Annotated in this window: 60 protein-coding genes, 2 pseudogenes and 1 riboswitch; of the genes and pseudogenes, 32 read left to right on the top strand and 30 right to left on the bottom strand. The window is 70.6% G+C overall.

Features of this window, described 5'->3' with window-relative positions:
• Positions 1–46: 46 nt before the first annotated feature.
• The gene (locus IEY82_RS00330) at positions 47–499 is read right to left on the bottom strand and encodes a VOC family protein (RefSeq protein ID WP_189121902.1); all 453 of its coding nucleotides are present in this window, start codon (positions 497–499) and stop codon (positions 47–49) included.
• A gap of 122 nt (positions 500–621) precedes the next feature.
• Here IEY82_RS00330 and IEY82_RS00325 point away from each other — a divergent pair, with 122 nt between their 5' ends.
• The 7 genes and pseudogenes from IEY82_RS00325 (at position 622) to IEY82_RS00295 (ending at position 5516) form a co-directional block, all read left to right on the top strand.
• Positions 622–1215 carry a CGNR zinc finger domain-containing protein gene (locus IEY82_RS00325; RefSeq protein WP_189121901.1) on the top strand — a complete coding sequence of 198 codons (594 nt, stop codon included), beginning with the start codon at positions 622–624 and terminating at the stop codon, positions 1213–1215.
• 77 nt (positions 1216–1292) lie between these two features.
• A pseudogene (locus IEY82_RS00320) lies at positions 1293–1484 on the top strand (sigma factor-like helix-turn-helix DNA-binding protein); the annotation flags it as partial.
• A 152-nt stretch (positions 1485–1636) separates the two neighbouring features.
• On the top strand, positions 1637–2437 hold the full coding sequence (locus tag IEY82_RS00315) for a PAS domain S-box protein (protein WP_189121900.1): 801 nt from the start codon (positions 1637–1639) through the stop codon (positions 2435–2437).
• Positions 2421–2888 (top strand): hypothetical protein, encoded by a 468-nt coding sequence (locus tag IEY82_RS00310; protein ID WP_189121899.1) that lies wholly within the window; start codon positions 2421–2423, stop codon positions 2886–2888. The genes IEY82_RS00315 and IEY82_RS00310 overlap by 17 nt, the downstream gene beginning before the upstream one ends.
• A 73-nt stretch (positions 2889–2961) precedes the next feature.
• Positions 2962–3882 carry a MerR family transcriptional regulator gene (locus IEY82_RS00305; protein ID WP_189121898.1) on the top strand — a complete coding sequence of 307 codons (921 nt, stop codon included), beginning with the start codon at positions 2962–2964 and terminating at the stop codon, positions 3880–3882.
• A 118-nt stretch (positions 3883–4000) separates the two neighbouring features.
• Complete coding sequence (locus tag IEY82_RS00300; protein WP_225261887.1) at positions 4001–5068, top strand: DUF6745 domain-containing protein; 1068 nt, start codon at positions 4001–4003, stop codon at positions 5066–5068.
• 16 nt (positions 5069–5084) lie between these two features.
• Complete coding sequence (locus IEY82_RS00295) at positions 5085–5516, top strand: DUF8820 family protein (protein ID WP_225262132.1); 432 nt, start codon at positions 5085–5087, stop codon at positions 5514–5516.
• A 64-nt stretch (positions 5517–5580) separates the two neighbouring features.
• Here the strand turns inward: IEY82_RS00295 and IEY82_RS00290 are convergent, their stop codons facing one another.
• A complete protein-coding gene (locus IEY82_RS00290; RefSeq protein WP_189121895.1) occupies positions 5581–6336 on the bottom strand; it encodes a hypothetical protein in 756 nt (251 codons plus the stop codon).
• 207 nt (positions 6337–6543) lie between these two features.
• Between IEY82_RS00290 and IEY82_RS00285 the strand changes: the two genes are divergently transcribed.
• Together IEY82_RS00285 and IEY82_RS00280 are read left to right on the top strand one after the other, a co-directional pair.
• Positions 6544–7521, top strand: a complete 978-nt coding sequence (locus IEY82_RS00285; RefSeq protein WP_225261885.1) for an acyltransferase domain-containing protein — start codon at positions 6544–6546, stop codon at positions 7519–7521.
• Positions 7522–7589: 68 nt separating this feature from the next.
• Positions 7590–8057 (top strand): anthrone oxygenase family protein, encoded by a 468-nt coding sequence (locus IEY82_RS00280; protein ID WP_189121893.1) that lies wholly within the window; start codon positions 7590–7592, stop codon positions 8055–8057.
• Positions 8058–8075: 18 nt separating this feature from the next.
• Here IEY82_RS00280 and lpdA read toward each other — a convergent pair whose 3' ends face one another.
• Both lpdA and IEY82_RS00270 read right to left on the bottom strand, forming a co-directional pair.
• Positions 8076–9455, bottom strand: a complete 1380-nt coding sequence (gene lpdA / locus IEY82_RS00275) for a dihydrolipoyl dehydrogenase (RefSeq protein ID WP_189121892.1) — start codon at positions 9453–9455, stop codon at positions 8076–8078.
• Positions 9456–9482: 27 nt separating this feature from the next.
• Complete coding sequence (locus tag IEY82_RS00270) at positions 9483–9896, bottom strand: DUF488 domain-containing protein (protein WP_189121891.1); 414 nt, start codon at positions 9894–9896, stop codon at positions 9483–9485.
• A 67-nt stretch (positions 9897–9963) separates the two neighbouring features.
• Here IEY82_RS00270 and IEY82_RS00265 point away from each other — a divergent pair, with 67 nt between their 5' ends.
• Together IEY82_RS00265 and IEY82_RS00260 are read left to right on the top strand one after the other, a co-directional pair.
• Complete coding sequence (locus tag IEY82_RS00265; protein ID WP_189121890.1) at positions 9964–11016, top strand: quinone-dependent dihydroorotate dehydrogenase; 1053 nt, start codon at positions 9964–9966, stop codon at positions 11014–11016.
• Between the two features lie 85 nt (positions 11017–11101).
• Positions 11102–11653 (top strand): GNAT family N-acetyltransferase, encoded by a 552-nt coding sequence (locus tag IEY82_RS00260; RefSeq protein WP_189121889.1) that lies wholly within the window; start codon positions 11102–11104, stop codon positions 11651–11653.
• Here IEY82_RS00260 and IEY82_RS00255 read toward each other — a convergent pair.
• From IEY82_RS00255 to IEY82_RS00235, 5 genes are all read right to left on the bottom strand, one after another.
• The gene (locus IEY82_RS00255) at positions 11650–12063 is read right to left on the bottom strand and encodes a sensor histidine kinase (RefSeq protein WP_189121888.1); all 414 of its coding nucleotides are present in this window, start codon (positions 12061–12063) and stop codon (positions 11650–11652) included. The genes IEY82_RS00260 and IEY82_RS00255 overlap by 4 nt on opposite strands.
• A 263-nt stretch (positions 12064–12326) precedes the next feature.
• Complete coding sequence (locus IEY82_RS00250) at positions 12327–13925, bottom strand: beta-N-acetylhexosaminidase (protein ID WP_189121887.1); 1599 nt, start codon at positions 13923–13925, stop codon at positions 12327–12329.
• Positions 13922–14737 (bottom strand): N-acetylmuramoyl-L-alanine amidase, encoded by an 816-nt coding sequence (locus IEY82_RS00245; RefSeq protein ID WP_189121886.1) that lies wholly within the window; start codon positions 14735–14737, stop codon positions 13922–13924. The genes IEY82_RS00250 and IEY82_RS00245 overlap by 4 nt, the downstream gene beginning before the upstream one ends.
• A 28-nt stretch (positions 14738–14765) precedes the next feature.
• Complete coding sequence (locus IEY82_RS00240; RefSeq protein ID WP_189121885.1) at positions 14766–15008, bottom strand: hypothetical protein; 243 nt, start codon at positions 15006–15008, stop codon at positions 14766–14768.
• A 120-nt stretch (positions 15009–15128) separates the two neighbouring features.
• A complete protein-coding gene (locus IEY82_RS00235; RefSeq protein ID WP_225261883.1) occupies positions 15129–16178 on the bottom strand; it encodes a LacI family DNA-binding transcriptional regulator in 1050 nt (349 codons plus the stop codon).
• A 146-nt stretch (positions 16179–16324) separates the two neighbouring features.
• On the opposite strand from IEY82_RS00235, the gene IEY82_RS00230 reads away from it, so the two are divergent.
• Positions 16325–16990, top strand: a complete 666-nt coding sequence (locus IEY82_RS00230; RefSeq protein WP_225261881.1) for a TetR/AcrR family transcriptional regulator — start codon at positions 16325–16327, stop codon at positions 16988–16990.
• A 148-nt stretch (positions 16991–17138) separates the two neighbouring features.
• Here IEY82_RS00230 and bldC read toward each other — a convergent pair whose 3' ends face one another.
• Positions 17139–17342: a developmental transcriptional regulator BldC gene (bldC, locus tag IEY82_RS00225; RefSeq protein ID WP_013133571.1), complete on the bottom strand. Its 204-nt coding sequence runs from the start codon at positions 17340–17342 to the stop codon at positions 17139–17141.
• A gap of 322 nt (positions 17343–17664) precedes the next feature.
• Complete coding sequence (locus tag IEY82_RS00220) at positions 17665–18531, bottom strand: DUF8083 family protein (protein ID WP_189121884.1); 867 nt, start codon at positions 18529–18531, stop codon at positions 17665–17667.
• A gap of 106 nt (positions 18532–18637) precedes the next feature.
• Between IEY82_RS00220 and IEY82_RS00215 the strand changes: the two genes are divergently transcribed.
• Together IEY82_RS00215 and IEY82_RS00210 are read left to right on the top strand one after the other, a co-directional pair.
• Positions 18638–19717 (top strand): Glu/Leu/Phe/Val family dehydrogenase, encoded by a 1080-nt coding sequence (locus tag IEY82_RS00215; RefSeq protein ID WP_189121883.1) that lies wholly within the window; start codon positions 18638–18640, stop codon positions 19715–19717.
• A gap of 151 nt (positions 19718–19868) precedes the next feature.
• Entirely contained in the window at positions 19869–20102 is a 234-nt protein-coding gene (locus IEY82_RS00210) for a DUF3073 domain-containing protein (protein WP_189121882.1), read from the top strand.
• A gap of 193 nt (positions 20103–20295) precedes the next feature.
• On the opposite strand, the gene purM is transcribed toward IEY82_RS00210, so the two are convergent.
• The 4 genes and pseudogenes from purM to IEY82_RS00190 form a co-directional block, all read right to left on the bottom strand.
• Complete coding sequence (gene purM / locus IEY82_RS00205) at positions 20296–21330, bottom strand: phosphoribosylformylglycinamidine cyclo-ligase (protein WP_189121881.1); 1035 nt, start codon at positions 21328–21330, stop codon at positions 20296–20298.
• Positions 21327–22763 (bottom strand): amidophosphoribosyltransferase, encoded by a 1437-nt coding sequence (gene purF / locus IEY82_RS00200; protein ID WP_189121880.1) that lies wholly within the window; start codon positions 22761–22763, stop codon positions 21327–21329. The genes purM and purF overlap by 4 nt, the downstream gene beginning before the upstream one ends.
• Positions 22764–22812: 49 nt before the next feature.
• Positions 22813–23370: pseudogene (locus IEY82_RS00195) on the bottom strand (SDR family NAD(P)-dependent oxidoreductase); the annotation flags it as partial.
• Between the two features lie 30 nt (positions 23371–23400).
• The gene (locus IEY82_RS00190) at positions 23401–23808 is read right to left on the bottom strand and encodes a MarR family winged helix-turn-helix transcriptional regulator (protein ID WP_189121879.1); all 408 of its coding nucleotides are present in this window, start codon (positions 23806–23808) and stop codon (positions 23401–23403) included.
• A gap of 142 nt (positions 23809–23950) precedes the next feature.
• Here IEY82_RS00190 and IEY82_RS00185 point away from each other — a divergent pair, with 142 nt between their 5' ends.
• A complete protein-coding gene (locus IEY82_RS00185; RefSeq protein WP_189121878.1) occupies positions 23951–24952 on the top strand; it encodes a DUF4190 domain-containing protein in 1002 nt (333 codons plus the stop codon).
• On the opposite strand, the gene IEY82_RS00180 is transcribed toward IEY82_RS00185, so the two are convergent.
• Positions 24949–25386 (bottom strand): sterol carrier family protein, encoded by a 438-nt coding sequence (locus tag IEY82_RS00180; RefSeq protein WP_189121877.1) that lies wholly within the window; start codon positions 25384–25386, stop codon positions 24949–24951. The two genes, IEY82_RS00185 and IEY82_RS00180, sit on opposite strands and share 4 nt — an antisense overlap.
• Positions 25387–25484: 98 nt before the next feature.
• On the opposite strand from IEY82_RS00180, the gene IEY82_RS00175 reads away from it, so the two are divergent.
• The 5 genes from IEY82_RS00175 (at position 25485) to IEY82_RS00155 (ending at position 30347) form a co-directional block, all read left to right on the top strand.
• Complete coding sequence (locus IEY82_RS00175; RefSeq protein ID WP_189121876.1) at positions 25485–25973, top strand: MarR family winged helix-turn-helix transcriptional regulator; 489 nt, start codon at positions 25485–25487, stop codon at positions 25971–25973.
• Positions 25974–26047: 74 nt separating this feature from the next.
• Positions 26048–27484: an MFS transporter gene (locus tag IEY82_RS00170; RefSeq protein WP_225261879.1), complete on the top strand. Its 1437-nt coding sequence runs from the start codon at positions 26048–26050 to the stop codon at positions 27482–27484.
• 131 nt (positions 27485–27615) lie between these two features.
• Positions 27616–28134, top strand: a complete 519-nt coding sequence (locus IEY82_RS00165) for a sigma-70 family RNA polymerase sigma factor (RefSeq protein WP_189121875.1) — start codon at positions 27616–27618, stop codon at positions 28132–28134.
• On the top strand, positions 28134–28331 hold the full coding sequence (locus tag IEY82_RS00160) for an anti-sigma factor family protein (RefSeq protein WP_189121874.1): 198 nt from the start codon (positions 28134–28136) through the stop codon (positions 28329–28331). Before IEY82_RS00165 ends, IEY82_RS00160 begins: the two co-directional genes overlap by 1 nt.
• A 138-nt stretch (positions 28332–28469) precedes the next feature.
• Entirely contained in the window at positions 28470–30347 is a 1878-nt protein-coding gene (locus tag IEY82_RS00155; protein ID WP_189121873.1) for an ABC transporter ATP-binding protein, read from the top strand.
• On the opposite strand, the gene IEY82_RS00150 is transcribed toward IEY82_RS00155, so the two are convergent.
• Positions 30311–31732 (bottom strand): MFS transporter, encoded by a 1422-nt coding sequence (locus IEY82_RS00150; RefSeq protein ID WP_189121872.1) that lies wholly within the window; start codon positions 31730–31732, stop codon positions 30311–30313. The genes IEY82_RS00155 and IEY82_RS00150 overlap by 37 nt on opposite strands.
• Positions 31733–31798: 66 nt before the next feature.
• On the opposite strand from IEY82_RS00150, the gene IEY82_RS00145 reads away from it, so the two are divergent.
• A complete protein-coding gene (locus IEY82_RS00145) occupies positions 31799–32452 on the top strand; it encodes a TetR/AcrR family transcriptional regulator (protein WP_225262130.1) in 654 nt (217 codons plus the stop codon).
• Here IEY82_RS00145 and IEY82_RS00140 read toward each other — a convergent pair.
• Positions 32449–33096 carry a TetR/AcrR family transcriptional regulator gene (locus IEY82_RS00140; RefSeq protein ID WP_189121870.1) on the bottom strand — a complete coding sequence of 216 codons (648 nt, stop codon included), beginning with the start codon at positions 33094–33096 and terminating at the stop codon, positions 32449–32451. The genes IEY82_RS00145 and IEY82_RS00140 overlap by 4 nt on opposite strands.
• Positions 33097–33157: 61 nt before the next feature.
• On the opposite strand from IEY82_RS00140, the gene IEY82_RS00135 reads away from it, so the two are divergent.
• Positions 33158–34720, top strand: coding sequence for an FAD-dependent monooxygenase (locus IEY82_RS00135; protein ID WP_189121869.1), 1563 nt, complete (start codon positions 33158–33160; stop codon positions 34718–34720).
• Here IEY82_RS00135 and IEY82_RS00130 read toward each other — a convergent pair.
• Genes IEY82_RS00130 through IEY82_RS00120 form a run of 3 tightly spaced genes read right to left on the bottom strand, consistent with a single transcriptional unit; the run spans position 34717 to position 38916 of the window.
• A complete protein-coding gene (locus IEY82_RS00130; RefSeq protein ID WP_189121868.1) occupies positions 34717–36159 on the bottom strand; it encodes an MFS transporter in 1443 nt (480 codons plus the stop codon). The genes IEY82_RS00135 and IEY82_RS00130 overlap by 4 nt on opposite strands.
• Positions 36160–36202: 43 nt before the next feature.
• A complete protein-coding gene (locus tag IEY82_RS00125) occupies positions 36203–36865 on the bottom strand; it encodes a Crp/Fnr family transcriptional regulator (RefSeq protein WP_189121867.1) in 663 nt (220 codons plus the stop codon).
• 32 nt (positions 36866–36897) lie between these two features.
• Positions 36898–38916, bottom strand: coding sequence for an adenylate/guanylate cyclase domain-containing protein (locus IEY82_RS00120; protein ID WP_225261877.1), 2019 nt, complete (start codon positions 38914–38916; stop codon positions 36898–36900).
• A gap of 241 nt (positions 38917–39157) precedes the next feature.
• On the opposite strand from IEY82_RS00120, the gene IEY82_RS38800 reads away from it, so the two are divergent.
• Positions 39158–39697, top strand: a complete 540-nt coding sequence (locus IEY82_RS38800) for a collagen-like domain-containing protein (protein WP_225261875.1) — start codon at positions 39158–39160, stop codon at positions 39695–39697.
• 139 nt (positions 39698–39836) lie between these two features.
• Positions 39837–40001: a hypothetical protein gene (locus tag IEY82_RS38795; protein ID WP_225261873.1), complete on the top strand. Its 165-nt coding sequence runs from the start codon at positions 39837–39839 to the stop codon at positions 39999–40001.
• A gap of 57 nt (positions 40002–40058) precedes the next feature.
• On the opposite strand, the gene purL is transcribed toward IEY82_RS38795, so the two are convergent.
• The 4 genes from purL to purS form a co-directional block, all read right to left on the bottom strand.
• A complete protein-coding gene (gene purL, locus IEY82_RS00110) occupies positions 40059–42335 on the bottom strand; it encodes a phosphoribosylformylglycinamidine synthase subunit PurL (RefSeq protein ID WP_189122511.1) in 2277 nt (758 codons plus the stop codon).
• Between the two features lie 62 nt (positions 42336–42397).
• A complete protein-coding gene (gene purQ / locus IEY82_RS00105; RefSeq protein WP_189121865.1) occupies positions 42398–43081 on the bottom strand; it encodes a phosphoribosylformylglycinamidine synthase subunit PurQ in 684 nt (227 codons plus the stop codon).
• Positions 43082–43248: 167 nt separating this feature from the next.
• Positions 43249–43686: an ATP-binding protein gene (locus tag IEY82_RS00100; RefSeq protein WP_225261871.1), complete on the bottom strand. Its 438-nt coding sequence runs from the start codon at positions 43684–43686 to the stop codon at positions 43249–43251.
• Positions 43687–43856: 170 nt separating this feature from the next.
• The gene (gene purS / locus IEY82_RS00095; RefSeq protein WP_189121864.1) at positions 43857–44102 is read right to left on the bottom strand and encodes a phosphoribosylformylglycinamidine synthase subunit PurS; all 246 of its coding nucleotides are present in this window, start codon (positions 44100–44102) and stop codon (positions 43857–43859) included.
• A 224-nt stretch (positions 44103–44326) separates the two neighbouring features.
• Between purS and pdhA the strand changes: the two genes are divergently transcribed.
• The 4 genes from pdhA to IEY82_RS00075 all read left to right on the top strand — a co-directional run bounded on the left by pdhA (position 44327) and on the right by IEY82_RS00075 (position 48428).
• On the top strand, positions 44327–45418 hold the full coding sequence (pdhA, locus tag IEY82_RS00090; RefSeq protein WP_189121863.1) for a pyruvate dehydrogenase (acetyl-transferring) E1 component subunit alpha: 1092 nt from the start codon (positions 44327–44329) through the stop codon (positions 45416–45418).
• A gap of 61 nt (positions 45419–45479) precedes the next feature.
• Entirely contained in the window at positions 45480–46460 is a 981-nt protein-coding gene (locus tag IEY82_RS00085; RefSeq protein ID WP_189121862.1) for an alpha-ketoacid dehydrogenase subunit beta, read from the top strand.
• A gap of 17 nt (positions 46461–46477) precedes the next feature.
• Positions 46478–47917 carry a dihydrolipoamide acetyltransferase family protein gene (locus IEY82_RS00080; protein WP_189121861.1) on the top strand — a complete coding sequence of 480 codons (1440 nt, stop codon included), beginning with the start codon at positions 46478–46480 and terminating at the stop codon, positions 47915–47917.
• Between the two features lie 217 nt (positions 47918–48134).
• The gene (locus IEY82_RS00075; protein WP_189121860.1) at positions 48135–48428 is read left to right on the top strand and encodes a Dabb family protein; all 294 of its coding nucleotides are present in this window, start codon (positions 48135–48137) and stop codon (positions 48426–48428) included.
• Between the two features lies 1 nt (position 48429).
• On the opposite strand, the gene IEY82_RS00070 is transcribed toward IEY82_RS00075, so the two are convergent.
• Positions 48430–48654, bottom strand: coding sequence for a DUF6458 family protein (locus tag IEY82_RS00070; RefSeq protein WP_189121859.1), 225 nt, complete (start codon positions 48652–48654; stop codon positions 48430–48432).
• A gap of 170 nt (positions 48655–48824) precedes the next feature.
• A complete protein-coding gene (locus IEY82_RS00065) occupies positions 48825–50630 on the bottom strand; it encodes an acyl-CoA dehydrogenase (RefSeq protein ID WP_189121858.1) in 1806 nt (601 codons plus the stop codon).
• Positions 50631–50733: 103 nt separating this feature from the next.
• Here IEY82_RS00065 and IEY82_RS00060 point away from each other — a divergent pair, with 103 nt between their 5' ends.
• The 3 genes from IEY82_RS00060 to IEY82_RS00050 all read left to right on the top strand — a co-directional run bounded on the left by IEY82_RS00060 (position 50734) and on the right by IEY82_RS00050 (position 52494).
• Positions 50734–51531: a class I SAM-dependent methyltransferase gene (locus IEY82_RS00060; RefSeq protein ID WP_225261869.1), complete on the top strand. Its 798-nt coding sequence runs from the start codon at positions 50734–50736 to the stop codon at positions 51529–51531.
• 25 nt (positions 51532–51556) lie between these two features.
• A riboswitch (guanidine-III (ykkC-III) riboswitch) is annotated at positions 51557–51613 on the top strand.
• Positions 51614–51645: 32 nt separating this feature from the next.
• Positions 51646–51966 carry a DMT family transporter gene (locus IEY82_RS00055; RefSeq protein WP_189121856.1) on the top strand — a complete coding sequence of 107 codons (321 nt, stop codon included), beginning with the start codon at positions 51646–51648 and terminating at the stop codon, positions 51964–51966.
• Between the two features lie 78 nt (positions 51967–52044).
• Positions 52045–52494, top strand: coding sequence for a hypothetical protein (locus IEY82_RS00050; protein WP_189121855.1), 450 nt, complete (start codon positions 52045–52047; stop codon positions 52492–52494).
• Between the two features lie 5 nt (positions 52495–52499).
• Here IEY82_RS00050 and IEY82_RS00045 read toward each other — a convergent pair whose 3' ends face one another.
• Both IEY82_RS00045 and IEY82_RS00040 read right to left on the bottom strand, forming a co-directional pair.
• The gene (locus tag IEY82_RS00045; protein WP_189121854.1) at positions 52500–52967 is read right to left on the bottom strand and encodes an SRPBCC family protein; all 468 of its coding nucleotides are present in this window, start codon (positions 52965–52967) and stop codon (positions 52500–52502) included.
• A gap of 24 nt (positions 52968–52991) precedes the next feature.
• A complete protein-coding gene (locus tag IEY82_RS00040; RefSeq protein ID WP_189121853.1) occupies positions 52992–53375 on the bottom strand; it encodes a VOC family protein in 384 nt (127 codons plus the stop codon).
• A 59-nt stretch (positions 53376–53434) separates the two neighbouring features.
• Here IEY82_RS00040 and IEY82_RS00035 point away from each other — a divergent pair, with 59 nt between their 5' ends.
• Positions 53435–53902: a GNAT family N-acetyltransferase gene (locus IEY82_RS00035; RefSeq protein ID WP_189121852.1), complete on the top strand. Its 468-nt coding sequence runs from the start codon at positions 53435–53437 to the stop codon at positions 53900–53902.
• Here IEY82_RS00035 and IEY82_RS00030 read toward each other — a convergent pair.
• Complete coding sequence (locus tag IEY82_RS00030) at positions 53881–54447, bottom strand: PadR family transcriptional regulator (RefSeq protein WP_189121851.1); 567 nt, start codon at positions 54445–54447, stop codon at positions 53881–53883. The genes IEY82_RS00035 and IEY82_RS00030 overlap by 22 nt on opposite strands.
• Between the last annotated feature and the right edge of the window lie 31 nt (positions 54448–54478).

Raw genomic sequence — 54478 nt, 5'->3', positions numbered from 1 at the left:
TCGCTCGCGGGGCCGGAGCAGGCGAGACCCGGCCCGGGTGGGTCGGTTAGAAGAAGCCACAGGTCGGCGCGCCCTGCGTGGGGGCCGGCGCGGTGCCGGCTCCGGCCGGGGCGAAGATCTCCAGGCGAATGCCGTCCGGGTCGGTGAAGAACACTCCGCCGGAGCTCGCGCCTTCGCCGTGCGGGACGACCCCGTCGTAGACCAGCTCGGCGCCGAGCTCGCGCAGGGTGGTCTCGGCGCGGCGGACCGCGTCGATGTCGGCCACCTGGAACGACAGGTGATGGAGTCCGGGGAGGCCGGTGGCGAACGTGCCGTCGCTCTGCTGCCACAGCGTGATCAGCAGAGTGCCTTCGCGGCCGAGGAAGGCGAACCTGCGGTCACCGTCGGTCTGCGCGCCGACGACCTCCAGGCCGAGGACCTGACAGTAGAAGGCGGTCGAGCGGGCCAGGTCGGTCACGTTCAACCCGACGTGGCCGGTCTGCAGAGTGGGCGTGCTCATGTGGCGACTCCAGGAGCTCATGGGAGGAAGGTCGGCCGATCCGTTCTAATGGCCGACATGAGGGCGTGACGTTAGAATGCAGCATGGCTCTAACGGAGTCAACCTGCGGATACCATGAGAAAATGGATGTGGCCAATCTCGCCGACGGTGGTGCCCCGGTCCTGGGCGAGCCGTTGCCGCTCGAGTTCGGCAACACCGTCTACGCGGTGCGAGGGCGTCCCCGTGACGGCCTGGAGACCGCCGAGCACCTCGCCGCCTGGCTCCGAGACGTGCGCGCCCGCCTGGCGGTCGCCCTCTCCGACGACGACCTGCGCGGCGTGACCGACGACGACCTGATCTCCGGGCGGGAGCTACGCGACGCCATCCGGCTCCTGGCGGACGCCGCCGTGGCCGGGCAGGACGCCGACCCCGACGCGGTCGCCACGCTCAACCGCCACGCGCGACAGACTCCGCGATGGCCCCAGTTGCGCATCACACCTGAGCCGCACGTGGCGGTGGGCACGGCGGGCCGGTCGGTCGCGGCCGTCCTCACCGCGCTCGCCGAGGACGCGATCCACCTCTTCGGCGGGCCACTGCGCCACGAGATCCACGCCTGTCACGGCCCCGGCTGCGTGCTGTACTTCGTCCGCGACTCGTCACGGCGCGAGTGGTGCTCGCCCGGCTGCGGCAACCGCGCGCGGGCGGCCCGCCACTACGCCAAGGTACGCAAGGTCTGAGCCCCGGCCGGCCGGTGGGTCAGCGGAGCCGTTCGGCCAGGAAGTCCTCCCAGGTGCGCTCGCCCACGGTGGCCCCTTCGAGGGTCGGATTGGCGCTGCTGGTGGTGCTGGAGACGTTGTCGCCGGCCGAGCGGCTGGCGTTCGTGCTGCACGACATGTTCGCCGTGCCGTTCGAGGAGATCGCCCCGATGGTCGAGCGGTCGCCGGACGCGGCCAGGCAACTGGCGAGCCGTGCCCGCCGCCGGGTGCGGGGGCAGACGCCCGTGCCCTGGCGCTTCCTCGCCGGATCGGCGTCATCTGGTAGCGGATCTGTCCGATAATCGTCGGACGTGCGTGAGTGGTCGTGGGGATCGCGTGGCGAGTGCCCCGAGAACCATGAGAAACCCATCTAAAGTTAACCGCATGCACTAGTTTGGCAACTGTGAGTAATGCAGACGTCGCCGGTGCGCCCGTGATTCGCCGGGCCGTCGTTCGGGTGCTGCGGCGCATCGGCCGGCGGGGGGCCTCGCTGGCGTTCGTCGGCCTGCTGGGCCTGGCCATCGCCGCGTCTCTGGAGTTCGTGCCGGTCGAGCAGCTCGGCACTCCCGCCTACGCCACCCTGTCCGCTGTCGCTCCGCTGAAGGTCTGGGCGCTGGTCTGGGGTCTCACCGGCGCGCTGTGCCTGGTGCAGATGTTCATGCGTTCCGACCGGGTGGCCTTCGCCGTCGCGACCGCCCTCCTCCTGCTGTACGGCCTGATCTATCTGATCTCGACGTTCACCGGCGACAATCCGCGAGGCTGGGTCGGCGGCGCCGTGTGGCTGGCCTTCGGCGGCTGGATCGCGCTGATCGCCACCTGGCCCGAGGCCGTCACGGTCGATCGGCTGCCGGGCGACGCGACGGACCCGGCGGTGGTCATCGTCGCCGACGCCGCCGGAGTCATCCGGTCGTGGAACCCTGAGGCGGCGGCCATGTTCGGCTGGACCACCGAGGAGGCGGTCGGGCGGCCGTTGACGATCCTGATGCCGTCCCGTTTCCGCGACCAGCACACCGCCGCGCTGTCCCGGGTGTGCTCCGCCGGCCGCTCCGACCTGGCCGGGCGCGTCATCCCGGTGGCGGGCCTGCACCGCGACGGCACGGAGTTCGCGATGACCCTCACCGTCAACGCCTGGCACAGTGCCGACGGCATCACCTACACAGGAGTCATCCGACCGGCAGGAGGTCGCAGTGTCCGGGCTGAGTGACATCATCGTCCAGCTCGCCATCGCCATCGTCCCGCTTGGCGTGGCCTATCTGGCGTTCCGCTCCGCGACCGACGCCAACAAGAAGACGCAGCAGACCGCGCTGCAGCAGGCCGAGCGCCAGGCCGAGTTAGAGCGTTCCAAGGTCGACGCCGAAGCGTTCACCCGCGCCAAGACGATCTACGAAGCCGCGCTCACCCAGATGGAGCAGCAGGTGGCCCGGGTGCAGAGCCAGGCCGAGCAGTTCAGCACCGACCTGATCGCCGAACAGACCACCGCCACCGCGATGGGCGGCCAGATCCGCCAGCTCCAGGCGCAGATCCGCGCCCTCGAGCGCACCGTGGCCGCGTTGCGGGCCCAGCTCATCTCGGCGGGGCTCTCCCCGGTGCCCGCCTCCGACCCCACCGGCCCCTTCTCGATCAGGCGCTCGCCGCGCACCCGGTTCTCGGAGTGACGCGCGGTGCACGCGCTCCGGCCCCGGCCAGGGGAGTTGCGGCTCCCGTAGGGGGAGGCGCGAAGGTGGGGGCATGCACGGCGACACGCTCCACTCGATCGGTGATCTGGCCCGGCGGACCGGGCTGACGGTCAAGGCCATCAGGTTCTACTCCGACAGCGGGATCGTGCCGCCGACCGACCGCGGCCCGGCCGGTCACCGCCTCTACGACAGCGACGCCGTCGCCCGCCTGGACCTCGTACGAACGCTGCGCGACCTGGGAGTGGGCCTGCCCGCGATCCGCAGGATCCTGGACCGGGAGATCTCACTCGCCGAGGTGGCCGCCGCGCACGCCGACGCCCTGGCGGTGCAGATCCGCACCCTGCGCCAGCGGCGCGCGGTGCTGACGGCGGTGGCCAGACGCGGCGCAGACCCTGAGGAGGCGCATCTCATGCACCAGCTGGCGAGGCTTTCGGAGGACGAACGCCGGCGGCTGATCGGCGAGTTCCTCGACGCCGTCTTCGGCGGTCTGGACGACGGCGCCGGATTCGCCGGGATCAGCCGCTCGATGACCCCCGAACTGCCCGACCACCCCGAGCCCGAGCAGATCGAGGCGTGGGTGGAGCTGGCCGAGCTCTCGCAGGACCCGGACTTCCGTGCCAGTGTCCGGCACCTCGCCGAGCACCATGCGGCCGAGCGAGCCCAGGGCGACACCCGGATCCCGCGCCGTGACTCCGTCGCGATGGTCCGTGACCACGTCGGCCCGGCCCTCGCGGCGGGCATCGACCCCGTCTCACGCCGGGCCGATCCGGTCGTCGCGGCGGTCACCGCCGACTACGCGCGTGTCTTCGGCTGCCCCGACGACGCCGCCCTGCTGGCTCACCTGGAGAGGGCGAACGACCCGCGCAGAGAGGTGTATCTGCGGCTGCTGGCGGTGGTCAACGGCTGGCCGGCTCCGGAAAGCCTGACGCCGGCGTTGGACTGGTTCATCCGGGCGTCGCGGGCCCGGGGGTAGGTGGGGGACCGCCGTCGAGGGGGCGTCGGACCGGTGGACAGACGCCCGGATGATCTGTCAGTATTTTTCGTATGATCATCGGAAAGGACGACGCCACCCTCATATGGTGAGCGTTCTCGTGCAGCGGGAAGCTGCCGAAATTCGCGAAGAATGGCTGGGCCGGGCGTTGTCGACGCTGCCCGCCGACCGTCCGGCCGCAGAGGCCGCCATCTCCGAGCTCTATCTCCTGATCGGGCTCGCTCCGCCACGTTTTCACTGGGTCTCGTCACCGGTCATGGCCCTGGCGACCATGCCTCCGGGTGTGCGCCCGCGGCCCTCCGAGAGCATCGAGCGGGTGTCCGAGTGGCCGGTGCCGGCCAAGCTCGCGTTCCTGATGAGGACGCTGTGCCACGAACTCGACGTCCAGGTCAAGTGGGTCCAGCAGCCGCTGGATCAGCTGATCCGGGCGCAGGTTCGCCGCTCGCTCTCACGATCCATTGACAGCTCGCTCACCATGCCGCTCCGGGCGGCGCACAACGCGCCGTACCGGATGGGCACCTGGTACGGAGTGCAGTGCGCCTCCTGGATAGCCCACTACGACGCCCTGCGCCGGGCGGCCGGCGTGGTCTTCACCCCCGAGCAGAGCCGGTGGCTCGATCTCTGGGCGGCGGTGACCGGGATATGCGGCTGGTGGTGGCCCCGTGAAGACGTGTGCGTCATCTCCGAGCGGCCCGTCGCCCTGCGCACGGAGGTGTGGGGCGACGACGGTGAGGTGCGCCCGCACTGCTCGGACGGTCCCGCGGTGCGTTACTCGGACGGGTGGGACGTCCACGTCTGGCACGGGACCCGGGTGCCGGCCTGGGTGATCACGGATCCCGGTGTCGAGCGGATCGCGCGGGAGGCCAACGTCGAGATCAGGCGGTGCGCGATCGAGCGCATCGGCTGGGCGGCCTACATCGACCGGGCCGGGCTCCGGCTGGTCGCCACCGCGCCCGACCCCGGCAACCCCGGCTCCGAACTACGGCTCTTCGACATGCGCGCGGAGACGAGGGTGCTCCTGACCGTCAACGGGTCCGTCGAACGCGACGGGCACCGCCGGAAGTACGGGCTGACCGTGCCGGGTTTCCTCGACGATCCCGTCGAGGCCGCCGGCTGGACCTACGGGCTGTCCGCCGCGCAGTACTCCCTTCTCCTACGCCGAACCTGAGGTGAATTCCTTGACAGTGACTCTCGCTTCGCTCTCCCAGCAGACCGGACTCGCCGTGCTCGACCACCTCGAACGGTCGGTGCGCATCCCCGTCGTCGACGGGCTCCAGGCCCAGGGCGACCTCATCGTCATCCCTTACGCCGTCGTCGCCTCGTCGGTGACGTTCTGGCCGGACCGCGGCTGGACGGACGTGCCCTCGGAAGGGGTCGAACTGCTCCGCGGAGCGGCCGGGGGCAACCCGCACACGCTCGTCGCCGACCCCGGCACCTGCCGGTGGACGACTCGCGTGCTGGACTCCGAATGGCTGGCGATCGGGGTCTTCGAGACCTCGGCCCCGGCCTATCTGCTGCATCCCGAGCACGGTGCCACGGGCTGCGCGCCGGGGACGTACGTCGTCCGGCGGCAGCGCGAGCGCGACGGGCAGCGGGCGCGCGTCGTCGCGGACTGATTCAGTGACCCGCTGGTTCGCCGACAGCGTGCCGCGATCACACCAGCGGGCTCGTCGCTGATTCCTAGTTGTACTTGTACAGCCTGGTGGCCACCTGGTGGTCGTCGTCGAACACCGAGGCACGGTACATGCTGATGGCGAGGTCACCGTGTTCGGCCTTCCCGCAGGTGTTGACCCCGGCCAGCTGGTGGATCTCGTAGCGGGCCGTCGGGTCGCCGCCGACGAAGTATTCGGCCCGCGCCTGGTGCTCGTCGGCGCCCGTGTCACACGCGAAGACGAACGTGTTCTTCTCGGCGAAGCAGGTGCTGGCGGCGCCTCTTGTCGACACGCAGATCGCGGACCTGGCCCGGGCGCCGGCCGGGGTGACGCGTGTATCTCTTTTCACCGGATATTTGGTGACGTCGCGGACTGTCTTCCATCGGCTGACCTTGACCCGTCTGTCGCCTTTGTACAGTGCCGCTCTGAACGTGATGGTTTTGCCGATTTCGCGGCTTCCGCGAATCTCGCCTTCGCGGGCGAGATTGTGAATGACGTACTTCGTGCCCAGGTAGCCGTTCAGGTAGTACTCGACCGCGGGATGGAGCCGGTCGTTCCTCGTGTCCTCGATCGAGACGCCCGGCCGGCTGCTCTCGTCGTCTCCCACGCAGGCCGCCGCGCCCCTGACCCGTACGCATTCGGGCTCGTCGGCGCGGGTCTCGCCGGTCTCGGCGGGCGTCGCGACCGTGGCGGGCGCCGCCGCGGGCGCCTCGCCCTCGGGACGGGCCGCACCGCTCGCCGCGGCTCCCTCGACGCCGAAGGCCATGGCGGCGAGTACGGCCACTACCAAGGATCTGCCTAAAGTCACTTTGGCCTCACCAGGATCAGGAGTCACGAAGTTTCGTGAGTGTGACGCACAGAGCCCTTTATATGGTTCCGAATGCGGACCAACGGACCTTTCCGGGCGCCTTTCCTCTGTGTCGGTGATGCGCGGTTTAAGCACCCGTCAACCTCCGGTAAACCTAGAAGGTCGAACGAAAAGGGGGCCCGAGTGGCGAAGGCGCTTGACCTGCTCCGCTCCGACCCGCGGACCGCGGGCTGGCTGGCCGGCGTGGAGGCCGGCGACTCCCCGGAGGTCGAGATCGTCCTGCCGGATCCCGGCACCCTGCTCGACCTGGCCGTGCCGCACGAGGACGTCAACGAGCTCGTCGCGCTGGCCGGCGAGCTGCGGGCCGACCCGGAGCTGTGGTGGCTGCTGCGACGCTGCGTCCACCGGCTGACGGCCGCCATCGGGACGATCGGCGACGCCTTCGACCTGCCCTGCCTGCCAGATGGGCTGGGCCCCATCGGCCGCTACTTCCCCGCCTACGTGTTCGCCGCCACGCTCCCCTACGTCCGGGCCTACCACCGCGAGAGGGGAGTGCCGGCCGACGTGTCGCGGCACACCCTGGCCGACCTCGGCCGCAACCTGGCCCTGCACCGCAGGCGGCACGGCACCGGCGGCGTGCTGCAGCCCTTCTGGATCAAGCTGCACTTCCGGGGCGAGCTCTACCAGCTGGGCCGCCTGCAGTTCCAGCGCGGGACGCTCGGCCGGCGCACCGGGCAGGCGGTCGCCGCGGCCCTGCCGCTAGGTCCCGGAGACCCCGCCCTGCACCTGCACATTCCCGACTTCTACGGCCCGCTGACCCAGGCGGCCTGCGACGACTCGCTGGCCCGCGCCCGCGAGTTCTTCCCGCGCCACTTCCCCGAGGAGAAATACACCGTCGCCACCTGCGACTCCTGGTTGCTCGATCCACAGCTGCGCGACCACCTGCCGGAGACCTCGAACATCGTCGGGTTCCAGCGCCGCTTCCGCCTCGGTCATCGGCCCGAGCACCCCCACGACAGCGGGCCGATCGAGTTCGTCTTCGGCGATCCCGACCTGAAGCCGGACGCGTTGGCCCCTCGCACCACACTGGAGCGCGCGATCGTCGATCACCTGCGGGACGGCGGCCACTGGTACGGCGGCAACGGGTGGTTCCCGCTCTGAACCGTCCCGCTCTGAACCGTCCCGCTTAACACGGTGTGCGAATCCGCTCGAAGCGGGATCATGTGGGCATGCTGTCCATCTTCGCCGCGGTCCTGGCCGCCCTCGCCCTCCTGCTGAACGGCGTCATGGCGGGCATCTTCTACGCGTTCTCCAACTCCGTCATGCCGGGCCTGAACGCCGTGGATCCCGCGCAGGCGCCCACCGTCATGCGCAGCATCAACCGGAAGATCCTCAACCCGGGATTCCTGCCGGTCTTCACGCTCTCGCCGCTCGCCTCCGCGGGCGCCGGCCTGCTCCTGCTGCTCGACGGCCAGACCGCCGCCGCGACCTGGTTCTTCGCGGCGGGCGTGGTCTACGCGCTGGGCGCGTTCCTGCCGACGGCCGCGCTCAACGTGCCGATGAACAACGCCCTGGACGCCGACCGGCTGGACTGGGCGGCGTACTCGCCGCGCTGGACCCGCTGGAACACGGTCCGCGCCGCCGCGAGCGTCGCCGCCCTGCTGCTGATCGGCGCGGGGCTGTACGTGTGGCGATGATCGGTACGGTCGAGCCGATCACATGTTGATCATGTGGCCGGACAGGCCGTGGATCGCCTCCTTGACCGCCTCGCCGAGGGTCGGGTGGGCGTGCACGTTGCGGGCGACCTCATGGACGGTGAGGTCCCACTGCTGGGCCAGCGTCAGCTCGGGCAGCAGCTCGGTCACCTCGGGGCCGATCAGGTGGGCGCCGAGCAGCTCGCCGTACTTGTCATCACTGATGATCTTGACGAAGCCGGTGGTGTCGCCCAGGCCGTGAGCCTTGCCGTTCGCCGTGAACGGGAACTTGGCCACCTTCACGTCGTAGCCCAGGTCGCGGGCCTGCGCCTCGGTGTAGCCGAAGCTGGCCACCTGCGGCTGGCAGTAGGTGGCCCGCGGGATCATCACGTAGTCGAGCTCCATCGTCTCGGCGTCGCCGATGGTCTCGGCCGCGATGATGCCCATCGCCTCGGCCGCGTGGGCCAGCATGAGCTTGGCGGTGACGTCGCCGATGGCGAAGATGTGCGGCACGTTGGTCCGGCAGCGGCCGTCGATCGCGATCGCGCCCCGGTCGGTCAGGGCCACGCCGGTCTTCTCCAGCCCGTAGCCGTCGACCCGCGGCGCGAAGCCGATCGCCTGCAGCACCTTGTCGGCCTCGAGCACCTGCTGCTGCCCGTCGCGGCTGACGGTCACCTTGACGGAGGAGCCGGTGTCGGTGATGTCCTCCACGCGGGTCGAGGTCAGCACCTCGATGCCGAGCCGCTTGTAGCGCTTGGCCAGCTCGGCCGACACCTCCTCGTCCTCCAGCGGCACCAGCCGGTCGAGGAACTCCACGATCGTCACCTTGACGCCGTAGTTGCGCAGCACGTACGCGAACTCCACGCCGATCGCGCCGGCGCCCGCGATGATGATGCTGCCCGGCAACTGCTCGGAGAGGATCTGCTCCTCGTACGTCACCACCCGCTCTGACAGGCTGGTGCCCGGGATCAACCTGGTGGTGGCGCCTGTAGCGATGATGCAGTGGTCGAAGGTGACGGTCTCGCCGTTGATCTGGATCGTGTTGGCGTCCAGGAAAGTGCCACGGCCGTCGTACTCGGTGATGGCGTTCTTCTTCATCAGGTAGTGGACGCCCTTGACCCGGCCGTCGGCCACCTTGCGGCTGCGCGTGTAGGCGGCGCCGTAGTCGAAGGTCACCTCGCCGCTGATGCCGAACGTCTTGGCCTCGTTGTGGAAGATGTGGGCCAGCTCGGCGTTGCGCAGCAGCGCCTTGGACGGGATGCATCCCACGTTCAGGCAGACGCCACCCCAGTATTTCTCCTCGATGACCGCTGCGCGCAGCCCGAGCTGGGCGGCGCGGACCGCGGCCGTGTATCCTCCTGGACCCGCGCCGAGAACGACGACGTCATAGTGAGAGCTCATGAGTCGGACCATACCGCCCGCCCGGCTCTACCCCTGACCGCCGCCCTCGCCCTGATGTCCTGCCCCCTGTCGTGCTCCGGCCGATGATCTGGCGAGCAGCTTCCGGACGTGGTCGCACAGCACGCGGGCCTCGTTGTGCTCGGTGTCCTTGGCCGCGTAGAGCAGCGTCACCGGGCCGCGCCTGGCGGCGTCCAGCAGCGGCCGCAGGGCGTCGGGATGCTGGTCGAGCTGGGCCCGGTAGCGCGAGGCGAACTCCTGGTAACGCTCGGGGCGGTGACCGAACCACTGGCGCAGCTCGGTCGCGGGCGCGAGATCCTTCAGCCAGCCGTCCAGGTGCAGGTCGGCCTTGCGGACGCCGCGCGGCCAGAGCCGGTCGACGAGGAACACCGTCCCCTCGGCGGGTTCGTGGTCGTAGACGCGTTGGATTCTGACAGGTCCCATACAGGTCGCGTACCCGGGCGGGCCGCGATCATCGCGCGCGACGCCGGGTTGGTAGCCTGACCTCTTGATGTATCGCCTCGTATTCACGCAGGTCTTGCGACGTTTCGACGCCGAGGCCGTGCACCACCTGACCGTCCGGGCCCTCGCGGTCCTCTCGACGCTGCCGCTGGCCAAGCGCCTGCTGCACCGGCGCCTCGCGCCGCGTGACCCGGCCCTCCGGATCAGCGCGTTCGGCGTGCACTTCCCCGGGCCGCTTGGGCTGGCCGCCGGCTTCGACAAGGACGCGGCCTGCGCCGAGGGCATCGCGGCACTCGGCTTCGGCCACGTCGAGGTCGGCACCATCACCGCCCACGGCCAGCCCGGCAACCCCCGGCCACGGCTGTTCCGGCTGGTGCGGGAGCGGGCCGTCATCAACCGGATGGGCTTCAACAACGAGGGGGCCGCCGCCGCCGCCCGCCGCCTGCGCCGCCCGCGCGGGCTGCCGGTCGTGGTGGGGGTCAACATCGGCAAGACCAAGGTCGTGCCGGAGGCGGGGGCCGTGGCCGACTACGTGGAGAGCGCCAAGGAGCTGGCGCCGCTGGCCGACTACCTCGTGGTCAACGTCAGCTCGCCCAACACGCCCGGGCTGCGCGACCTGCAGGCCGTGGAGCTGCTCCGGCCGCTGCTGAGCGCGGTCAAGGAGGTCGCCGACGGCACCGCCCGCCGCACCCCGCTGCTGGTGAAGATCGCCCCCGACCTGGCCGACGACGACGTGGACGCGGTGGCCGACCTGGCGCTGGAGCTGGGCCTCGACGGCATCATCGCGACCAACACCACGATCAGGCACGGCGGCGAGACCGGCGGCCTGTCGGGGCGGCCGCTCAAGGAGCGTTCCCTGGAGGTGCTGCGCCGGCTGCGGGCCCGCGTCGGCGACCGGCTCACCCTCGTCTCCGTGGGGGGTGTGGAGGACGTCGACGACGTGTGGGAGCGGCTGCTCGCCGGGGCCACGCTCGTGCAGGGCTACACCGGCTGGATCTACGGCGGTCCGCTGTGGGCCTCGCGCATCCACCGGCAGCTGTCACGCCGCGTACGCCGCCACCGCCTGACCTCCATCACCGAGATCATCGGCCGCACCGCCTGAGACCGCACCGCCTGAGACCTGAGACCGCGCTGCCTGAAACCGGTGGCGCGGTACGGCGGCGTGGCGCGGGTCCTAGGGTTGGACGGTGAACTTCCCACTCGCTGACGGCGTCGTCCTGCGTCCGGTCGCGGCCGACGACGCGGAGGCCCTCGCCGAGGCGTACACCCGTAACCGTGAGCACCTGCGCCACTGGGACCCTGACCGCCCCGACGAGTTCTTCACCCCCGAGGGGCAGGCCGCCCGGGTGAAGGACCAGCTGGAGCAGCGCAGCACCGGACGCCTGGTGCCGTACGTGCTCGCCGACGGCGACACCGTCGTCGGCTGCCTCAACCTGAACGACATCGTGCTCGGCCCCTTCCGCAACGCCCACCTGGGCTACTGGGTCGACGCCCGCTACAACGGCCGCGGCCTCGCTACCGCCGCCACGCTGGTGGCCTGCCGGGTGGCCGACGAGCGCCTGCGCCTGCACCGGATCCAGGCGGGCACCCTGCTGGACAACGCGGCCTCCCAGCGAGTGCTGGTCAAGGCGGGGTTCGAGCCCATCGGCGTCGCCCCGCGCTACCTGCACATCGACGGTGCGTGGCAGGACCACCGGCTCTTCCAGCGCATCCTCAACGAGCGCCCACCCGGGAGCTAGCCGACAGGGAGGCCGGCTCGGGCTCTGGGCAGCGTGACGGTCACGCTAAGGCCGCCCTCCGGGCGAGGCATGGCGACGGCCGTACCTCCATGTGCGCGGGCGATCGCCCGGACGATCGAGAGTCCCAGGCCGACGCCGGAAGCAGACCCGACGCGAGCGCGTTCGAGCCTGCTGAAGGGCTCGAAGAGCCGGGCGACCTGCGAGGCCGCCACCGCCGGCCCGGTGTTCTCGACGGTGAGAGCGACCTGATCGCCCAGCGTGGCGGTGCGGACCTCGATCAGCCCGCGCTCGTCGTTGTACTTGGTCGCGTTGTCCACCAGATTGGCGATCATCCGCTCCAGCAGGACCGGGTCGCCGACCGTGGGAGCGGACACCAGATCGGGACGGTCGGCCAGGTCGCGCAGATCCACCGGCTCCCGCGTGGTCAGCTCCCGCTCGCTCTGGGTCAGCAGGAGCAGCCCCTCGATCAGGCGCTCCTGCCTGCCGTTCGCGGCGAGCAGCTCGTCACGGACGGGGCGGAGCGGCCGGGGGAGGGCGTCGTCGCTGAGGGAGACCTGGAGGAGCGCCCTGCTGACAGTTTCCTGGCGGTCTCGGTGACGGTCAGCAGCGGAGTCATCGCCCGCCGGGCGATGGCGGAAACGGGATCATCCGCCGACGTGAATGGCACGTCCGGCTAAACGCTGGGGCGGGTCGACTCCGCGTCGTGGGTCATCTGGTCGAGGCGCTCCATGAGCTCGGCCATCGTGTACGAGCTGGGCCGGTGTGGCCTGCGCCGCTGCCACGGCCGGGGCCCGTCGAGGGGGCGATACCGCACGCCGAGGGCGTCGAGCCGGCCCAGGTGCGCCTTCAGCCGCTCCGTGAAGCCCTCGCCCGCCGAGCCGCGCCAGGCCACCTCGGCCAGCGCGCACGCCCGGGGCCAGGCGCGATAGTCGAGCGTGCCGGCGTCGGGGATGTACTCGCTCCACAACTGCGCCTGGACCCCGACGACGTGCGAGCGCTCGTCGTCCGTCCAGTGGTCCGGAGCGGGGGCGAAGGCGGCCACGTCGGCCACCGTGATCACGTCGCCGAGGGCTCTGGGCTCGTCCTCGGAGGTCGACTCCGCGTAGTCGAAGTAGAGCGGGAACACCGGCGTCGCCACCACGTCGTGGCCGGCCGAGGCGGCACGCCGGCCGACCTCCATGCCGCGCCACGGCATGACCAGGGTGTCCTGGCGCAGCCCGCCGCTGACGAACGCCTCGTCCCAGACGACCGCGCGCGAGCCCCGCTCGGCCAGCAGGTCGGCGAGCCGCCGCAGGAACCACGACTGCAGCGCGGGCATGGAGCCCAGCCCCAGCGAGTCGCGGTAGGCGGTGATCTCGGACGAGGCCGCCCACCGGTCGAGCACCACCTCGTCGCCGCCGATATGCACGTAGGGGGTCTCGCCGAGGGCGCCGACCAGTTCGTCGAAGATCGTGGCCAGGAACTCGACCGTGGGCGGCAGCGGCGAGAGGATCGCGGGGGAGATGCCCCAGTGGTCGAGCACCTCGTGGCGCTCGCCGGTGGCTCCCAGCGCGGGGTAGGCGGCCAGGATGGCCGAGGCGTGACCCGGCACGTCGATCTCGGGCACGATCACGACCCCGCGAGCCCGCGCGTACGCGGCCAGCTCGGTCAGGTCGTCGAGTGAGTAGAAGCCGCCGTGCGGCAGGTCGTCGTAGGTCCGCGGGTCGCCGCGCAGGCTGGTCACGGTGCGCGGCCGGTGCGAGGAGACCTCGGTCAGCAGCGGATAGGTCCTGCTCTCCACCCGCCACCCCTGGTCGTCGGCCAGATGCAGGTGCAGCCGGTTGAGCTTGTGCACGGCCATCAGGTCGATCAGCCGCAGGACCTCCCGCTTGGCGAAGAAGTGCCGGGCCACGTCGAGGTGCAGCCCCCGCCAGGCGAACCGGGGGGAGTCCTCGATGCGCACCCCGGGCACGGTCCAGGAGCCGTCCGCCGAGAACCGGTAGGACGCGTCGGGCAGCAGCTGGTGCAGCGACTGCCCGGCGTAGAACGCCCCGGCCCGCCCACCGGCGGTGATCTCCACCCCGCGCGACCCCAGGACCAGCTTGTACGCCTCGGCCCCGAGCGCCGGGTCGTGCCGCAGGTCGACCGCCCCCGAGTCGCCGGGCAGCAGGTCGAGCCCGGGAAGCGCCACGCGTACGGCGTCGGCCAGCTCGACCGGCCCCGACACGATGGCGCCTCGGGCGTGCTCGTAGGAGGCGGACAGGGGCCGGAGCAGGCGTGGCTCGGGGATCACGAGGTGAAGTATCGCTGCAGGCCGTTCGCCAACGCCAGAGCGATCTGCTCCCGGAACTTCGCATCGCCGAACTTCGCCGCCTCGGCGGGGTTCTTCATGTTGCCGGTCTCGATGAAGACCTTCGGCACGGTCGACAGGTTGAGCCCGCCGAGGTCGTTGCGGAAGTCGAGCGCCTTGCTGCCGATGTAGGTCGAGTAGGGCAGACCGGTGCCCTTGCGGTAGGCGTCGCGGATGTCGATGCCCAGCCTGCGGGAGTCGGCCACGACCGGGTCGACCGGCCCGTTGATCTTCTTGGGCATGATCACGTGGAACCCGCGGTTGCCCGGGGCGCTCCCGTCGGCGTGGATGGAGATGACGGCGTTGGCCTTGGCCTTGTTGCCGATCGCGGCCCGCTCGGTGATGCACGGCCCCACGCTGTCGTTGTCGGACCTGGTCAGCTTGACCTTGGCGCCCCGGTTCTTGAGGATCTTGGCCGTCCGGTTGGCGACGTCCCAGGTGAAGGCGGCCTCGGTGTAGCCGCCGGTGGTCTGGGTGCCGGTGGTGTCGCAGGCCTTCCACTGGGTCAACACGTTGACCTTGCGGTTGACGGCCGCGGGATCGCGGTAGTTGCCCCCGTTGTGACCGGGATCGAGGACGATCACCTTGCCGTCGAGCGGGTTGGCCACGGCGGCGGCCGCCGCCGGCGCGGGCGCTGCGGTGACCGGGGCCGGCGCGTCGGCCTGACCTGCCGCGGAGCCGCCGGTGGCGGCGGCGCCGCACGCGGAGGCGATCAGGCCGCAGGCGGCGAGGACGCTGGCTGGAAGTGGACGCATACGTCCCAACTTACGCCAGGGCCGGTTCTCACCAGACGTGTTCGCCGACCTCCTGCCGCTGGAGCAGCGCGGCCAGCTCCCGCGCGTCCTCGGCGTCGAGGCCGAGCACGACGCGGGGGCGGCCCCACGGGTGGTCGAGGGAGTGGGCGACGTAGCTGGCCACGGACTCGGCGTCGGCGCCGAGTCCCCTGCCCGCCCGCCAGTAACCCCAGGCCCGCTCGAGCTCGGCCGCCGCCCGTTGGGCGCAGGACACCAGTTCTGGATCACGCATGACCGTTCCCCCGGATCAGATCGTGACCGAACCATATTCGGCCACACTTTGCATGACCCTGGCGAGTAAACCGCCGTACGTGGAGGACGCCAGGCGGGTTGACCGAGCCTTTGGCTGTTCTTAGACGGGTCCCGTGCTGCGCCGTACGATCAGCTCGGGTGTCACCTGACGTAGCCGCGCGACCTTGGCGGGATCTCCGATCCGGTCGCTGAGCAGGGCCGCCGCCGACCGGCCCATGGTGCGGCGCGGCTGGTCGACGGACGTGAGCGAGATGTGGTGCGACGCCGACAGGTGGGTGTTGTCGTAGCCGACCACCGACAGGTCGTCGGGCACCCGCAGGCCGAGGTCACCGGCGGCCGACAGCACGCCGAGCGCCAGCATGTCGTTGGCGGCGAAGATCGCCGAGGGGCGTGGGTCCCGGGTCAGCAGGGCGTGCGCCGCCTCCCTGCCGCCCTCCTCGGACGAGGCCGCGGCCTCGACCATGATGTACGGGGCGAGGGCGTGCCGGCGCATCGCCACGAGGTAGCCCTCACAACGTGAGGGGCGCGGGCCCTCGATGTGCGCGATGCGCTTGTGGCCCAGCTCGACCAGGTGGTCGATGGCCAGGCGGGCGCCCAGTTGGTCGTCGTCGACGACGATGTCGACGCCTTCGAGCTCGATGTCACGTTCCCCTACGACGACCGTCGGCGTGTAGGAGGTCGCCTCGATCAGCGTCTCGCTGGTCGGGGCGATGCCTAACAGCACCAGCCCGTCGACCCTGAGCTCCAGGAAGGCCTCCACGGCCTCGTCCTCGAACGCGGGGTCCCACTGGCTGTTGCCGATCAGCATGCGCAGCCCGTCGCCGTGCAGACTCTCCTGCAGGCCGTCGAGGAACTCGGCGTAGAACGGGTTGTGCAGGTCGGCGACGAGCGCGCCGACGAGGTGGGTGCGGCCCTCGACGAGACTGCGCGCGACCGCGTTGGGCCGGTAGCCGAGCTCGCGGGCCGCCTGGAGCACGGCCTGCCGCCGATGCTCGCTCACATGCGGGGAGCCGCGTAACACGAGCGAGACCAGCGATTTCGAGACGCCGGCACGCTCGGCGACGTTGCGGATGGTGGGTCTTGGACGAGGCAGCGTGTCTACCTCTCGTAGCTCGGCGATAGTTGAAGACTTGACCGGTGGTCCTGACATGTGTCTCCCCCGCGATGCGAAGTTGGGCACCTGTCTCACCAAACGATCGAGTCAGCCGCAGGGTACGGCCTGAGGTAAGGGAAGGCTGATATTGACCGGTTCGCCACACGTCCGCTATTGGGGAAGGCGTCGGATAGTGTGCAAGGGTGACACCCGGTAAGTCGGCCGAGACCGCACGACCCGCGCGGCGCAGGCTGAGCGTCGACCGCCGCCGCGAGGAGCTCATGGCCGCGGCGCTGGAGCTCTTCAGCAAGCGCGACGCGGAGGACGTCTCGATCGACGACGTAGCCTCGGCCGCGGGCGCCTCACGGGCGCTGGTCTACCACTACTTCGGCGGCAAGCAGGAGCTCTACGTGGCGGCGCTGAGGAGCGCGGCCGAGCAGTTGGAGTCGCGGCTGCGCCCGCAGGGGGGCGGCCGCCCGCTCGACGAGCTGTCCGCGGGGCTCACCCGCTACTTCGACTTCGTCGAGGAGCACGCGGCCGGCTTCGCCGCACTGCTGCGCGGCGGGCCCGCCAACCGCGCGGGGGAGGTCGGCGAGATCGTCGACGGAGTCCGGCAGCGCCTCTTCCGGCTCATCCAGAGGCAGATGCGGGTCGAGCAGCCGAGCCCGGTGCTCCGCACCACGCTGCGCTCGTGGATCGCCTCGGTCGAGACCGCGGGTCTCGACTGGCTCGAACATCGCGACATCGAACGCCCGACGCTCGAGAAGATGCTCGTCGACCACATGGTGTCACTGCTCAGCGTGGCCGCCGGCTACGACCCCGACGTCAACCGGCTGCTGATCCTCCTGACGCGGGAGCAGCTGGCGTAGCGGCCAGGAGAACGTAGCGGCCAGGAGAAATGGCGCCGGGCGGGCGGCGCCAACTCCCGTTTGCGACGCTTCGTCGTCACAGAGGTGGACCAGGCCGTCCAGCCAGGCCCACCGTTCAACCCCCCTGAGGTTCGTGACGACCTCGGCATTACTCCGAGCGCTGCTGCGGAATCCCCGCCAGCAGTGCCCGAACCTCGGTCTCGCGGTAACGCCGGTGACCTCCGAGGGTACGAATCGACGTCAACTTGCCCGCCTTGGCCCACCGCGTAACGGTCTTGGGGTCGACCCTGAACATGGTCGCGACCTCGGCGGGCGTGAGCAGTGGCTCGGCCTCGGGTGTACGAGCTGACATTTGTGCGGCCTCTCCTCCGTGTGGACCGGCTTAGCGATCCTGTGACTGCTTGTGCGCGGGTCACGGATGTCCCCCTATGTGCCAGAGCGTGCGGCTTTTCTGGCTCATATGCGGCATCACCCGAAGTGACCATACAGCCACGCTGAGCGATTGGCGAGCCCTTCTTTGACCCAACTGCCCGCCCCCGTGGCGATGTCACGCTCGGTGATTCTAGCGACACGTTTCGTGGTATCGCAGTGAAAACGGCAAACTACTCAGTTCGCAGAAGTGAGTGGTCGGGAGTCATGACCGACTCATGCAGGTCAGAGGGTTGTTATGGGGCTCAGTTGGCAGATTCCAGAAGTTGCATTGACTTCCAACGCAGGATGACCCTCTGATACATGGCGAAGGCAAGTTCTTCTTGACCCGTGTCCAGACCTGTGAGGGCCGCCGAGAGCTCGGCCACCGACTGGTCGGCCTGGAGCGCGTCGTCGTCCATGAGGTGCACGAGGCCGCCGTAGTCGAGCTCGACCAGCGAGTGCGGGTGGAACTCCTCCAGCCAGCGGGCGACGTCCTCCACGTCGAAGTTGGCCGACACGTCGTCGCCGAGGTGCCTGCGCAGCACCTGCAGCGCCCGCGCCGACCGCCTGCGGGCCTGGGCCATGGAGGTGACGTAGATGAGGTTGCGTCCCGTCGCCGTCGTCACGTCCTGTCCCGGTGTCGAGGAGCCGAGCACCAGCCAGCGCTCGTTTCCATCAAACGGCACGAACCACGAGGGCGGCACGTGCCACGCCGTGGTGCGGATGTGGGTGCGGAGCGCCGACGAGCCGCCCGTGCGCTTGTAGCGGTCGAAGTCGTCGGCGGTCTGGTCGGCGATGGCCTTGGGGACGAGACGTTCCATCAGCTTCACGGAAGTGCTGCCGCGCAGCCGTGAGAACGCCAGCCACGAACGCAACCGGGTCTGCCAGGGGCAGACGTAGAGGCGGTCCTCCACGCGCCGCAGGTAGGCGTTGGGGCTCTCCTGCGCGGGCACCGGCTGCGGGGGCGTGCCGAGCAGGCGCAGGACGGCCTCGCCGTGCTCGGCGTTGAGCGCGTTGGCGCGGCGGGGGCGGTCACGCGACTCGGCGTAGTCGGCCCACACCTTCCGCTCAGTCTCGGCAAAGGCGCTCAACGGCTCGTAGACACGGAGGTACGCGGCATAGGGCAGCACGGAGGCATCGTGTCATGAAGACCACCGGTCCGCACCGTGGTGGCCATTACGCTGGGAGGCGATCTCCGCCGCGAAGAGGCGGCGGACCGGACCAGGAGTCACTACAGTGACCGACGTCTTCAGTCCGTCCCACAAGGACACGCACGAGCAGGTCGTCTTCTGCGCCGACGCGCACAGCGGCCTGCGAGCCATCATCGCCATCCACAACACCGCGCTCGGCCCCGCCCTCGGCGGCACCAGGTTCTACCCGTACGCGAGCGAGCAGGCGGCACTCACCGACGTGCTCAACCTCGCCAGAGGGATGGCCTACAAGAACGCGCTGGCCGGGCTCGACCTCGGCGGCGGCAAGGCCGTCATCATCGGCGACCCGGCCCGAGACAAGAGCGAGGCGCTGCTGCGCGCCTACGGCAGGTTCGTCGAGTCGCTCGGCGGGCGCTACATCACCGCCTGCGACGTGGGCACCTTCAGCGAGGACATGGACATCGTCGCCCGCGAGTCACGCTTCGTCACCGGCCGCACGACGGCCCATGGCGGCGCCGGCGACTCCTCCATCCTGACCGCCTACGGCGTCTTCCAGGGCATGCGGGCCTCGGCCGAGCAGGTCTACGGCACCCCGTCGCTGCTCGGCCGCCGGGTCGGCGTCGAGGGCGTCGGCAAGGTCGGCCACCGGCTGGTCGAGCTGCTCCGCGAGGACGGCGCCGACGTGGTGATCTGCGACGTCAGCGAGCAGGCCGTCGAGCGGGTGCGCCGGCTGCGTCCCGAGGTGGACGTGGTGGCCGACGCCGAGGCGCTCACCTCGGCCGACCTCGACATCTTCGCGCCCTGCGCGCTGGGCGGAGCGCTCGACGACGACACGGTCGGCCGGCTGCGCGCGAAGATCGTCTGCGGCGCGGCCAACAACCAGCTGGCCCACCCCGGCGTCGAGAAGCAGCTGGCCGAGCGCGGCATCCTCTACGCGCCCGACTACGTGGTCAACTCCGGCGGCGTGATCCAGGTCGCCGACGAGATCGAGGGCTTCAGCATGGAACGGGCCAGGGCCAAGGCGGAGCGGATCTACGACACCACGCTGAAGATCTTCGCTATCGCGGCCGAGGAGGACGTCCCTCCGGCGGTCGCAGCGGATAGGCTGGCTGAGCGCAGAATGTCGGAAGTCGGGCGCGTTAGGGGCATTTGGCTGGGCCGCTGACGCCCCGCGCCCATACGACGTACCGAGCTGGGCACAAAACAGGTACGGTAATAGGCGAACGATAGGCTGACGCCCATAGTCAGGCGGCGTCAGTGTGTGGTGCGTTAGCGACGAGGGGTCGGGGACGACCCCACACGAGGGGGTCGAGCCAATGGGGCGCGGCCGAGCAAAGGCCAAGCAGGTCAAGGTTGCTCGCCAGCTGAAGTACAACAGCGGTGGCACGGACCTTGACCGTCTTCGCGATGAACTCGGGGTCGGAGACCCCGACCGCAATGACGACACCGACGACCTCAACGACGAGCTGGCGGATCGCTATGCCGATTACGCCGACGACTACGGCACCGGAAACGACGATCGTCCTTCCGGCAACCGGTCTTCTAGTTGACGCATCCGCGCACCCGGCGTGAGATCACGCCGGGTGCGCGTGCGCGTGTCGCCGGTTCAACCAGTTGTTTCTCACGGCGCATCCTGGAGGCCCGAAGCCGCCCACGCGGCTTCGGGCCTCCAGGCTGACCGCCGACTGCTGCTGACCGACGAACCGACCCGCGCCGCCCGCGCGGCGGGCCGTCGAGGTGGCTTCAGCGGGCCTGGCGGTATCTGGCCTGCCCGGTGCCCAGAGTGATCTCGCCGAGCACCCACGCGTCCACGTAGCGCTCCTGGAGCACCCTGAGGGCCTCGTCCACCGCCTCGGCGGCGACGATGGCGGCCATCCCCACGCCGAGGTTGAACGTGCGGTCCATGTCGGCCTGGGCGATGCGGCCGTGCCCGGCCAGCACCGAGAAGATCGCCGGAGGGGTCCACGACGCCCGGTCCAGCACCGCGTCGAGGTGATCGGGCAGCGAGCGTGACAGGTTGCCCTCGATGCCGCCGCCGGTGATGTGCGCGTAGGCGTGCACGTCGACCTCGCGGGCCAGGGCCAGGCAGTCGAGGGAGTAGATGCGCGTGGGCTCCAGCAGCTCCTCGCCCAGCGGGCGGTCGAGCTCCGGCAGGTCGGCGTCGAGCGACAGCGACGCCTCGCGCAGCACGTGGCGCACCAGGGAGTAGCCGTTGGAGTGCACCCCCGACGAGGCCAGGGCCAGCACCACGTCGCCCTCGCGCACCCTGGACGGCCCGAGCATGGCCGAGGCCTCCACCACGCCCGTGCCGGCGCCGGCCAGGTCGTACTCGTCGGGCCCCATGGCGCCCGGGTGCTCGGCCGTCTCGCCGCCCACCAGAGCCGCGCCGGCCAGGCGGCAGCCCTCGGCGACGCCGCCGACGATCTCGGCGATGCGCTCGGGCACCACCTTGCCGCAGGCGATGTAGTCGGTCATGAACAGCGGCTCGGCTCCGCAGACCACCAGGTCGTCGAGGACCATGCCGACGAGGTCGATGCCGATCGTGTCGTGCCTGCCGTACTGCTGGGCGAGCATGACCTTGGTGCCCACGCCGTCGGTGGAGGTCGCCAGCAACGGCCGCTGGTAGCGCAGCAGCGCCGAGGCGTCGAACAGGCCGGCGAACCCGCTGGCGTCGTCGACCACCTCGGGGCGGCGGGAGCGCGCCACCTTGTCGCGCATCAGTGTGACGGCCCGCTCGCCGGCCTCGATGTCGACCCCGGCTGCCTCGTAGCTCGTCACGCCTTGCTCTCCAACACGAACTTGCCGACGTTGTCCTGGTCGATCGGGATCGGATACGAACCGTCGAAGCACGCCCGGCAGAGGCGTCCGGCGGGGATCGTGGTCGCCTTGGTCAGGCCCTCTAGGGAGATGTAGCCGAGGGAGTCGGCGCCGAGGGAGGCCCGGATCTCGTCGACGGTCAGCGAGCCCGCGATGAGCTCGGCCCTGGTCGCGAAGTCGATGCCGTAGAAGCACGGCCAAGCGACGGGCGGCGAGGAGATGCGTACGTGCACCTCGCGCGCCCCGGCCTCGCGCAGCATCCTGACGATCGCGCGCTGGGTGTTGCCGCGCACGATCGAGTCGTCGACCACGACCAGCCGCTTGCCCTCGACGACCTCGCGCAGCGGGTTGAGCTTGAGCCGGATGCCGAGCTGGCGGATGGTCTGCGACGGCTCGATGAACGTGCGGCCGACGTAGGAGTTCTTCACCAGGCCCTGGCCGTAGGGGATGCCGCTCTCCTCGGCGTAGCCGACGGCGGCGGGGGTGCCGGACTCGGGGGTGGGGATGACCAGGTCGGCCTCGACGGGGTGCTCGCGGGCCAGCACCCGGCCGACCTCGACCCGGGTGACCTGGACGCCGCGCCCGGCGATCGTGGTGTCGGGGCGGGCGAGGTAGACGTACTCGAACAGGCAGCCCTTGGGCTCGGCCAGGGCGAACCGGCGCGACCGGACGCCACGCTCGTCGATGGTGAGCAGCTCGCCCGGCTCGATCTCGCGGGTGAACGTGGCGCCCACGATGTCGAGGGCGGCCGTCTCGGAGGCGACCACCCACCCCCGCTCCAGCCGGCCGAGGACCAGCGGGCGGATGCCCTGCGGGTCGCGGGCGGCGTAGAGCGTCTTCTCGTCCATGAAGACCAGGGAGTAGGCGCCCTTGACCTGCGGCAGCAGCTCGGCCGCGGAGTCCTCGATGGACCGGCTGCGGTCCTGGGCCAGCAGGGTGGTGAGCACATCGGTGTCGGTGGTCGCCCGGGTCGCCCCCGGAGCCAGCCGCTGGGCCAGCTCGGGGGTGTTGATCAGGTTGCCGTTGTGGGCGAGCGCGAGGCCGCCCACATCGGTGGAGCTCAGCGTGGGCTGCGCGTTCTCCCACACGCTGGAGCCCGTGGTGGAGTAGCGGCAGTGACCGATCGCCAGGTGACCGCGGAGCGTGCCCAGCACCGACTCGTCGAAGACCTGGGCGACGAGGCCCATGTCCTTGTAGACGAGGATGCGGCTGCCCTCGCTGACCGCGATGCCCGCGGACTCCTGGCCGCGGTGCTGCAACGCGTACAGCCCGTAGTAGGTGAGTTTGGAAACTTCCTCGCCTGGAGCCCATACGCCGAAGACCCCGCAGGCGTCTTGGGGTGCGCGGTCTTGGGGGTCCAGGTCATGGCCGAGCCGGCCGTCGCCCTTCAGCACATGCTTCAGTCTAGGTCGGACTCTTCCCTGCTCGCACACCCGGGGCGGATCAGAGAGCGTGAGCCGATCTTCCGGCGTTCGATCCGTCGCGGACGATCTCTCCGGTGAGGTTGCGGTTGGCGGCCGAGCCGAGGAACAGGATGAGCGCCGCGACGTCGTCGGCCGTCGACAGGCGGCGGCTCGGCGTGCGGGCGGCGACCGCCTCCAGGACCTGGGGTGGGAGGGGGCGATCATTCTCGGTGATGGTGAGGCCGGCGGCGGCCACGTTCACCAGGATGCCGTCGCGGCCGGCCTCCCAGGCCAGCGCGCGGGCCATGCCGTGCAGCGCCATCTTCGCGGTGCCGTAGGGGCCGGGGCCGGGCACGCCCTCCTCGCCCACGCCCGAGGAGACGAACACGATCCGGCCGAATCCCGTGCGCCGCATCGCCGGGAGTACGGCCCGCACGAGCAGGGCGTTGGCCACCACGTTGGCGTGCAGGCCGGCCGACCACTCGGCGGCGGGCACGTCCTCGAACGCGACGCCGCCGGGCGGGATCGTGCCCCAGCGGACGGCGTTGAGGATCAGCGCGTCGACCGGTCCGGCCGAGGCGGCGGCGGGCGCGATGGTCGCGTCGCAAGCCCATTGCGCCGGAAGGGTTCAGCGGGGCATGGTTCGCACCAGGCGGGCCAGCAGCTCGCGCTCGTCGGGGGAGAAGCCGGCCTGCAGCTCCTCGTCGGTCCTGAGCCAGATCTCCTCCACCGGACCCCGCAGCGCGCTGCCGGTCTCGGTCAGGTGGACGCGGATCAGCCGGGACCGGTCGGAATCAGGGCTCCGGCGGACGAAACCGGCGCGCTCCAGGCGCTGGAGCGTCTTGGTGACGGTCGGCGGCTCGACGCCCAGGCGGGTGATGAGCTCGGCCTGGGTCAGGCCGTCCTCGCGCCACAGCTGGTTGAGCAGCAACTCCTGGCCGACGTGCAGGCCCAGCGGGAGCAGCGCCGCCGCCATCTGGTTGCGGTGCGACTTCACGACCTTGATCAGCGCGTAGGTCAGAGTCTCGTCCAGCATGCCCCCATCTTGCCTGCTGCCTGCCGCTTTGGCGCATGGTGACGGAAGGTTGGAGCGATCCTGACCGTGTCGGGCGGTTTCGACGGCGCTCTACGCGCAAGGGTGAAGTATCCGGTATGTAGACACCTCGGGAGACGCAGACGTGAAGACACCTGAGGATCCGAACCACCCTCGCCCGTCCGGGGACGAGCCCGGGCGAGGACCCGGCCCGGACGAGCCGCCGTCCACCTCCAGGTGGGACGAGGACCTGCCCGACGACTATCTGGGCTCCGGCGCGCCCGGGGCGCGCAGCGAGTCCGACGAGCCGGGCGAGCCCATCGAACCCCTGCCGCCGGTGGTGCCGCATCCCGACGAGCCGCCGGAGGGCGAACCGACGCCGAGACGGCTGCACCCGCCCGCCAGGGAGCCCGGTGAGGAGCCGCCCGTCCCCCCGAGCCCCGACCTGCCCACCTCGCCCGAGGTGCCGGAGCCGACCGAGGTGCCCGAGGGCGGTGGGGCCGACGCCGAGCGCACGGTCGCCTTCGGCACGCCTGGCCGGCCCCGCCCCGAGGCGCAGCCGTACCAGGGGCCCGGCGGCACGCCGACCTATCCGGGCTGGGAGGGCGCTCAGGGACACGAGGAGGGGCCGCCGCCCACGTCGGCGCCCTCCAGGTACGAGCCGTCGCCCGGTGTGCCCGGCAGGCCCGGTGAGACGGCCGGGTACGGCACAGGAGAGCCCGCGGTGCCGGGCACCACGCCCTCCAGCCCGTACGGTGGCCCGCCCGGTGGCGGGCCACCCGGTTACGCCCAGCCGGGCGGCGGCCACGCGCCGGGCCCCTACGGCTACCAGCCGAGCGGGCCGGGCAGCGGCCTGGCCACGGCGTCGCTGGTGCTCGGCGTGGCCAGCCCGTTTCTCGTCTTCGTCTGTTTCACCGGCCTGCTCACCGCCATCCTGTCGATCGTGTTCGGGACCGTGGCGCTCACGAAGGGGGTCGGAAAGGGCCGGGCGATCACCGGCATCGTGCTGAGCGTGCTGGCGCTGATCCTCTTCACCGTGGTGGCCGTCTGGTTCTACAGCGTGGTGCAGGAGTGCGCGCAACTGCCCGGCGAGCTCGCCGACCAGTGCTTCCGGAACAAGTTTCCGTGGATGACGCCGCCGAGCTAGAGCGGCAGGTGCTCGGACAGGTCGGCGCGGGCGCCGCTCGCCGAGACGGCTCCGTTGGCCATGGCGTCGGCCCAGCTGAGGCGGCCCATGGCGAGCTCGATCCAGGTGCGGCCGTCCATCTCGACCACGTTGGGGGGAGTGCCGCGCGTGTGGCGGGGACCCGCGATGGCCTGCACGGCGGCGTAGGGCGGCACCCGTACCTCGACGGTGCGGCCGGGAGCGGCCGCCACGAGCCGGTCGAGCAGGTGACGCACGGCCTGCCGGGCGGCGTCGCGTTCGGGCGTGCGGCCCCGGTCGTAGGCGGCGAGCACGGCCGCGACGAGCGCGCCGGGCAGCGCGGCGGCCGGCCCGTCGTAGGGCGGCTCGTCGAGCGCGACCAGCTGGGCGTCGAGGGCGGCCCGCAGTTTCTCGGGGTCGGGTCTGCGTGGTGGCACCCCGCCATTGTCCTCCCGGCCGGGCGTGCCACCCGCATCTCCGCGAATGCGTCGATGCCTAGATAATCCAGAACGGAACCAATCGGTAGACTGGCGGCATGATCGCCTTGGCACCCACTCGCGCGGAGCCCGACCTGTCGTTCCTGCTGGACCACGCCGGTCATGTCCTGCGCACCCGGATAGCGGCGGCGCTCGCCGAGATCGGCCTGACCGCGCGGATGCACTGCGTCCTGGTCCACGCCCTGGAGGAGGAGCGCACCCAGATCCAGCTCGCCGAGCTCGGCGACATGGACAAGACCACCATGGTGGTCACGGTCGACGCCCTGGAGAAGGCCGGGCTGGCCGAGCGCCGCCCGTCCAGCACCGACCGCAGGGCGAGGATCGTCGCGGTCACCGAGAAGGGCGGGCAGGTCGCGAGACGGAGCCAGGAGGTCGTCGACGGCGTCCACCGGGAGGCTCTGGCCGCGCTGCCGGCGGAGGAGGCCGAGGTGCTCGTACGAGCGATGAACCGCCTGGTCACGGGCCATCTGGCCACTCCGGTCGAGGCGCCACCGGGAGCCCGCCGGGCACGGCAGCGCGCAAAGTAGGTCCGCAATGGATCGTCTGTAACAAAACTATCTGTTACGGTCTCTTCTGTTCCCCTCGGATACAGGAGACGGCTTTGTCGCATACCGAAATTTCCTCCCGGCGCCCCCGCACCGCCTCGCGGTGGACCGCGCTCGGCGTGCTGTCCACCGCATCGCTGATGACGATCCTCGACGGGAGCATCGTGACCGTCGCGCTGCCCGCCATGCAGCGTGACCTGGGCTTCTCGCCGGCCGGCCTGAGCTGGACCGTCAACGCCTATCTGATCGCCTTCGGCGGGTTGCTGCTCCTCGCCGGGCGGCTGGGCGACCTCCTCGGCCGCAAGATCATGTTCCTGGCCGGCAACGCGGTCTTCACCGCCGCGTCGCTGCTCGCCGGCCTGTCCACCGGCCCCGGCCTGCTGATCGCCGCCCGGTTCGCGCAGGGTGTCGGCAGCGCCATGGCCGCCGCGGTCGTGCTCGGCATCCTGGTGACCCTGTTCGCCGAGCCCGGGGAGCGTGCCAAGGCGATCGGCGTCTTCAGCTTCACCGGGGCCGCCGGCGCCTCGATCGGTCAGGTCCTGGGCGGCGTCCTCACCGACGCGTTCAGCTGGCACTGGATCTTCTTCATCAACCTGCCGATCGGCCTGGCGACGATCGCCCTGGCGATCCGGGTGCTGCCGAACGAGCGCGGGGCCGGGCTCGCCGCCGGGGCGGACGTCGTCGGCGCCGTCCTGGTCACCAGCGGTCTGATGCTGGGCATCTACACCGTGGTCAAGATCGAGGAGTACGGCTGGCTCGCGGCGCACACCCTCGGCCTGGGCGCGGTGTCGCTCGTGCTGCTGGCCGGATTCGTCGTCCGCCAGATGACCGCCCGAACCCCGCTGATGCCGCTGCGGATCCTCCGCTCGCGCAACGTCTCAGGCGCCAACCTGGTCCAGATGCTGATGGTGTCGGCCATGTTCGCCTTCCAGATCATCGTCGCGATCTTCATGCAGAAGGTGCTCGGTTACGGCGCGCTCGGCGCCGGCCTGGCCATGCTGCCCGCGGCGGTCGCCATCGGCGGCGTGTCCCTGTTCGTCTCGGCCCGGCTCAACACCCGCTTCGGCGAGCGAGCCGTCCTGCTGGCCGGACTGTTGCTCCTGCTCGGTGCGATGAACTGGCTCAGCCGGGTCCCGGTGAACGCCGACTACGTCACCGACCTGCTGCCGGTGATGGTGCTCATCGCGGGCGGCGGTCTGGTGCTCCCGGCGCTGGCCGCGCTCGGCATGTCCGGCGCCAGGGCCGACGACGCGGGTCTGGCCTCCGGGCTGTTCAACACGACCCAGCAGATCGGGATGGCCGTGGGCGTCGCGGTGCTGTCCACGCTGGCCGCCTCGCGCACCTCGGACCTGCTGTCCGCCGGCACCGCCGAGGCCGCCGCGCTGACCGGCGGTTATCGTCTGGCGTTCGGTTGCGCCACGGCGCTGCTCGCGGCCGCCTTCGTCGTCGCCCTCGTGGTGCTGAGGCAGCCCCGGCCGGAACGCCAGGACTGATCGGGAATGCGCGTCGGCGGAGGGGACGTGACGTCGGCCGGATCGGTTCCCTCTTCGGCGGAAATAGTCAGAAATGACTGGAGTTATCCGAGTACCTATCGGACTGATAACGAAGATGTAAAGATACGCCCGTGCTGACACATGTCGACGACAGGTTCGAGAGTGCGGATGCCGAGGCCGAGCACCGCACCGCGTCCCTCCATCGGGAGTTCGGCGGCCCTCTCCGGCGGCATGTGCGCGGCCTGACCGGAAACGACCTCCGGTGGACCGAGGACGTCGTACGGGAGGCGATCGGCAAGGCCGGGCGCGACCCGGCGAGGCGGCACTGGGAGCCGGGCCTGTTGTGGGCCTGGCTCGTCACCGAAGCCCGCCGCCTGGTGAGAGACGGGTGCCGACGCGACGGGGTCCATGCTCAGGAGACGGCTGCGGATGGGGCAGACCGCGCGTTATCCGCCATCGTCGTTTCAGCCGCTCTTCGTGATCTTTCGGAAGAACACCGTGAAGTCATTGAGCAGACGTACCTACGGGGCCGTACGATAAGTGAGGCGGCGGAGATTCTGGGGATCCCGCCGGGCACGGTGAAGTCCAGGCTCTACTACGGGATCAAGGCTCTCCGTGCGCTGCTGGCGGACAAGGGGGTAGCCGGGTAATGCACGAAGGGGTGGCCGCCTACGTTCTCGGCGTCCTCGACGAAGACGAACACGAGGCGTTCGAGCGCCACCTCGACACATGCGCGTCGTGCCAGGCCGAGCTCAAGGAGCTGGCCGAGACTCCCGACCTGCTCGACGAGCTGAAGTTCCTCCCCGCCGCCTCGGAGGACGACCCCCCGATGCCCATGCCGCGCTGACGCGCGCGGCGCCCCGCCGGGAGAGCGTTCGACGGCGACGGCAACCTGTGGATCTCCACCGACGGGTCGTGTGGCACACCCAGGGCAAGCGGATCGGGAGTTGACCTCAAGTAAAGTTCAGGTCTTATTCTCCATGCCATGAGCATGGAGATGACCGCGTGGCACCAGTTGTATTCGATGAACGACCAGCGGGAGCGTCGTCCTGTCTCCAGGGCGACGCTCCGCCGCGTCTGGGGATTCGCCTACCCGCATCGCCGGAAGGTGGCCCTGTTCCTGCTGCTCAGCGTGGTGATGGCGGCCCTGGCGATCGCCCCTCCGGTCCTGGCGGGGCGGGTGATCGACGCGATCGGCCGCGGTGAGGCGGTCGGCGTGGTGGTCGGCCTCGCCGCCCTGATCGCGGGCCTGGCGATCCTGGAGGCGGGGCTCGGGCTGCTGACCCGCTGGCTGTCGGCCGGCCTCGGCGAAGGACTGATCGTCGACCTGCGCACCGCGGTCTTCGACCACGTACAGCGGATGCCGATCGCCTTCTTCACCAGGACCCGCACCGGAGCCCTGGTCAGCCGGCTGAACAACGACGTGATCGGCGCCCAGCGCGCCTTCACCGACACGCTGTCCAGCGTGGCCGGCAACGTCGTGACCCTCCTCCTCGCGGTCACCGTGATGATCGGCATCTCCTGGCAGATCACGCTGCTGGCGCTGGTGCTGCTGCCGGTGTTCGTGCTGCCCGCCCGCCGGATGGGCGTCCGGATCGCCCGGCTGCGCCGTGAGGCGGCCGACCACAACGCGGCCATGGGCACCCAGATGACCGAGCGGTTCTCCGCGCCCGGCGCGACGCTGGTCAAGCTGTTCGGCCGGCCTTCGTACGAGTCGTCCGAGTTCGCCCGCCGGGCCGGCCGGGTGCGCGACATCGGCGTCCGCACGGCCATGACGCAGTCGGTCTTCGTTACCGCCCTGACGCTGGTCTCCGCGCTCGCCCTGGCGCTCGTCTACGGGCTCGGCGGCTTCTACGCGCTGCGCCAGCAGCTCGAACCGGGCTCGGTGGTGGCGATGGCGCTGCTGCTGACCCGCCTCTACTCGCCGCTGACCGCGCTCGCCAGCGCCCGCGTGGACGTGATGAGCGCGTTGGTCAGCTTCGAGCGGGTCTTCGAGGTGCTCGACCTCAAGCCGCTCATCCAGGACCGGCCCGGCGCGGTCGAGGTGCCCGACGGGCCCGTCTCCGTCGAGTTCGACGACGTGCGCTTCGCCTACCCCTCGGCCGACAAGGTCTCGCTCGCCTCGCTGGAGGAGGTGGCCGTGCTCGACAGCCGCGGCGGTGCCGAGGTGCTGCACGGCGTGTCGTTCCGGGCCGAGCCGGGGCAGATGGTCGCCCTGGTGGGCTCCTCCGGCGCGGGCAAGTCCACGATCGCGCAGCTCCTGCCCCGCCTGTACGACGTCGACTCCGGCGCCGTACGGCTCGGCGGGGTGGACGTGCGTGACCTGACCGCCGACTCGATCCGGGCGACCCTGGGCATGGTCACCCAGGACGGTCACCTCTTCCACGAGTCGATCCGGGCCAACCTGCTGTTCGCCCGGCCCGAGGCGAGCGAGGACGACCTCTGGGACGCGTTGCGCAGGGCCAGGCTCGGCACGCTGATCGAGTCGCTGCCCGACGGGCTCGACACCGTGGTGGGCGAGCGAGGCTACCGGCTGTCCGGCGGCGAGCGCCAGCGGCTCACCATCGCCCGGCTGCTGCTGGCCCGGCCCCGGGTGGTCATCCTGGACGAGGCCACGGCCGCGCTCGACTCCACCTCCGAGGCGGCCGTGCAGGCGGCGCTGGCCGAGGCGCTGGAGGGGCGCACCGCCGTGGTGATCGCGCACCGGCTGTCCACCGTACGGGCCGCCGACGTCATCCTGGTGATCGAGGACGGCCGGGTGGCGGAGCGCGGCACGCACGCCGAGCTGCTCGCCCTCGGTGGCCGCTACGAGGAGCTCTACCGCACTCAGTTCGCCGATCCCACGGTGGTGGGCGCGGCCTGAGCGGGCGCCACGGGCCCGCGCCGGGCGCGCAGCGTGTAGAGGCTCACCGGGATGCCGGCCAGCACGACCACCGCGGCGATCACGAGGGTGAACTGGTAGGCGTCGAGGAAGGCGGCCAGCGGGGGCTGGTCGCTCGCGCCCTGCCGGGAGGTGAGCAGCGCGCCGAGCACGGTGATGCCGAGCAGTCCGAACACCTCACGCGAGACGTTCAGCACGCCGGAGGCCACTCCCGCCCGGCCCTCGGGCATCCCGGACAGCATCGCCGCGGTCAACGGCACCAGCAGGCCGCCGCCCAGGCCGTACATCAGGAACCAGGGCAGCACGTCGCCGTAGGCGCCGTCGGCTCCGATGCCGGAGATCATGAAGATGGCGACGGCCATCAGCGCCATCCCGAGCGCCACCGTCCTGGCGATGCCGAGCAGCGCGGTGATCCGCTGCGACAGGATCGCGACCACGGCCATGACCAGGGCCATCGGCACGAACGCGCCGCCGGCCTCGGTGGGGGAGAAGCCGAGCACGTTCTGCAGCCAGAGGGCGCTGAAGAAGTAGATGCCGAACACGCCGAACGACCAGATGCCGTTGGTGATCGTGCCACCGGTGAAGACGCGTGACCTGAAGAGGGTCAGGTCGATCATCGGCTCGGCGGCCCGTGTCTCGACGAGCACGAAGGCCAGGGCGGCGGCCAGGCTGATCGCGAAGGCGGCCAGGATCTCGGGCGAGGTCCAGCCGGCGACCCCGCCCTCGATGAGCGCGTACGTCAGGGCGAACAGGGCCACGGTCGAGGTGGCCAGGCCGGGCAGGTCGAGGCCGCGCCGGATCCGGGTGTGGACGGGTTGGATCGCCCACAGCGCCAGCCCGAGGGTCACGGCGCCGATCGGCACGTTGATCAGATAGATCCAGCCCCAGTGCAGGTTCTCGCTGATGAAGCCGCCGGTCGCGGGTCCCAGGGCCATGGACAGGGCGCCGGTCGCGCCCCAGAGGCCGACGGCCCTGCCGCGTTCGGCCGGGTCGGGGAAGAGCTGGGTGATCAGCGCGAGCGCCGTCGGGGTGAGCATGGCCGCGCCGACGCCCTGCACCGCGCGGGCGGCGATCAGCGCCGGGCCGCTGGTCGCCAGCCCGGCGGCCAGTGAGGCGGCGGTGAAGATCAGCAGGCCGGTGACGAACACCCGCCTGGTGCCGAGCACGTCGGCCAGCCTGCCGCCGGCCAGCATCAACCCGGCGAACACCAGGATGTAGGCGCTCACGATCCACTCCAGCCCGGAGATCGTCAGCCCGAGCTCCCGCTGGATCGTCGGCAGGGCGACGTTGCCCACGTTGTTGTCGAGATACGTCATGAAGGTTCCGAGTGCCACCGCGCCGAGCGCCCACCATCTCCGGTCCACCATTCCTCCTATACGCCGTACTTGTACACCGTATAGTTGAACGTGTACGCCGTATAGTTGTCAACCGTGATGGGAAAACTGACGGCCCAGGCGATCGTCGAGCGGGCTCTGCGGGTCGGCGACACCGAAGGGCTCGACGCGGTGACCATCAGGCGGCTGGCCGCCGATCTGGGGGTGACGCCGATGGCCCTCTACTGGCACTTCAAGAACAAGGAGCAGCTGCTCATCGGCATGGCCGACCACCTGATCGCCGGCTTCGTGCCGGAGCCCGCCGACGACCGGCCGTGGCAGCGCCGGCTCCGCGACCTGGCCGAGGGGCTGATCAGGACCCTCCGTGCCCATCCGTGCGCCAAGGGCGTGCTGGAGCAGGTCGGCCAGACCGAGGTGCCCAACTTCCTGGCGGTCTGGGACCACGCGCTCGGGCTGGCCCGTACGGCGGGGTTCAACAGGGAGGAGAGCTGCCTGATCTCCAAGTACCTGCTGCAGGGCGCCATCTCCATCGCCGACGCGCCCGTGCACTTCGACCGGTCGCGCACCCCGGAGGAGGTCGCCGAGATCCACCGGGTCAAGCGGCTGGCCCTGGAGTCCCTGCCCGCCGACAGATATCCGCACCTCGTGGAGATGGCCGGGCCCATGTCCGGCGGCGGTGACACCGGTCTCTACGACACCTTCGGCGTCGACCTGCTGCTCAGCGGCATCGAGGCGCTCGCCGCCCGCCGCTAGCGACTCCCGTCGGCCCGGTAGGCGCGCAGCCAGAAGTCCACGCCGTCGTCCACGATCCGGCCGATCTCGGCCTCGGTCAGGATGCGCAGGCCGTACCTGGACTGGTTGATCGCCTCGTTGAGGATCAGCGTGATGAGCTGGCGGGCCGCCAGGGCGGAGTCGGGCACGTCGAGGGCGCCGCAGGCGGTCTGACGCCGGATCTCCGCCGCGACGAAGCTCTCGAAGGCGGGCCTGGGCTGGGTCCATTCGCGCATCAGCTCGGGATGGCGGAGCTGCTCGATGGTGACCAGGCGGCGGAAGGCGGCCACGTCGCCACTCAGGTTCAGCTCCGTCATCAGTCTGAAGGCGGCGCGGAGGTCCTGCTCGACGTCGCCCGTCTCGGTGAACCGCGCCGCGAACAGCGTCTCGGAGTCGGTCATCACGCTCTGCTGGACCGCCCTGACGACGGCGGCGAAGAGCTGCTCCTTGCCCTCGAAGTGGTTGTAGATCGTCTGCTTCGACGCCTCCGCCTCGGCGGCGATCATCTCGATGCTCGTGTCGGTGTAGCCGTGGCGGAGGAAGACCCGCCGGGCGGCGTCGACGATCAGCTGCCGCTTGGCCGGGCGGCCGCGCCGGCGGGCGGCCGGTTGACTTTCTGGACTCACGAGTCCAACAATACAGAAGACTTAGTTGGAACGATGAGTCCAAAAAATCGGAGGAGTCTCCATGGATGTCGTGATCGTCGGCGGTGGCCCCAGCGGGCTGCTGATGGGATGCGAGCTGGCCCTGGCGGGAGTGCGGGCCGTGGTGCTGGAGCGGCTGCCGGAGCGCTCCTCGAGGCCCAAGGCCAATGGCCTGGTCGGCCGCGTGGTGCAGGCGCTGGACTACCGGGGCCTGTACGAGCGGTTCGGCGGCGTCGCCGGCCCACCGGTGCCCGCGCCGTCCTTCCAGTTCGGGGCGCTGCCGCTGGACCTGACCGGCTGGGCGGAGAACGCCCTCTACACGCTGCCCGTCCCGCAGTGGCGGATGGAGGAGTCGCTGGAGGAGCGCGCCCGCGAGCTGGGCGTGGAGATCCGGCGCGGACACGAGGTGACGGCGATCGAGCAGGACGACGAGGCCGTGACGATCGAGGCGCTCGGGCCGGACGGCGGCTACCGGCTGAGCGCCGCCTTCCTGGTCGGCGCCGACGGCGGGCACAGCACGGTGCGCAAGCAGAGCGGCATCGGCTTTCCAGGATTCACCGACGACGGCTTCGTGGCGCGCTCGGGGCAGGTCGTCATCCATCCGCCCGTGGCGGTTCCGGGCACCGGCGATCTGGAGGTGCCGGGAAAGGTCGGGCGGCTCCGGTCGGCGAGCTTCACGCGGACCGAGACCGGGGTCTTCGCCTTCGGGATGTTCCAGCCGGGGATCTACCGGGTCGGCGTCCAGGAATGGGGCCGGCCCCGGGAGAGCGCTCGAACGGACAGCTCGATCGAGGACCTGCGCGCCGCCGTCCGCCGGGTGCTCGGCGCGGACGTGCCGATGAGCGAGCCGCCGGCCGATCGGGCGCCGTCGCCGGCGACCGTCACGCGGGGCGTCAACTCCCGGCTGGCCGATCGTTACCGGCAGGGGCGGGTGTTCCTGGTCGGTGACGCCGCGCACGTCCAGTCGGGCGTAGGAGGGCCGGGGCTGAACCTGGGTTTGCAGGACGTGCTCAACCTGGGCTGGAAGCTCGCAGCGGCGGTCAAGGGCTGGGCGCCCGACGGGTTGCTCGACAGCTACCAGAACGAGCGGCGTCCGGCGGGGGAGCGGGTGATCATGCACAGCAGGGCGCAGACCGCCCTGCTGTCGCCGGGGCCGAACATCACCGCGCTGCGCGAGGTGCTCGGTGAGCTGCTGGACGACAGGGCCAACGCGCGGCGGCTGTCCGACCTGCTGTCGGGGGCGGATCTCCGCTACGACATGGGGGTGGCAGGTCCCGGGCACCCCCTCGTCGGCGGCTGGATGCCGGATCTGGTGCTGGGCACCGAGGCCGGGCGGGTCAGGGTGGCCGAGCTCCTGCGGACGGGCAGGCCGGTCCTGCTGGATCTGGCGGGCCGGACCGACCTGGTGGCGGCGGCGGAGGACTGGGCCGGCCGAGTGGACGTGATCGCCGCGACCGGCGCGGCCCTTCCCGCGCAGGCGGTGCTGATCAGGCCCGACGGGTACGTCGCCTGGGCGGCACAGGCCGGCGGCGGTGCGGACGAGTTGCGCGAGGCGCTGCGCACCTGGTTCGGCGCCCCTGTCCCGGCCGGGGTCGTGGGGCGCTAACCGCGGCGGGCGCGGGCCAGGGCGGCCATGAGCGCGCCGGTGAGGGCGACGCCGAACAACACCCCGTACGTCCGCCGGAAGCCGTCCATCAGCAGGTCCACGGCCACCGGGGACAGCTCCGACAGGGTGGCCGCGTAGACCTGCGCTCCCAGCTCGGGCCCCACCGATCCGGCCAGCACGCTGAGTGAGAGCCCGACGCTGAGCACGATGCCCACGTTCATGATCATCAGCCGGAACCCGTTCACCACGCCCAGGCTGCCGGCCGGCAGCGCCGCCATGACCTGGGTGGTGTTGCCGGTGAGGAACGTGCCGCTGCCGCAGCCCGCCACGAAGAGCCCGATGCCGATGATCCAGTACGGCGTCGCGGGATCGGTCGTCAGCATCAGCGTGCCGAGCCCTGCGGCGCTCATCAGCGAGCCCCCGATCGCCAGCGCGTACGGCGAGACCCGGCGGCCGACCGAGCCCGCGACGGGCGAGGCCAGGGCCATGCCGACCGGCACCGGCAACACGCTCAGCCCGGCCGCGAAGGCGTCCACGCCACGCGCCGCCTGGAAGTACAGGGCCACCACCAGGATCAGCGAGGCCCGGGCGATGGCGTTGCAGAACGACGCCAGGTTCGCGCAGGCCAGCATCCGCCCGCCGAACAACCGCGGGTCGAGCACCGGATGCGAGGCCCGGCGCTCGACCAGCACGATGAGCGGCGCCAGCACCACGAACACCGCGACGCCGACCGGCACGATCGGGCTGGACAGGCCGCGCGAGCCCGCCTCCGACAGCGCCAGCAGCACCGCCGACAGCGCGGCGAAGACCAGCGCGTTGCCCAGCGCGTCGACCGGTTGCTTCGGGCCCCTGGGCATCCTGCGCAGGGTGATCGCGCCCCAGGTGAGCGCGATCAGCCCGGCGGGCACGTTCACCCAGAAGATCCACTGCCAGCCCGCGGTCTCCGCGATCAGGCCGCCGAGCGTGGGGCCGGTGAGCTGCGCGACCGACATGGTGCCGATGTAGACCCCCATGCCCTGGCTGAGCCGCTCGGGCGGGAACGCGTCGGTGATGATCACTGTGCCGTTGGCCAGGATCATCGCCGCCCCTACCGCCTGGAGCATCCGCATCGCGACCAGGAACCACACGTTCGGCGACAGCCCGGCGAGCAGCGAGGCCACGGTGAACAGCGCGAAGCCCAGCAGGTAGACCTCCCGCCGGCCCAGCAGATCGGCGATCCGGCCGAAGAACACCAGGCTCGCGGTGTTGACCAGCAGGAACGACAGCAGGATCCAGTTCGACTGGAACGGGTCGGCCGAGAAGTGCCGCACGACCGTGGGCAGGGCGACGTTCAGCGTGCTGCCCGCGACCCCGATGAGGATGAGCCCGAGGCTGGTGACCGAGCAGACCTTCCAGGCGTAGCTCATCCGGGCGGCGTGATCGGGGGGGACCTCGAGCATGCCCCCCACTATGACGTACAACGTACGCCCGTTTTGGTCGGGGTCAGCGGGCCCGCTTGCGCAGCCCTTCGAGATCGTGGATCACCACGCGCCGCCTGCCGGTCTCGATCAGCCCGCGGTCGCGGAGCGTGCGCAGCGCCTTGCTCACCGCCTCGCGCGAGGCGCCGGTCCATCCGGCCAGCTCGTCCTGGGAGAGCGGCAGCGCCACGCGCACGCCGCTGGCGGTCTGCTCGCCGTAGCGCTCGGCCAGCTCCAGCAGCCGCGTCGCCACCCTGCCGGTCGTGTCGAACGCGCCGTACTCGATCCGCTTGCGGTCCGCGTCGCGCAGCCGTCCCGTCACGAGCCGGATGAGGAGTACGGCGATGTGCCCGTGAGTCTGCAGGAAGGCCGTGAAGTCGCGCACCACGAAGCCCGCGATCGGCTCCAGCGCGGTGACCGTGGCCGAACGCGGTGAACCGTCGATTGCCGACATTTCGCCCAGCAGCCCGCCGGGCCCGCGCACGGCGAGCACCACCTCGGTGCCGCTGCTGGTGTGGGAGGACACCTTGACCCGGCCCTCGGTCAGCACGAGCACCCAGTCGGAGGTGTCGCCCTCGGTCATCACGGTCGCCCCGCGCTCCCAGCGCCGGGGCCGCCCGACGGCGCGGAACGCCTCGATCTCCTCGGGGGTCAGCAGGGAGAGGAACTCGCCGGGCTCTGGATTCATGCGCTGATTATGGCCGCGGAATCCCTGACCTTCTATGACAACGTCGCCAGAACATACGCGGCCACCCGTTCTTCCTTGCCCTTGAGGCTCAGCCTGCCCAGCGGGCTCACCGTGGCACCGCGGCCCAGCTGCTTGAGCGTGGTCTCGCCGATCACCACCGTGCCCGGCTCGGCCAGCCCCTGCAGCCTGGCGGCCACGTTCACGCAGTCGCCCATGGCGTTGAAACCGCGCAGCTCGGGGCTGCCGATGTTGCCCACGAGGGCCGGCCCGGTGTTGACCCCGACCCGGAACGTCGGCCACTCGACGTCGTCCACGCGGCTCCAGGCGACCTCCTCCGCCACCTCGGCGGCCGCCTGCTGCATGGCCAGCGCCGCCCGGCAGGCCGCCCTGGCGTGGTCCTCCTGCGCGGCCGGCGCGTTGAACAGGGCCAGCAGCGCGTCACCGACGAACTGCACGATCGTGCCGCCGTTGTCGAGGATGCACGGCACCGCGGCCGTGTGGTAGCGGTTGAGCATCTCCACGATCTCGCCCGGCGTGACCTGCTCGGAGAACGTGGTGAACCCCTTGAGGTCGGCGAAGAGCGCGGTCAGCTCCTGCAGCCGGCCGCCCAGCGCCGCCTGGGCCGGGTCGGCCAGCAGGGCGTTGGCCACGTCGGGCGACATGTACTGCCGGAAGAGCGTGTCGAGCTCCTGGTAGAGGCGGGCGTTCTCGAGCGAGAGCGACAGCTGCCCGGCCAGGGTCGCGGCCAGCGCCTCGTCCTGAGCCGTGCGCCCGACCGGCACCTCCAGCGCGCCCGCCAGCCGCCCCTTGACGGTCAGCGGGAACGCCAGCAGGTTGTCGCGCCTGATCGGCTGGTCGCCGGTGAAGTCGTACTCGCGGGAGCCGATGTGGGTCCTGCCCTCGGCGATCAGGCCGATCCGCACGTCTCCGTACGCCTGCCGCACGTGTTCCAGGACGTCCGCGAGCAACTGGGTCTCGGGCAGGCCGACGCGGGTCCGGGCGCTCACCGCGACGAGGGCCGACAGCCGCTCCGACAGCTCGCGCTCGTTGGCCAGCGCCTCACCGGCCCGGTCGAGGACCGCGACCTGGCCCTCGTTGAGCCGGAACTTCCCCGCCAGCCGGGTGGCGGCCAGCGGCTCGCCCCGGCGGACGTGCTCGACCAGCTCCTCCAGCGCCTTGTCGTACTGCTGCTGGATGCGCGCCAGCGTGGCCGCCAACGTCACCGAGTCGAACAGCCCCGCGCTGGAGCCCTCGCGCCTGAACTGCAGGTAGGCGCTGTAGGCCACGAACACGAAGGCGAACGTCAGCAGGATGTGCCACTCCCACCAGGACAGATGCCAGTTGAGCTGCGACATCCCGGCGACCATCGACTCGGCGAGCAGGGCGTAGGCGGTGATCAGGCTGATCAGCATGGCCGACGGCCGGCGCCGGTGCAGCCTGAACATCATCACGCTGGCGGCGGCGTACAGGACGAGGCCGGGGATCGCGCCCCAGGACAGCCAGAGGACCGGCGCGGTCAGCGGCGGCCGGCTGAGCGGGGTCAGCCCGTCGATCAGTGAGGCCAGCCCCCACAGGATCATGAAGCCGAACAGCACGCCGCGCACGAGATGCTGGTGGGCGAGCACGGTCCGCGCCTGGCGCTCACCCAGCGGCAGGGCCGAGGCGAACGCGAACCCGGCCGCGATGGTGAGCCCGACCTGCTGGCCGAGGTCGAACCCCAGCGAGCCGGTGGGCAGGATGACCCGCGGCGTGGCCAGGCCGTGCAGGAAGAAGAAGCCCGCGCTGGCCAGGAACACCATCGACACCAGGAACAACCGGGCGTCCTGCCGCCTGCGGGACGCCTCGCTGATCAGCGTGCCGAGCACCACGTTGACGCCGGCCACCGTGATGATCATCCAGAAGTGGCTGGGGTTGTGCTGCCAGCGGATGTTCAGCTGCGGCTGGGCGAGCAGCAGCCAGAGCCCCGCTAACGGCAGGATCAGGTGGATGGCCCAGACAACCCCTCGCACCGGCTGCGTCGCGGGTGCGAGGTAGGGACTGTCGGTCGCCAAGGTCGTCCTCCATCGGATGGTGCCCCCCGGACAGTCCCGATTATCCATGCCGTACGGGGCCTGCCAATGCGTCCTTTTACGGGTAGTCGATCATTTTGACCAGTCAAGAAGCGTCAGGAGCAGAAGTAACGCTTTGCGATGTAATAAACACGTTATGTAGTTTCTGTACTCCCCTGGAACGTTTGAAACGTGAACCTCATGCTCAACCTGAGCAACACCTGTGTCCGGAAGGAAACTGATCATGAAGGTTCGCGGGGGGCGCACGCTCACTCTCGCCGCCGTTGGCGCACTGGCGGCATCACTCCTCACCGTCGGTGGCGCCGCCACCGCCTCGGCGACGAGTCAGGCGTCCGCGGCGGGCGAGGTGCACGCCTGCGTGCACAAGAAGACCCGGTACGCCCGCATCGTCAACCCGACCACCAAGTGCCGGACGACCGAGATCCGGGTGCTGATCGGCGGGGGATCGTCCACCACCACGGTCGTCGAGGGCAGCAAGGGCGACACCGGCCCGCAGGGCCCCAAGGGCGACACGGGGGCTCAGGGCCCGCAGGGCCGCCAGGGCATCCCGGGCAAGCAGGGCGTCCAGGGCCCCAAGGGTGAGACCGGCCCCACCGGTCCCCAGGGCCCCAAGGGCGAGACCGGCCCGCAGGGCCCCAAGGGCGCCGACGGTCAGGACGGCAAGCCCGGCCTGCCCGGCAAGGACGGCAAGGACGGCAAGGACGGCAAGGACGGGCCCGCAGGGTCCCAAGGGCGACACCGGTCCTCAGGGGCCCAAGGGTGACTCCGGCTCGGCCAAGCTGACCAGCTACACCAAGACCGCGAGCCTCACCTCGCTCGGCTCGGCCACCGCCAGGTGCAACCCCGGAGACATCGCCAGCGGTGGTGGCTTCTCGTTCAGCACGCTCAAGAACGCCAAGGTCATGGGCAGTGCGCCCGGCAGCGGCTCGTGGACCGTCACCGTGGCCAAGGACGACAACGGCGGCGGCAACGACCGGCCCTCGGGCGAAGCCTCGATCCAGAGCGGTGGCGGCCACAACGGCACCAGCGTGAACGGCACCGCTTACGTGGTCTGCCTCAAGAGCTGACACCGACACGAAGGGCCGGCACGGAGTTCCGTGCCGGCCCTTCCTGTTGAGTGAACCTCAGCCGAACAGCGCGGGCAGCGCGGCGGAGTGCCGGTCGCGCAGCTCCGAGACGGGCACCTCCAGCACACCCTCCACGACCAGCGAGGTGCCGCCGGTGACGCCGAGCCCGTGACAGGGCACCTCGTGGTCGCCGCACAGCGCGGCGAACTCCTCGAACCGCTCCGGCGCGACCGCGACCAGCGCCCGCCCGGCCGACTCGCTGAACAGCTCGACGAACGGGTCCTCGCCCAGCGTCACGGTGGCGCCGACGCCCCGCGCCAGGCACGACTCGGCCAGCGCGATCGCCAGACCGCCGTCGGACAGGTCATGAGAGCCTTCGAGCAGCCCCCGCCGGGCCGCCTCGACGAGCACGGTGGCCAGAGCCTGCTCGGCCTCCAGGTCGGCCACGGGCGGCAGGCCACCAAGGTGCCCGTGGGCGACGTGCGCCCACTCCGAGCCGCCGAACTCCTCAAGCGTCTCGCCGAGCAGCGCGACGCGCAGCCCCTCGGCGACGAAGCCGGTGCGGACCCGCTTGGCCACGTCGTCGATCACGCCGAGCACGCCCACGACCGGGGTCGGGTGGATGGCGGTCGTGCCGGTCTGGTTGTAGAAGGAGACGTTGCCGCCGGTGACCGGCACGCCCAGGATCTTGCAGGCGTCGGCCAGGCCGCGCACCGCCTCGGCGAACTGCCACATCACCTCGGGGTCCTCGGGCGAGCCGAAGTTGAGGCAGTTGGTGACGGCCAGCGGCTTGGCGCCGGTCACGGCGACGTTGCGGTAGGCCTCGGCCAGCGCCAGCTGCGCACCCGCGTAGGGGTCGAGCCTGGCGTAGCGGCCGTTGCCGTCGGTGGCCAGCGCGATGCCCCTGGTCGTCGGCTCCGCCCCGTCGATGGCCTCGTGTTCATGGTCGCGACCGCTTCGGGGCTCGTTGGCTCGTGCCTCGCTCTCTCCCCCCGAGCTCCATCGCTCCGAGATGCGCAGCATCCCGGCATCGGCCGGCTGCGCCAGCACGGTGTTGGAACGGACGTAGCGGTCGTACTGGGAGGTCACCCACTCCTTGGACGCCAGGTTGGGCGAGCCGAGCAGCTGGAGCAGCGTGGCCCGCAGGTCGGTGGGCCGGTCGAGCCGGTCGGGGGAGTCGATGTTGAGGGCGGCCTGCCCGGCGGGCTCGTGGAAGGGCCGCTCGTAGACCGGTCCCTCGTCGGCCGCGGTGCCCGGCGGGATGTCGACGATCGTCTCGCCGTCCCAGGTCATCACCAGCCGGCCGGTGTCGGTGACCTCGCCGATGACGGTGGCCGGGACGTCCCACTTCTCGCAGATCGCCATGAACGCGGGAACGTCGGCGGGCCGGACGACGGCCATCATCCGCTCCTGCGACTCGCTCATCAGGATCTCCTCGGGCCTGAGCGAGGGATCGCGGAGCGGGACCAGGTTGAGGTCGACGCGCATGCCGCCGGTGCCCTTGGCGGCCAGCTCGGTGGTGGCGCACGAGACGCCCGCCGCGCCGAGGTCCTGGATGCCGACGACCACGTCGGCCGCGTAGAGCTCCAGGCAGCACTCGATCAGCAGCTTCTCCATGAACGGGTCGCCGACCTGCACGGCGGGCCGCTTGGCGTGCGACTCGTCCTCGAAGGTCGCGCTCGCCAGGACGCTCGCGCCGCCGATGCCGTCGGGGCCGGTCGAGGCGCCGAACAGCACGACCTGGTTGCCCGGGCCGGGCGCGGTGGCCAGCTTGATCTGGTCCTTGCGCAGCAGGCCCACGCAGAGCGCGTTGACCAGCGGGTTGCCGATGTAGCAGGGGTCGAAGACGACCTCGCCGCCGATGTTGGGCAGGCCCAGGCAGTTGCCGTAGTGGCTGATGCCCTCGACCACGCCGGGCAGCACCCGCCGGGTGTCGACGGCGTCGGCGCCGCCGAACCGCAGGGAGTCCATGACCGCGATCGGGCGGGCGCCCATCGACATGATGTCGCGCACGATGCCGCCGACGCCGGTGGCCGCGCCCTGGTGCGGCTCCACGTAGGACGGGTGGTTGTGCGACTCGATCTTGAAGGTGGCGGCCCAGCCGTCGCCGATGTCGACGACTCCGGCGTTCTCGCCCATGCCGACGAGCAGCGCCTCAGACTTGGGCGCCTTGGTGGCGAACTGCTTGAGATGCACCTTCGACGACTTGTACGAGCAGTGCTCGGACCACATGACGCTGTAGATGGCCAGCTCGGAGCCGGTGGGACGGCGGCCCAGGATCTCCTTGACCCGGTCGTACTCGTCCTGCTTCATGCCCAGCTCGGCGAACGGCATCTGCTCGTCGGGCGTCTCGGCGGCCCGCTGGACGCTGTCGGCCGCGATGCTGTGTCGCTCGCTCACGTGTTCACCAGCTTCTTGAGGATGGAGGTGAAGAAGCCGACGCCGTCGGTGCTCGGGGCGCCGACCAGCTCCTCGACCGCGTGCTCCGGGTGCGGCATGAGGCCGACCACGTTGCCCGCCTCGTTGCTGATGCCGGCGATGTCGTTGAGCGAGCCGTTGGGGTTGTCGCCGAGGTAGCGCACGACGACCTGGCCGCCGGACTCGAGCGCGGCGAGCGTGTCGGCGGAGGCCACGTAGCGGCCCTCGCCGTGCTTGATCGGCAGCGTGATCTCCTGGCCGGGCGCGAACGCGCCGGTCCACGGGGTGTCGGCCTGCTCGATGCGGAGCCGCTGGTCACGGCATACGTAGTGGAGCGAGGCGTTGCGGGTCAGCGCGCCAGGCAGCAGGTGTGCCTCGCACAGGATCTGGAACCCGTTGCAGGTGCCGAGCACGGGCAGCCCCGCGCGGGCGGCCGGGATGAGCTCGTCCATCAGCGGCGCGAACCGGGAGATGGCACCGCAGCGAAGGTAGTCGCCGTAGGAGAAGCCGCCCGGCAGGAACACCGCGTCGACCCCCTTCAGGTCGTGGTCGGCGTGCCACAGCGGAACCGCCTCCGCGCCGACGAGATGCACGGCTCTGGCGGCGTCCTGGTCGTCGAGAGTTCCTGGAAACGTGACTATGCCCACACGGGCAGCGCTCATGACAGTCGTCCCCTTCGAGGATTGCGCACGCACGCGCCGCCGTCGCTTCGGGGTGGACGGGGCGGTGCTCCCAGGTTATCGGGTACGGAGGGTTGTTCCTCGCCAGGTGGGCCAGGTCACCCGGGCCGGCGGGCCGCCTGCGGCGGAAGGCGACCGGCGGAGGTCTTTCAGACGGCGGCGAGCTGACGGGGGCGGGCGGTGGCCTCGTCGTCCCAGGAGAGCAGCTTGCGCAGGTGGACCGTGGTGCCGTTGCCGGGCGTGACGCCGAAGGAGATCTCGTCCACGACGGACCGCATGATCAGCAGGCCGCGGCCGTTCTCGGTGTCGGGAGGCGGGAAGTGCGGCGGCATCGACGGCAGGCCGCGCCCGCTGTCGGCCACGCGCACGTCGCAGCGGCCGTAGCCGATCGACGCCGTCACCTCGTAGCGATTGGCGGGACCTCCGTGCCGCACCGCGTTGGAGCACGCCTCGGAGACCGCGAGCAGCATGTCGGCGATGCAGGTCTCGCTCACGTTGAGCGAACGCAGCGCATCGCCCAGCACTCGCCTGACCATCGGGATGCCTATCGCATCCCGCGGCAGTGCCAACGAGAACTCAATGTCCACCGGACTCCTCCGGGCTCCGGAATGTCACCTGGAGTAGGTTTCCCCGTGAAATCGGGGCTAACCGCAAAATCACGTTGTTGTTATTTAGTGTTGGCACGCCCGTGGCATTGTGGCACGCCAAAATCTGGCTTTAAGCCGTCAGGGGGAAATCCGGTGTCAAATGTGCTGTTCTACCCCTCAACCCGGACGCTGTAGTCCTCGATCACCGTGTTGGCCAGGAGAGTCTCGGCCATCTTTCGGACGTCCGCAATGGCCGCCTCGTCGGCGGGGCCGTCGAGCTCGATCTCGAACCGCTTGCCCTGGCGCACCTCCGCGACGCCGGAGAAGCCCAGCCGGGGCAGCGCTCGGGCGATCGCCTGACCCTGCGGATCGAGAATCTCGGGCTTCAGCATGACGTCTACGATGACGCGCGCCACTGCGTTCCTCCTGGCTATGGCAGTGATGGGAAAGCCCAGCCTACCGGCGCGTGTGGCCACCGGCACAACGGGAACGGGGAGGGCATGGGGCTTGCGCGAAGGGCTGTGACGTCTGCCACCATGTCCCCAAAGCGTACGAACCACCACCAGTTGGTCAGACGCTCAGCAGGCCGGCCCAGGTGGCGACCCCACCGAGACAGGCCCCGAACGCACAGGAGTGGCACGTGACAGCCGACGCCTCTCGTGGTGCTCAAGCACCCCCAGAGCTCGTCCAACTGCTCACCCCGGAGGGAGAGCGGGTCGAGCATCCCGACTACGACATCGACCTGACGCCGGAAGAGGTCAGGTCCCTCTACCGCGACCTGGCACTCGTCAGGCGCGTCGACCTGGAGGCCGTGGCCCTGCAGCGGCAGGGTGAGCTTGGCATCTGGGCCTCGCTGCTCGGTCAGGAGGCCGCCCAGATCGGCTCCGGCCGCGCCCTGACCGACGCCGACATGGCCTTCCCCACGTACCGTGAGCACGGTGTGGCCTGGTGCCGCGACGTCGACCCGCTCAAGCTCCTCGGCCTGTTCCGCGGCGTCAACCACGGCGGCTGGGACCCCAAGGAGCACAACTTCCACCTCTACACGATCGTCATCGGCAGCCAGACCCTGCACGCGGTCGGCTACGCCATGGGCATCCAGCGTGACGACGCGACCGCGGCCACCATCGCCTACTTCGGCGACGGCGCCACCTCCCAGGGTGACGTCAACGAGGCGTTCATCTGGGCCAGCGTGTTCAACGCGCCGATCGTGTTCTTCTGCCAGAACAACCAGTGGGCCATCTCCGAGCCCCTGGAGCGGCAGACCCGCATCCCCCTCTACCGCAGGGCCTCCGGCTTCGGCTTCCCCGGCGTCCGGGTCGACGGCAACGACGTGTTCGCCTGCCTCGCCGTCACCCGGCAGGCGCTCAAGAACGCCCGAGAGGGCCAGGGCCCCACGCTCGTCGAGGCCTACACCTACCGGATGGGCGCCCACACCACCACCGACGACCCGACGCGCTACCGGGTGGCCAGCGAGCTGGAGGCATGGAAGCTCAAGGACCCGATCGAGCGGGTCAAGGCCTACCTGTTCAAGAACGAGCACGCCGACCAGGCGTTCTTCGACTCCATCGACGCCGAGGCCGACCAGCTCGGCGCCGACCTGCGCAGGCGCTGCCTCGCCATGCCCGATCCCCGGCCGCTCGACATCTTCGACCACGTCTACTCCGAGCCGCACCCGCTGATCGACGAGGAGCGTGCCCAGTTCGCCGCCTACCTGGAGGGCTTCGAGTCATGAGCGACCGGAGTGAGTTCAGTGAGCACAGCACTTTGGTCGTGACGTCGGCGAAGGAGGGCTCATGACCGTGATGAGCCTGTCCAAGGCGCTCAACGAGGGCATGCGCAAGGCCATGGAGGACGACCCCAAGGTCCTCATCATGGGCGAGGACGTCGGCAAGCTGGGCGGCGTCTTCCGGGTCACCGACGGCCTGCAGAAGGACTTCGGCGAAGACCGCGTCATCGACACCCCGCTGGCCGAGTCGGGCATCATCGGCACCGCGATCGGGCTGGCACTGCGCGGCTACCGGCCGGTGTGCGAGATCCAGTTCGACGGCTTCGTCTTCCCCGCGGCCGACCAGATCATCACCCAGCTGGCCAAGATGCCGATGCGCTCGCTGGGCGCGATCAAGCTGCCGGTGGTCGTACGCATCCCGTGCGGCGGCGGCATCGGCGCGGTCGAGCACCACAGCGAGTCGCCCGAGGCCTACTTCACCCACACCGCCGGGCTGCGCGTCGTGGCCTGCTCCAACCCGGCCGACGCCTACTCGATGATCCAGCAGGCCATCCGCAGCGACGACCCGGTCGTCTTCTTCGAGCCCAAGCGCCGCTACTGGGAGAAGGCCGACATCGACACGTCGACCGGCGACTGGTGGACCCCGTTCGACAAGGGCCGGGTGGTCCGGCCCGGCACCGACGCCACGCTGATCGCCTACGGGCCCATGGTCAAGACCTGCCTGGAGGCCGCGACGGCCGCCGAGGACGACGGGCGCTCGCTGGAGGTCATCGACCTGCGCTCGCTCAACCCGCTCGACCAGCCGCTGGTGATGGAGTCCGCGAGCCGTACGGGCCGGGTCGTGGTCGTCCACGAGGCGCCGGTCAACAACGGGTTCGGGGCCGAGCTGGCGGCGCGGATCACCGAGCGGTGCTTCTACCGCCTGGAGGCTCCGGTGTTGCGGGTCGGCGGCTTCTCCACGCCGTACCCCCCGTCGAAGCTCGAGGAGCACTACCTGCCCGACCTGGACAGAGTGCTCGACGCCGTCGACCGTGCCTTCGGCTACTGAGAGGGGGACCTGGTCTCATGCGACGTGACTTCAAGCTCCCCGACGTGGGCGAAGGCCTGACCGAGGCGGAGATCGTCCGCTGGCATGTCAAGCAGGGCGAAGCGGTCAAGGTCAACCAGATCGTGGTCGAGATCGAGACGGCCAAGTCCATCGTCGAGCTGCCCATCCCGTGGGACGGGCTGGTGGCCGAGTTGCTGGCCGACGAGGGCCAGACGGTCGACGTGGGGGTGGCCATCATCTCCGTCGAGACGGAGGAGGCGCCCGGCGGCACCGGCGAGGGCGGCCGGGCCGAGACGGGCCGGACCGAGGGGCCAGGCCAGACCGAGGGACAGGCCGGCCGGATCGAGGCCCTGGCCGACGACATGGTGCCGCATCCGCCCCTGGAGGGCGCGGTGGAGCCGGGCACCCACGGCGGCCCGGCGCCCAAGGAACAGCGCCAGGCGGTCCTGGTCGGCTACGGCGTCAAGACCGGCGCCACCCGACGCCGCCCCCGCAGACCGGCCGCGCAGGCGCCCCCGGTCACCACCCCGGCCCGGGCCGAGGTGGCGAGCCCGGCGCAGCCGGTGGCCGAGAACGGCGCGACGGGTCCGGCCGCCGGTCGTGGCGCCGTGCTGGCCAAGCCGCCGGTACGCAAGCTGGCCAAGGATCTGGGCGTCGACCTCGCCACCATCGCGGGCACCGGCCCCGAGGGCTCCATCACCCGAGACGACGTCCACGCCGCGAGCCGGCCGGTGGCCGCGGCGGCGCCCGCCAGGCAGGGTGAGGAACGCATCCCCGTCAAGGGCGTGCGCAGGATGACCGCGCAGGCCATGGTGGCCAGTGCCTTCACCGCTCCGCACGTCACCGAGTTCCTCCAGGTGGACGTCACCGAGACCATGGACGCGGTCCGTCGGCTGCGCGCGCTGCCCGACTTCGCCGAGGTCAAGGTCTCACCGCTGCTCCTGGTGGCCAAGGCGGTGCTGACGGCGGCCGGCCGTCACCCGATGATCAACTCCTCCTGGGACGAGGAGGCCCAGGAGATCGTGGTCAAGCACTACGTGCATCTGGGCATCGCGGCCGCGACCCCGCGCGGGCTCGTGGTGCCCAACGTCAAGAACGCCCACGAGCTGTCGCTCCCCGAGCTGGCCAGGCGGCTGGGCGAGCTGGCCGAGACGGCCAGGGCGGGCCGCACCCAGCCCGCCGAGATGGCCGGGGGCACGATCACGATCACCAACGTGGGCGTGTTCGGCGTCGACGCCGGCACTCCCCTCCTCAACCCGGGCGAGGCGGCCATCCTCGCCTTCGGCCAGGTCCGGGACATGCCGTGGGTGGTCGACGGCGAGCTGGCGGTCCGCAAGGTCACGACGCTGGCGCTCTCGTTCGACCACCGGATCGTCGACGGCGAGCTGGGCTCGATGTTCCTGCGCGACGTGGGCGCGATGCTGGAGGATCCGCTGCGGATGCTGGCCTGGAGCTGATCGGGCCGCCTGACCGCGACCGGATCCGCCCGAGATGACGGCCCGGACGCGGGCGCCCTGGCGCGCTCGCGTCCGGCCTGGCCTGTGACAGCGCCCGGCCCTGGCCGTGACAGCGCCCGGCCCTGGCTGTGACAAGGGCCCGCGCGTGTGGCCCTGGTGGGCCCGTGGCGACGACCTGGCTGGGCGGCTTCGTGGGGCGCGGCGATAGGGTGAGCGCATGATCCGCCACGTCGTGCTCTTCACCTGGTCCGAGGACGCCACCGACGAGCAGAAGGCCAGGGTCGCGGCCGAGCTGCGCGAGCTGCCCGGCCTCATCCCGCAGATCCGCGCCTACACGTTCGGCGGCGACCTCGGCGTCAACCAGGGCAACCACGAGTTCGCGGTCGTCGCCGACTTCGACACCGTCGACGACTACCTGGTCTACCGCGACCACCCTCGCCACCTGGCGGTCGTCACCGACCACATCAGGCCCATCCTGGCGGCCCGGGCCGCCGTGCAGATCGAGGCGTAGGTCAGATCTCCGGCGGCCGGTTCTCGCGGTGCATCAGCCGGTCCTCGGAGGTGTGCCCGCGCCGCGGGGCGAGCACGAGGCTCAGCACGATGCCCGCTCCGCCGACGATCATGAAGATCAAACCGATCACGTCCATGTGGACGCTGTCTCCGAACACGTCGGGCTCGATGGCGAATCTCAGGATGGCGCCGAGCGTGAGGAAGAAGATACTGACCCCGACACCCATGACGACCTCCGAAGGCAAACGGCGAGTATGCCCACGGTCATACCCGGCTATGGGTGATCACACGCTCAGGTGAGGCAGGAGAGTGGCCGCCCGCCGTACATCTCGGCCGGAGACGCGCAACGCCCGCTCCGGAGCCGGAGCGGGCGTCGGCGATCCTCCGGGAGGGAGGGTCAGAAGGCTTCCTCCGGCAGCTCCATGAGGTCCAGGCCGGTGGCGGCGGCCACGCGGCGCTCGGCGGCCAGGCGCGGCAGCACGGTCGTCGCGAAGAACGAGGCGGCGGCCACCTTGCCCTGGTAGAAGGCGTCCTCGCCGTCGACCAGCTTGGCCAGGGCCACCTCGGCCTGGCGCAGCAGCAGCCAGCCGATCACCAGGTCGCCCAGTGCCAGCAGGAAGCGGGTGGTGTTGAGGCCGACCTTGTAGACCTCCTTCGGCGCCTCCAGCGAGCCGATCGCCCACCCGGCCATCGTGTCGCCCATGGCCTTGACGTCGGCGACGGCCTCGGCGAGCAGCTTGCGCTCCTCCTTGAGCCGGCCGTTGCCCGCCTCGGAGGAGGCGAACGCGTCGATCTCGGTCAGCAGCGACCCGAGCGCGGCGCCCTGGTTCCTCAGGATCTTGCGGAAGAACAGGTCGAGGCCCTGGATGGCGGTGGTGCCCTCGTAGAGCGAGTCGATCTTGGCGTCGCGGATGTACTGCTCGATCGGGTATTCCTGCAGGTAACCCGAGCCGCCTAGGGTCTGCAGCGACCGGGCCAGCAGTTCGTACGACCGCTCCGAGCCGACGCCCTTGACCAGCGGCAGCAGCAGGTCGTTCATGGCCTGCGCGTGCTGGTCGGCGGGGTTGAGCTGGATGGTGTCCTGGAAGGTGGCCGTATAGAGGACGAGGGCCCGCATGCCCTCGGCGTACGACTTCTGCAGCATGAGCTCGCGGCGCACGTCGGGGTGGCGGGTGATGGGCACCCGCGGCGCGGTCTTGTCGGACATCTGGGTCAGGTCGGCGCCCTGCAGGCGGGCCTTGGCGTACTCCAGGGCGTTGAGGTAGCCGGTGGAGAGCGTGGCGATGGCCTTGGTGCCGACCATCATCCGGGCGTGCTCGATGACCATGAACATCTGCTTGATGCCCTCGTGCACGTCGCCGACCAGCCAGCCGATCGCCGGGTGCTTGTCGCCGAAGGTCAGCTCGCAGGTCGTGGAGACCTTGAGGCCCATCTTCTTCTCGACGTTGGTGACGTAGACGCCGTTGCGCTCGCCCAGCTCGCCGTTCTCCAGGTTCACGTGGAACTTGGGCACCAGGAACATCGACAGGCCCTTGGTGCCGGGGCCGTGTCCTTCGGGGCGGGCCAGCACGAGGTGGAAGATGTTCTCGGTCAGGTCGTGCTCGGCGCTGGTGATGAAGCGCTTGACGCCCTCGATGTGCCAGGTGCCGTCGGGCTGCTGGGTCGCCTTGGCCCGGCCGGCGCCGACGTCGGAACCGGCGTCGGGCTCGGTGAGCACCATGGTGGCGCCCCAGTTGCGCTCGATGGCCAGCTCGGCGAAGCGCTTCTGGTCGTCGGTGCCGACCTTCCACAGGGTGTAGGCGAAGCTGGGGCCGGCCGCGTACATGTACAGGGCGGGGTTGGCACCCAGGGTCATCTCGGCGGTGGCCCAGGCCAGGCTCCGGGGGATGCCGGGGCCGCCCAGGTCGGTCGGCAGGTCCAGGTGGGCCCAACCGCCGTCGACGAGCGCCTTGTACGACTTCTTGAAGCCGGCCGGCATGGTGACGCTGCCGGTCTCCGGGTCGAAGACGGGCGGGTGGCGGTCGCCTTCCTCGAACGAGTCGGCGAACACGCCCGAGGCCAGTCGGCTGACCTCGTTCAGGAGGCTACGGGCGACATCTTCGTCCACATCCGCGTACGGCCCGGTGCCGAGGATCTCGCCGCGCCCGAACACCTCGAAGAGGTTGAACTCCAGGTCACGCAGGTTGCTCTTGAAGTGGCCCATGGCTGCTGATCTCCTTGAACCGGGGGCGTTATCTACTGGCTAGTAACCTTACTAGCAATGCTACCCGCGAGTAACCAGCGATATGCGTGGCATGCTCGTCTTCATGGATGCCGAAGAACTCGCCACGCGCTGGCGAGAGCGGCTGGAATCCTGGGCCATTCCAGAGGAGATCATGGCCAAGGCCCCGGTCGATCCCTGGGGCCACTCGCCCGGCCGCTTCGCCACGCGCACCGACTGGGCGCTCGCCGCCCCGGATGACGGGCCCACGATGGCCCGGCTCACCGAGGCGCTGCCACCAGGCGGCACGCTGCTCGACGTGGGCGCGGGCACCGGCGCCGCCTCGCTCCCGCTGCACGAGCGCCTCGGCGAGCTCTACGCCGTCGACACCTCGCCCGCGATGCTGGCCGAGCTCGCCACCCGGGCCGACAAGCTGGGCGTCGCCCTGACGGCGGTCGAGGGCCGCTGGCCCGACGTGTCCGACCAGGTGCCCATGGTCGACGCGACGATCGCCGCGCACGTCGTCTACAACGTGCCCGACCTGGCCGCCTTCCTGCGCGCGCTCGACGACCGCACCCGGGGCCGGGTGGTGATCGAGCTCCCGCAGCGCCATCCGATGAGCTGGATGGCGCCGCTCTGGCAGCACTTCCACGGCATCGAGCGCCCGGTCAGGCCCATCGCCGAAGACTGCGTGGCGCTGGCGGCGGCGCTCGGCTACGCCGTGCAGGTCGAGGAGCGGGAGGCGCCGCTCGAACGCTTCTCCTCCCTCGAGGAGCTCGCGGCCAGCGCCTGCCAGCGCATCTGCCTCGACCCGTCGCTCGCGACGGAGGTGGCGGAGACCGCGCTCTCCCTCGGCATGTGGCCCGTCCCGAAAGACCGCTGGGTCACCCTCTGGTGGGAATGACCGGGCTCGCTCCGCCGTTGCCTCGATAGAGCCCTGCTCCCGGACGAGACGCGCCGTACCCGGAAAGCCAAGACGACGCACGACCTGTCGTCTCGCTCGCCGGAGGTTTCACTCATGGCCTGGATCCTGCTTGTCGTCGCCGGTCTCTTCGAGGTCGTCATGGCCCTGTCGCTCAAGCTGAGCGACGGGTTCTCCCAGGTGTGGTGGTCGGTCTCGTTCTTCGTCACGGCCGTGCTGAGTTTCGGTCTGCTCTCGTACGCGCTCAAATCCCTCGACGTCGGCACCGCGTACGCGGTGTGGACCGGCATCGGCGCGGTGGGCACGGCGGTGGTCGGCATGCTGGCCATGGGGGACAACGCGTCGTTCGTGCGGATCGCCTCGATCGCCCTCATCGTCGTGGGAATCGTCGGCCTCAACCTGGCCGGCGCGCACTGACCCCGCGCGATCCGGTAAGGGAATTCTCAGGGTCCGTCCCCGATGCGAACCGGGGGACCCAAAAGGCACCCTGAGGATATGAACGAACTCAGTCGAAGCGACGAAGTCTCCCTGTCCGGCGCCGCGCTGCGCGGCGCTCCCTGGAGGACCGCGGCCATCGGCGGTGGCGCGATCACCGCGGCCAGCTGGGGCATGGGCGTGCTGCTGCCCGGCCCCGCCGACCTGGTCTGGGCGCTGGGTCTCGGCATCAGCCTGTTCGCGCTGATCGCCACCATCGGCGCGGTGTCCAAGCCGAACGAGGGCGACCGGGTGACCCGGCAGGCCCGCCACTGGTCGCTGCGGCATCCGTGGAAGTTCGCGCTGCTGCCCGCCGGGATCACCGCGGTGCTGGACTACCCGGTGCAGCTGGTGCTCGACGGCGAGGGAGTCTTCGGCTCGGCCTTCCAGTCGCTCTGGCACGGCCTGCTGGTGTACATCATCGCCGGCATCCTCACCGTCACCATGCGGGGACGCGCGGGGAGCGAGTGACGCCGTCAGGCGCGCTCGGCCTCGCGCTTGAGCCCCTGCAGGGTGCGGTTCATGTTCGCGGTGTTGTGGCTCGCCCGGTCGGGCACGTTGGTGGCCCAGCCGCCGACGATGTTCATGAACCTGCCCCGGGTGTCCCAGGTCTTCTGCTCGACCCGGCAGCCCGTCTCGGTCGGGGTGATGTCGAAGCGCCAGATGGCGACGTCGAGCACCCCCGCCGCGCGCACGTGATAGGCGAACGTGCGACCCGGCTCCGCGGCGGTGACCGTGCAGCTGGTGGACCAGCGCCGGTTCCCGTTGCGGTTGCCGCCGACGAACCTGGCTCCCGGCCTGGCCTCCTTGACGGGGCCGATCCACCGCGCGCGCAGGCACTCGGCGTTCCAGCTGCCGATCTCGGACAGATCGGTGACCAGGGCATAGACCCGCTCGGGCGAAGCGTTGATCTCGATGCTCGCGGACGCGCTCGGCTCGCTCATGCGGTCAGCATCGCCGACAGAACGTTATTCGGGCAACCCCCGCTCCGCCTGGCTCCGGCAGACGCAGAACTCGTTGCCCTCGGGGTCCCGCATGGTCACCCAGCCGGTGCCGTCGGCCTGGCGATGGTCCCACAGCACCGTCGCGCCCAGCCCAAGGAGTCGCTCGACCTCCTGGTCGCGGGTGCGGCCCTCGGTGCCGTTGACGTCGAGGTGGACGCGGTTCTTCACCGTCTTGCCCTCGGGGACCCGGATGAACAGCAGGAACGGCCCGCGCTCGGTGCGGAGCATGACCTCGTCGTCGCCCGGCTCGTCGTCGTCGCCGAGCGGCAGCCCGGTCGCTCCGCTCCACCAGGAAGCCAGCTCGTACGGCTCCGCGCAGTCGATGGTCACGGCATGGATCTCGATCATCCCGCCACCCAAGCGCCCCCCACGGCCCCCGTCAAACGGATTACGCCATGATGGACGCCATGTCGCGAACCTCCTCAAACCCGATCTTCCGTCCGGCCACGGCCGAGGATGTGCCCGCGATCGTCGCGATGCTGGCGGACGACCCGCTCGGCGCGCGACGCGAGGGCGACCCGGGCGACGAGCGTTACCTGAGCGCCTTCGCCCGCATCGACGCCGACCCCCACGACGAGCTGATCGTGGCCGAGCGTGACGGCGAGGTCGTGGGCACCATGCAGCTCACCTACCTGGCCGGCCTGTCGCGGCTCGGCGCCGAGCGCTGCCAGATCGAGGCGGTCAGGGTCGCCGCCTCCAGCAGGGGAGAGGGTCTCGGCCGCCGGATGATCCAGTGGGGCATCGACCGGGCCCGGGCACGCGGCTGCGCGATGGTGCAGCTCACCTCCGACAAGTCGCGCACCGGCGCGCACCGGTTCTACGACTCGCTCGGCTTCGCCGCCTCCCACGAGGGTTACAAGCTGTCGCTGAGCTGAGCGACCATCCATCTGCACCACTCGGCACGGTGCCGTTCGTAGCCGAGGCCGCAGCGTAGCGTCGCGTAGTTGCCGAATTTGGGATCGCCCGGCCTGGGCGGCTCGCCGAACAGCCCCTCCTCGCGCTCGTACTCGGCCAGCCGCGCCTCGTGAAGCGCAAGCTGGTCGGCGAACAGCCGCTTGAGCAGCGGCGGGTCGGCCAGCCACGACGCGTACGTCTTCAGCACCAGCTCGTCGCGCTCGGGCCGCTCGCGCGGCGGCGTGGTCACCCATTCCCGCAGCGCCCCGGAGCCCTCGGGCGTCAGACGGTAGACCTTCTTGTCCTGCGGGCCCGGCCCGTGCCGGGTCTCGTAGACGACCAGCCCACCGGCCAGCAGCTTCTGCAGCTCGGGGTGGATCTGACTGTGACCGGCCGTCCAGAAGTAGGAGACGGGCCGTCGCATGGCCGCGGCGATGTCGTAGCCGGTGCGTTCGCCGCGGGCCAGCACGGCGAGTATCGCGAATCCCAGCGTCGAGGTCGTCGTCCTCGAAGTCCTTGAGGTCATGGTGCCTCCAAGGGTATTCTGCGGTCGCGCT

It is taken from the genome of Nonomuraea cavernae, assembly GCF_014646355.1.
Taxonomy (GTDB): Bacteria; Actinomycetota; Actinomycetes; order Streptosporangiales; family Streptosporangiaceae; genus Nonomuraea; species Nonomuraea cavernae.
This window is presented reverse-complemented; position numbering and strand designations above follow the sequence as displayed.

Coding starts and splice junctions, on each gene's coding strand:
- IEY82_RS00050 (WP_189121855.1), top strand. CDS start 52,045: ATGAACGAACTCAGTCGAAGCGACGAAGTCTCCCTGTCCGGCGCCGCG.
- IEY82_RS00265 (WP_189121890.1), top strand. CDS start 9,964: ATGTATCGCCTCGTATTCACGCAGGTCTTGCGACGTTTCGACGCCGAG.
- IEY82_RS00270 (WP_189121891.1), bottom strand. CDS start 9,896: ATGGGACCTGTCAGAATCCAACGCGTCTACGACCACGAACCCGCCGAG.
- bldC (WP_013133571.1), bottom strand. CDS start 17,342: ATGTCAGCTCGTACACCCGAGGCCGAGCCACTGCTCACGCCCGCCGAG.
- IEY82_RS00065 (WP_189121858.1), bottom strand. CDS start 50,630: ATGGGCCACTTCAAGAGCAACCTGCGTGACCTGGAGTTCAACCTCTTC.
- IEY82_RS00210 (WP_189121882.1), top strand. CDS start 19,869: ATGGGGCGCGGCCGAGCAAAGGCCAAGCAGGTCAAGGTTGCTCGCCAG.
- IEY82_RS00160 (WP_189121874.1), top strand. CDS start 28,134: ATGCACGAAGGGGTGGCCGCCTACGTTCTCGGCGTCCTCGACGAAGAC.
- IEY82_RS00130 (WP_189121868.1), bottom strand. CDS start 36,159: ATGCTCGAGGTCCCCCCCGATCACGCCGCCCGGATGAGCTACGCCTGG.
- IEY82_RS00060 (WP_225261869.1), top strand. CDS start 50,734: ATGGATGCCGAAGAACTCGCCACGCGCTGGCGAGAGCGGCTGGAATCC.
- purL (WP_189122511.1), bottom strand. CDS start 42,335: ATGCCGTTCGCCGAGCTGGGCATGAAGCAGGACGAGTACGACCGGGTC.
- IEY82_RS00070 (WP_189121859.1), bottom strand. CDS start 48,654: ATGGGTGTCGGGGTCAGTATCTTCTTCCTCACGCTCGGCGCCATCCTG.
- IEY82_RS00175 (WP_189121876.1), top strand. CDS start 25,485: ATGATCGCCTTGGCACCCACTCGCGCGGAGCCCGACCTGTCGTTCCTG.
- IEY82_RS00235 (WP_225261883.1), bottom strand. CDS start 16,178: ATGTCAGGACCACCGGTCAAGTCTTCAACTATCGCCGAGCTACGAGAG.
- IEY82_RS00085 (WP_189121862.1), top strand. CDS start 45,480: ATGACCGTGATGAGCCTGTCCAAGGCGCTCAACGAGGGCATGCGCAAG.
- IEY82_RS00030 (WP_189121851.1), bottom strand. CDS start 54,447: ATGACCTCAAGGACTTCGAGGACGACGACCTCGACGCTGGGATTCGCG.
- IEY82_RS00040 (WP_189121853.1), bottom strand. CDS start 53,375: ATGATCGAGATCCATGCCGTGACCATCGACTGCGCGGAGCCGTACGAG.
- IEY82_RS00150 (WP_189121872.1), bottom strand. CDS start 31,732: ATGGTGGACCGGAGATGGTGGGCGCTCGGCGCGGTGGCACTCGGAACC.
- lpdA (WP_189121892.1), bottom strand. CDS start 9,455: ATGAGCTCTCACTATGACGTCGTCGTTCTCGGCGCGGGTCCAGGAGGA.
- IEY82_RS00135 (WP_189121869.1), top strand. CDS start 33,158: ATGGATGTCGTGATCGTCGGCGGTGGCCCCAGCGGGCTGCTGATGGGA.
- IEY82_RS38795 (WP_225261873.1), top strand. CDS start 39,837: ATGGGCAGTGCGCCCGGCAGCGGCTCGTGGACCGTCACCGTGGCCAAG.
- IEY82_RS00330 (WP_189121902.1), bottom strand. CDS start 499: ATGAGCACGCCCACTCTGCAGACCGGCCACGTCGGGTTGAACGTGACC.
- IEY82_RS38800 (WP_225261875.1), top strand. CDS start 39,158: ATGAAGGTTCGCGGGGGGCGCACGCTCACTCTCGCCGCCGTTGGCGCA.
- IEY82_RS00325 (WP_189121901.1), top strand. CDS start 622: ATGGATGTGGCCAATCTCGCCGACGGTGGTGCCCCGGTCCTGGGCGAG.
- IEY82_RS00305 (WP_189121898.1), top strand. CDS start 2,962: ATGCACGGCGACACGCTCCACTCGATCGGTGATCTGGCCCGGCGGACC.
- IEY82_RS00190 (WP_189121879.1), bottom strand. CDS start 23,808: ATGCTGGACGAGACTCTGACCTACGCGCTGATCAAGGTCGTGAAGTCG.
- IEY82_RS00045 (WP_189121854.1), bottom strand. CDS start 52,967: ATGAGCGAGCCGAGCGCGTCCGCGAGCATCGAGATCAACGCTTCGCCC.
- IEY82_RS00280 (WP_189121893.1), top strand. CDS start 7,590: ATGCTGTCCATCTTCGCCGCGGTCCTGGCCGCCCTCGCCCTCCTGCTG.
- IEY82_RS00075 (WP_189121860.1), top strand. CDS start 48,135: ATGATCCGCCACGTCGTGCTCTTCACCTGGTCCGAGGACGCCACCGAC.
- IEY82_RS00055 (WP_189121856.1), top strand. CDS start 51,646: ATGGCCTGGATCCTGCTTGTCGTCGCCGGTCTCTTCGAGGTCGTCATG.
- IEY82_RS00080 (WP_189121861.1), top strand. CDS start 46,478: ATGCGACGTGACTTCAAGCTCCCCGACGTGGGCGAAGGCCTGACCGAG.
- IEY82_RS00125 (WP_189121867.1), bottom strand. CDS start 36,865: ATGAATCCAGAGCCCGGCGAGTTCCTCTCCCTGCTGACCCCCGAGGAG.
- IEY82_RS00035 (WP_189121852.1), top strand. CDS start 53,435: ATGTCGCGAACCTCCTCAAACCCGATCTTCCGTCCGGCCACGGCCGAG.
- IEY82_RS00145 (WP_225262130.1), top strand. CDS start 31,799: ATGGGAAAACTGACGGCCCAGGCGATCGTCGAGCGGGCTCTGCGGGTC.
- IEY82_RS00245 (WP_189121886.1), bottom strand. CDS start 14,737: ATGCGTCCACTTCCAGCCAGCGTCCTCGCCGCCTGCGGCCTGATCGCC.
- IEY82_RS00240 (WP_189121885.1), bottom strand. CDS start 15,008: ATGCGTGATCCAGAACTGGTGTCCTGCGCCCAACGGGCGGCGGCCGAG.
- IEY82_RS00155 (WP_189121873.1), top strand. CDS start 28,470: ATGAGCATGGAGATGACCGCGTGGCACCAGTTGTATTCGATGAACGAC.
- purQ (WP_189121865.1), bottom strand. CDS start 43,081: ATGAGCGCTGCCCGTGTGGGCATAGTCACGTTTCCAGGAACTCTCGAC.